Origin of the sequence: Nocardiopsis sp. NPDC006139, from assembly GCF_040614155.1 — a bacterium.
In the GTDB taxonomy this organism is placed as follows: domain Bacteria; phylum Actinomycetota; class Actinomycetes; order Streptosporangiales; family Streptosporangiaceae; genus Nocardiopsis; species Nocardiopsis changdeensis.
In genome coordinates, this window is sequence record NZ_JBEXTT010000001.1 from 131,607 (window position 1) to 189,277 (window position 57,671).

Consider the following 57,671-nt stretch of genomic DNA (forward strand, 5'->3'; position numbering starts at 1 on the left):
CTGTGCAGTTCGTCGGCCCGCAGGTACCGGGCGAACCGCTCCGGGTCGGGCAGCCACATCTCCCCCACGAACACCCGGTCGGGCCCGTAGGACTCGGCGATCCGCCGCCACCGCCGGAACACCTCGTGCACCCCGTCGCGGTCGGAGAACGCGCTCTCGTCCCCCTCCGGGGCGTCGGGCAGCCCCGGGTCCTTGACCATCCCGTCGGCCACGTCGACGCGGAACCCGTCCACCCCCCGGTCGAACCAGAACCGCAGGATCGCGTCGAACTCCTCGCGCACCCGCGGGTTCTCCCAGTTCAGGTCGGGCTGCTGCGCCGAGTACAGGTGCAGGTACCACTCCCCCGGGCTCCCGTCGGCCTCGGTGACCCGGGACCAGGCGGGGCCGCCGAACCGGGACCGCCAGTTGTTGGGCGGCAGCCCCCCGTCCTCGCCCCGGCCGGGCCGGAACCAGAACAGCGAGCGCTCGGCCGAGCCCGGCCCGGCCGCCAGCGCCTCCCGGAACCACACGTGCTCGCTGGAGCAGTGGTTGGGCACGATGTCGATGATCACCCGGATACCGCGCTCGTGGGCGGCGGCGATGAGCCGGTCGGCCAGGTCCAGGTCGCCGTAGACGGGCGCGATGTCGGTGTAGTCGGCCACGTCGTACCCGCCGTCGGCGAGCGGCGACGGGTACCACGGGCTCATCCACAGCGCGTCGACCCCCAGCTCCGCCAGGTGGTCGATCTCCCGCAGCACCCCGGCGAGGTCGCCGACGCCGTCGCCGTCGCCGTCGGCGAAACTGCGCGGGTAGATCTGGTAGATGGCGGCGCCGCGCCACCAGTCCGGGTCGTGGTGTCCGGTCACGTTGCGGTGTCCTTGTCGTCGGAGGGGGCGGGAGGGACGGTCATCCCTTGAGCGCGCCGGCGGAGAGCCCGGCGATCACCTGGCGCTGGAACACCAGGAACAGGGCGAGCACCGGCAGGCTGGAGACGACCATCCCGGCGATGAGGAGGTTGAGCGGCATCTCGGTGGAGATCCGCGCCAGGTGGACGGTGATGGTCTGCACCAGCGGGTCCTGGAGCACCACCAGCGGCCAGACGAAGTCCTTCCAGGCGGCGACAATCGCCAGGATCGACACCACCGCCAGGATCGGCCGCGACAGCGGCAGCACGATCCGCAGCATGATCTGGGCGGGTCCGGCCCCGTCCAGCCGGGCGGCCTCCACCAGTTCGGCGGGGACGCGGTCGAAGAACTGCTTGAGCACGAACACGTTGAACGCGTTGGCGGCCATCGGCAGCCACACCGCCCAGGGCGTGTTGAGCAGGTTGACCCCGATCAGCGGCACGTCCGCGACGGTGAGGTAGGTGGGGACGAGCAGCGCGGCGGCCGGGAGCATGAGGGTCGCCAGCATCATCCCCAGCACGGCGTTGCCCAGCACGGGGCGCAGCCGCGACAGCGAGTAGGCGGCCGGCACGGCCACCCCCAGCTGGAACAGCCAGGCGCCGCCCACCACCACGAACGTGTTCCACAGGTACCGGCCCAGGTCCAGGGTCTCCCAGGCGAGGGGGTAGGTTTCGGGCCGCCACTCCTGCGGCAGCAGGGTGGGCGGGGTGCGGACCAGTTCGGCGGGGGGCTTGAGGGAGCCGCTCACCGCCAGCAGCATCGGCCCCAGGAATACCACGGTGAACAGGACGATCACCAGGAGCAGGACCACCCGGTAGCCGATCCTGCCCCGGGGGCTGTTGAGGGTGAGCGGGGAGACGAGGGTGCGCTCCCCGGTGCGCGCGGGCGGGCCGCCGCGGGCCCGCCGGGGCCGGGTCGGGATCATGGCTCTCCTTCGAGGGGCGGGTCAGCGGGCGCGGGTGGCCCACAGGTACAGGGCGGAGAACACGGCCAGGACCGCGAAGAGCATGAGGCTCAGGGCCGCGGCCGCGCCGAAGTCGCCGAAGGTGAAGGCGTAGCGGTAGATGAGCAGCAGGACCGTGGTGGTGGCCCCCTCGGGTCCGCCGCCGGTGAGGATGTAGGGCTCGACGAACACCTGCATGGTCGCCACGACCTGGAGCAGCAGGAGCACGAGGATCACGAACCGCATGTGCGGGATGGTCACCGACCACACCCGCTGGAGCAGCCCGGCCCCGTCGAGTTCGGCCGCCTCGTACAGCTCGCCGGGGACGGCCTGGAGTCCGGCCAGGTAGATGAGGGTGGCGGTGCCCAGGTTGGCCCAGGTGGAGACGATGACGAGCGAGATCATCGCGGTGTCGGCGGAGTTGGTCCACCCCAGCCCGGGCAGGCCCACCGCGCGCAGCGCCCCGTTGAGCAGGCCGGGGCCGGGGTCGTAGAACCACTTCCACAGCAGCGCCGACACGATCGGAGGCAGCATCACCGGCAGGTAGACGACCAGCCGCAGGTACCCGCGGGCGTGCCTGAGCTCGTTGAGGACGAGCGCCAGCACGAACGGCAGCGCGAAGCCGAAGACCAGGGCCAGCAGGGTGAACCGCGCGGTGTTGGCCCAGGCGGTGGCGAACAGCGGGTCCTCGGCGAGGGTCCGGAAGTTCTCCAGCCCCACCCACACCGGGTCGGCGACGAAGTTGACCCGCTGGAAGGCCAGCGCGACGCCCCGGGTGACCGGATACCAGGAGAAGACGGCGAAGCAGAGGATCGCGGCGGACAGGAAGGCGTAGGCGACGGCGTTCTCGGCGACGCGGCGGCGCAGTGCCCCGGCCGGCCGGCGGGGGGCGCGGGCCGGGGCGGGTGGTGCCGGCGGCGCGGGAACGGTCGCGGTGCCGGTTTCGGGCATGGCGGACTCCGTGGGGACGGGGCGGCGGCCCGGGGTGCGGGCCGCCGCCGGGGGCGGGGGCGTCACTCCAGGACGGCGTCGATCTCGTCGCTCGCGGTGGCGAGCAGCTCGTCGATGTCGGCGTCCTCGCGGGTCAGCACCGCCTGCATGGCCGTGTCGAGGATCGCGTAGACCTGCTGGGCCTGCGGGGGCTCGACGAAGCCGGGGATGTCGGGCTGGGCGTCCACGAAGCTCTGGTAGTTGTCCAGCGGGACGTTGGCGTTGGCCTCCTTCAGGGCCAGCTGCTCCTCGCGGGTGCCGCCGACCCAGATGTCGGGCGTGGGCGCCATCGGCAGGCCGACCGGGGAGCCCAGTTCGAGGGCGTCGTCGATCATCTCCTGGAACCGGTCGGGCTCCAGGAACTTCCACTGGAGCCAGGTCAGGCCCGCCTCGATCTGCTCCGGGGTGAGCCCGGCCCTGAACATGTAGCCCTCGCCGCCGATCAGCGTGCCCTGCTGCTCGGGCATGGGGGCCAGGCCGTAGTCGTCGTAGTCGCCCTCGAAGTTGTCGACGATGGGCTTGAGGTTGTCGGGCGCGCCGATGTACATCCCCAGGGTCCCCGCGCCCATCATGCGCTGGAGGTCCTCGAACTCCAGCATCTGCCGGTCGCCCATGGAGCCGTCCTCCCAGCGCATGGCGTGGAGGGTCTCCAGGATCTCCCGGCCCTGGGCGCCGTCGACGTTCGCGGTCATGGTGCCGCGGTCGACGGTCTCGGCGCCCAGGGAGTTCATCCAGGCGTTGAAGTGCCAGCCGCCCTGGTTGTTGGTGCTCAGCTCGGCGAAGCCGACGTAGTCCTCGCCCAGGTCGCTGATGGCGTCGGCGGCCTCGCGGACCTCCTCCCAGGTGGTGGGCGGGGAGTCGGGGTCCAGTCCGGCCTCCTCGAACAGGGTCCGGTTGTAGACCAGGCCCATCGAGTAGTTGGCGGTGGGCAGCCCGTACAGGCGGCCCTCCTCGTCGCGGAACACGTCGAGCAGCCCGGGCTGGATCCGGTCGGTGATGCCCAGGGCCTCGGCCTGCTCGGTGATGTCGGAGACCTGGCCGCGCTCGATGAGCGCGGCGGGGTCGGTGAAGTAGACGTAGAAGACGTCCTCCAGCTGCCCTCCGGCGAGCTTGGTCTGGAACGTCGCGGGGTCCATGAACCCCTCGCGGGGGTCGATGCGGATGTCCTCGTGGAGGGAGTGGAACTCCTCCACGTCGTCGTCGAAGATCGCCCGCTCGACCGGCTTGGTCCGCTCCGGCTGGCCGTTGACGACGATCGTGACGGTGCCGTCGGCGGCCGGGGCGTCGGAGCCGCAGGCGGTGACGCCCACCGCCAGGGCGACGGCGGCGGCCGCGAGTGCGGTGCGCCGGGGAACTGCGACACGGTGTGTGCCCATAACCTGCTCGTTCCTTTCCGGCTCCTCCCCCGGGGAAGCCATGTGGTGGTGCCGGAACGATAAAATAGCCGGACACACTTCTGCAAGAAATGAACATGAGTCTGCAAATCAGCTACACAGCCTGGAAATACAGGCATAATGCGAGCTGGATCACACAGGGGAGCCGGGCGAACCCGCCTAACGAAGGCGTAACGAAGCCCCGCGGAACCGCCCGGACGAGGACATCCGGCGCACGGGGTCCCGGACACGACAGAGGGGGCGTGCGCGGTCGCGCACGCCCCCTCCGGGGTCCCCGTGTCTCAGCCCCGGACGGTCTCCCTCTCGCCCCGGGGGCCGCCGTCCGGGCGGGCCGGGGCCGGGCCCGCCGAGGCCCGCACCACCAGCTCCGGCTCGAACATCAGCTCCTCGCGGGAGACCCGGCCGCCGTCGATCCACCGGGCCAGCACCTCCACCGCCGACCGGCCCATCGCCTCGATCGGCTGGCGCACCGTGGTCAGCGGCGGATCGGTGCAGGCCATCAGCGGGGAGTCGTCGTACCCGACGATCGACACGTCCCCTGGCACCGACAGCCCGCGCCGCCGGACCGCGCGCACCGCTCCCAGCGCCATCACGTCGCTGGCGCACAGGATCCCGGTGACCCCGCGCTCCAGCAGCCGCTCGGCGGCGGCCCGGCCGTTCTCCATCGAGTACAGGGCGTGCTCCACCGGGGGCGGCGGGCCGTCGCCGAAGCAGGAGCGCAGCGCCGCCCGCTTGCGCTGGGAGGGGACGTGGTCGGGCGGGCCCGCCACCAGGCCGATGCCCTCGTGGCCCAGCGCCCGCAGGTGGGCGACCACCTGCTCGACGGCGACCGCGTCGTCGCAGGCCACCCGGGGGAAGTCCAGGGAGTCGACGGCCGCGTTGACGAGCACCGTGGGCAGGTTGCGCTCGTGCAGGTCGGCGTAGTGGTCGTGGGCGGCGTCGCCCTGGGCGTACAGCCCGCCGGCGAAGATGATGCCGGAGACCTGCTGGGACAGCAGCAGCGAGACGTAGTCGGCCTCGGTGACCCCGCCGGCCGTGCGCGTGCACAGCACCGGGGCGAAGCCGCGCCGGGCCAGTTCGGTGGCCATGACCTCGGCCAGGGCGGGGAAGATGGGGTTCTGGAGTTCGGGCAGCACCAGGCCCACCAGGCGTGCGCGCTCGCCGCGCAGCTGGGTGGGGCGCTCGTAGCCGAGGACGTCAAGGGCGGTCAGGACGGCTTCGCGCGTACCGGGGGACACTCCGGGCTTGCCGTTGAGGACCCGGCTGACCGTGGCCTCGCTGACCCCGACCTTCTCGGCGACCTCCGCGAGTCGACGTTTCATGCCCCTAAGGTACGGCATGGAACGCAAGCGGCTTGCATCCGCTTGCAGGAATCGTCATCGGCTTGCGGCGCTCGGCGCGGAGCCCGGGTCAGCCGGTGCGGCGCTCCTTGCGCCGGCGGGCCAGCTCGTCCACCGGGGCCGCGGGCGGGGCGGGGGGCAGTTCGCCGCGCTCCTCGGCCGGGACCACGCCCAGCGCCTCCTCCAGCTCTCGCCAGACGTTGGCCAGCGCCAGCCCGAACATGCCCTGGCCGCGCTGCATGAGGTCGACGACCTCCTCGGGGGAGGTGCACTCGTAGACGCTGACGCCGTCGCTCATGAGGGTGATGCGGGCCAGCTCGGGGGCGGGGCGGCCGCGCAGGTGGTCCACGGCGGTGCGGATCTGCTGGAGGGATATCCCGGTGTCCAGCAGCCGCTTGGCCACCTTGAGCAGCAGGACGTCGGGGAGGCTGTACAGGGGGGCGTTGTGGGCACCGGTGTGCACGCTCGGCTCCACCAGGCCGGTTCTGGCCCAGTAGTCGAGCTGACGGTAGGTGATCCCGGCGGCCGTACAGGCCGCGGGACCCCGGTACCCGACGTCCATAGGCGGCGCCACCACGTCCTCTTCGCACGGTAGGCCCTGCTGCCCCGCTAGCCGCAGCGCGGACCGCCTGTCATGGGGTTCCCGCTTGCCGCTCGCTACCGCCACGCCGACCTCCGGCTTCTCGTCCCGCGGCGGTCTCGACAGGGGATGTCCACAGAGGGAACGGGTGCGCCGCGGGTTCCACTGCACCGACCGTAAGGCGGCCGGAGGGCAGCGTCAACGACACCCCTCGGCGCGTCGCCAAGTGCGCGCCCCCGGGTGCCGCGGAGCCGCGGTGGTCACGCCGTGTGCGCGCACCCCGTTTTTCGGCCCCGACCTCGACGTTCACTTCCCCGTCCCCAATCTAACACCGGCACCCCGGAACATCACCGCAGGTCGCGGCCGTGTTCCGGGGCGTCCCCGAGCGCCCGGCGCGGTTTCACTCCGTACGGCGCCCGAAATCCTCGGGCGTGATGTTGTCGAGGAATTCCCTGAACGCCTCGACCTGGTCCTCCTGCTCGTCCGGGATGGGCATCCCGGCCTCGTCGATCACGTCCTCGTGCGCGTAGATCGGCGTACCGGTCCGCAGCGCCAGCGCGATCGAGTCCGAGGGCCGGGCGCTGACCTCGGCACCGTTGCTGAACACGAGCTCGGCGTAGAAGATGCCGTCGTTCAGCCCGGTGATGTTGACCGTGGTGAGCTGGGTGTCCAGCGCGTCCAGCACGTCCCGGAACAGGTCGTGGGTGAGCGGCCGGGCCGGGACCACACCCTGCTGCGCGAGCGCGATCGCGGTCGCCTCCACCCCGCCGATCCAGATCGTGAGGTAGCGGTCCCCGTCGGATTCCTTGAGCAGGATTATCGGCTGGTTCGAGGGCATCTCAACCCGGACGCCGACGAACTCCATGTGCTTCACAGCGGCTCCGTCCCACGAGTCGTCATGCCGGATGGGCGCTCGTCCCTGTATCCCCCGTTGGATCAGGACCCGAGGGCGAAATCGGCACCCTTCGATACAAAGCTCTCCGGCGGCGGGGGGCCGCAAACCTACTCGGCCCCGGCCGCCGCCGTCAACGGTGCGCGCGCACGCCCGATACCGTTCCTCAGCGGCGCGGCTTGGTCAGCAGCACCATCCGGAACTTGCCGATCTGGATCTCGTCGCCGCCGCCCAGCTCGGCCTCGTCCACCGGCTCCCGGTTGACGTAGGTGCCGTTGAGGCTGCCCACGTCGCGGACGCCGAAACCGTTGCCGCGGCGGAAGAACTCGACGTGCCTCCGCGAGACGGTGACGTCGTCGAGGAAGATGTCGCTGTTGGGGTGGCGCCCGGCGGTCGTGACGTCGTTCTCCAGGAGGAAGCGACTGCCGGCGTTGGGACCGCGCTTCACCACCAGGAGAGCCGTACCGGGCGGCAGGGCGTCGACGTTGGTGGGGTCGACGTTGCCCGACTCGTCACCGGAGTCCTCCTCCTCCAGGGCCTGTATGCCGGAGATGGAGATGGTGGACGTGACGTCTCCGGCGGACTCCCCGCTCCCCCCGGGCCGGGGACCGGGCTGTCCGTCCCTGCGGACGGGGGTCCCACAGTGGGAGCAGAAACGGGCATCATCCGCAACGGCGTGACCGCACTGCGTGCAGTAAACGCTCGACATAGGTCGGCTCGGCCTCCTACCGCACGGGGCGGTGCTTGATTCGGCTGATCGGTGGCACGTTCCGGTCGTCGTGCGGGCGAGGGGCCCGCACGGCGTCCGGAACGCGGCGAGACGATCCGCTGTCGCGGCAGCGGCGCACCTCGCACGGTCGGTCGCTAGGTCTCATCCCCCATGTTGTACTCCTCATCACCTCTACCGGGTCCGCCGTTGCGGGAAGGCCCGTGCGGTAGGCGACGCGGCGCTCCAGGGAACACTCGACTTTAAACCATATCCCTGTCCGGGAAGGGCTTCGCTCCTCGTCGGCCTGCCGTGGACACCCCGCCTCGGGAGCGGTGGGGCGAACGGCGGATCCGGTGCCCGGAGCACCGACTCCGCCGGGGACGGTCCCGACGAGAAGAGACACCTCTCTGGTTACCGATGCCGCTCCGGGGGTTTTGGTTCGCTCCCGCACCCCACGGATTCGCCTCGCCGCCGCCGTACCACCACGACCTGTCGTTATGCCCAGTTTAGCCAGCGGGCACGGCTTGGCCACCGGCACCGGGGCCGTTGTTTCCACCGTACACCGAAGGGGGTGCGGGCCACACGGCCCGCACCCCGGCAGGGATCCGAGGTCAGCCCTCGGCGCGTTCGACGACGTTCGCCCACTCGGCCAGCAGCCGGTGGGCGGTGTCCGGGTCGGGACCTTCGGCCCAAAGATGGGTCACGGCCTCGGCGGTGTCCGGCAGGACCAGCGCCCAGCTGCCGTCGGGCTCCAGGACGCGCACGCCGTCGGTCGTGTCGAGCCCGCGGTCGCCCGCCGCCTCCACGACCGCCCGCATGACGCTGCCCTTGACGGCCCAGGGGGTGGGCACCGAGCGGCGCAGCAGGTGCGCGTGCGGGATGGCCCCCTCGATCCGGCTCAGCGTGCTGCGGGTCCGCGCCACCAGGCCCAGCAGCCGCACGAAGGCCGCGATGCCGTCACTGGTCGGGCTGAACTCGGGGATGACGAAGCCTCCCCGGCCGTCCCCGGCCAGGATGACGCCGTCCCCCTCCTGTACCGCCTTGGTGAGCTCGTTGATGGCCGTGGCCGTCCAGAGCACCTCGACGCCGTGGGCCCGGGCCACCTGCTCGGCCACGCGGGTGATGGTCACCGGCAGCGCCACGCTGCCGCCCTTGCGCTCGGCGCACACCAGGTCCAGGACCGCGAGCAGGGCGCGCTCGCCGTCCACCAGCTCGCCCTTCTCGTCCACGATGGAGAGCCGCTCCGCCACCGGGTCGAACCGCACCCCGAAGTCGGCCCCCGAGCCGGAGACCAGCTCGCCCAGGCGCTCCAGGTCGCGGTTGCGCTTGGCCGCGGTGTCGGTGGGCGAGTCCTCGTCGAGCCGGTTGTTGACGGTGAGCACGTCCACGCCGATCCGGCCCAGCAGCGAGGGCAGGATGAGCGAGCCGCTGCCGCCCGCGCAGTCGACCACGACCTTCAGGCCCGCCTCGGCGACCCCGGAGGTGTCCACCGCGCGCAGCAGGTCGTGGGCGTAGTTCTCCACGTTGCGCGAGGGGAACGTCAGCTCGCCGATCTCCCCGGGGAAGGCCCTGCGGTACTCGGCCCGGGAGAACACCCGGTCGAGTTTGCGCTGGGCCGCCGGGGACAGGTCGGCGCCGTCGGAGTCCAGGAACAGGATGTCCACCGACTCCGGGTCCCCCGGGGTGGTGCGCACGGTGATGCCGCCGCTGACCCCGCTCTGGGACGTGTGGAAGCGGGCCACCGGGAGCGGCACGACCTCCAGGTCGCGCACCTCGATGGCCGCCGCCGTCAGGGCGCTGATGACCGCCCGCTTGAGCGTCCGGGCCGCGCGCGAGACGTCGCGCGAGGTGGTGACGATCGCGCCCTTCTTGAGGGTGGTGGCGTAGGCGTTGGCCAGCCGCACCGCCAGCTCCGGGGTGATCTCCACGTTGATCAGGCCCGAGACGCCGCGCGGCCCGAACAGCGACCGCTGCCCGCGCGACTCCCAGATGACGTTGGTGCTGACGACCGCGCCGGCCTCGATGGTCTTGAACGGGTAGACCTTGACGTCGTTGTGGAGGTAGGCCTCGGACTCGATGACGCAGTCCTCGCCGACGACCGCGCCCTCCTCGATCCGGGCCGCCGCCATGACGTCGGTGTTCTTGCCGATGACCGCGCCGCGCAGGTTGGCCCCGCGGCCGATGAAGACGTTGTCGTGCAGCACGGTGCGGTGCGCGAAGGCCTCGGCGCGCACCACGGCGTTGCTGCCCACGACGGTGAACTCGCGCAGCTCGGCGCCGGCCTCCACCTTGGCGTAGTCGCCGATGTAGAGCGGGCCCTTGAGCACGGCCTCGGCGGAGACCTGGGCGCCCTCGCCGACCCACACGCCCGGGGAGACCTCGAACCCGTCGATCTCCACCGCGACCTTGCCCGACAGCACGTCGGCCTGGGCGCTGAGGTAGCTCTCGTGGGTGCCCACGTCCTCCCAGTAGCCGTCGGCGATGTAGCCGTAGAGGGGCTCGCCCTCCTCCAGGAGCTCGGGGAAGACGTCGCCGGACCAGTCGACCACCTCGCCCGCGGCGACCCGGTCCAGGACCTCCGGCTCCATGATGTAGATGCCGGTGTTGACGGTGTCGGAGAAGACCTGGCCCCAGGTGGGCTTCTCCAGGAAGCGCTGGATGCGGCCCTGCTCGTCGACGATGATGATGCCGAACTCCAGCGGGTTGGGGACCCGCTTGAGGGCGATGGTGACCTTGGCGCCCTTCTCCCGGTGGAAGCGCACCATGTCGGTGAGGTCGATGTCGGTGAGCGCGTCGCCGGAGATGACGATGAAGGGCTCGCCGCGCAGGTGGTCCTCGGCGTTCTTGACGCTGCCGGCGGTGCCGAGCGGGACCTCCTCGGCGACGTAGTGCAGCTTCATGCCGAGCTCTTCGCCGTCGCCGAAGTAGTTGCGGATCAGGGTGGCCAGGAACTGGACGGTGACCACCGTCTCGGTGAAGCCGTGCTTGCGCAGCAACCGCAGCACGTGCTCCATGATGGGTTTGTTGACCACCGGCAGCAGGGGTTTGGGCTGGTTGGCGGTCATGGGGCGCAGGCGGGTGCCCTCGCCCCCGGCCATGACGACGGCCTTCATGTTCGGTGAGGGCGCAGCGGCGCCCTCCTCGCGGGCGGTCATCGCCGGCACCTCCGCACGGTGGAGGGTGCGGGGACCGCGGGAGGCACCGCGGGGAAAAGGTGTTCGGAGTGCGCGGACGACCGCGCGGTGGGACATGTTCTCATGGTGGAGACGACACTCCCTTTCGTTCCGACAGGACTCGCGGTGAGCCGGTCCGTCGGTGGATCAGGTGCCCGTCCGCCCCTGCTCCCGGCCTGGCAGGCCGAGACCGTCGACGTCCGCGCCGGGGTCGCCGTCGGCGGTCGCCTGTGTGGCTGGATCGGAGCGACCCGGGTCGAGGCCGCGACCGGGGTCGCCGTCCTCGGCGGCACGGTGACCGTCGGTGAGATCGACGCGTTCGTCACGGCGGGTCTGGGCGATCAGGCGCAGTCCCTGAACGGCGTACAGCAGTCCGGCCCACCAATAAAGAGCCGTTCCCCACAGCGCGAAGGCCCAACCCATAATCTGCGCCACATCTCCGACGACGCTGGCGTAACCCGCGATGAACAGCAGGGGGAAGGCGTAGAGAAGGCACAGGGTGGCGGCCTTGCCGGCGAAGTTGACCGGCAGGGGGCCGTAGCCGAAATACCGCAGCAGCGGCAGGGCGCCGAGGATGAGGACGTCGCGCAGGACGAGGATGGCCATGAGCCACCACGGGACGATGTCGCGCACGACCAGCCCCAGCAGGGCGGCGAAGATGTAGAGGCGGTCGGCCAGCGGGTCCAGGACCGTGCCCAGCCGGGAGGTCTGGTTCCAGGCCCGGGCGATCTTGCCGTCGAGCCAGTCGCTGAGCCCGGCGAAGGCGAGCACGCCCAGCGCCCACCAGTCGGCCTGCGGCACCAGGACGAGCCACAGGAAGAGCGGGACGCCCAGCAGCCGCAGCATGCTCAGCAGGTTGGGAACCGTCCAGATACGGTCACTGACCGCCGGGCTGGCCACATCGCCCCCCGCCTCGAGTCTGCCATCTTCCGCGGATCGCCCCATGACGCCAACGATAACGGTCCGAGGTGTCGTTCTCCGCCACCGTGGTGCCCCACTCCCCCTGTGGCCCGGCAGGCGATCGCCCGCCCATCGTACCCTGCGGCATTACAGGTTGATTGACCGATATGTCGTTTTCGCTCCGTGCGATCCCCCAGGTCGAACGAACCGGGTCCCGGAAGCGTTCCCCCACGTGGCCGCCCCGGCGGACGCCGGCGCGCCCGCCGGCCGGGCGACGCGCCCGCACGCCGGGTGTGGCCGGGGCGCGGGGCCGTCTGCGAGGCTGGCCGGAGCAGAACCACAGCGAAACCGGGAGGACCCCATGCTCGTCGCCTTCTCCGTCAGCCCCATGGGCACCGGCGAATCCGTCGCCCCGGCGGTGGCCAGGGCCGTCAAGGTCGTGCGCGACAGCGGCCTGCCGAACCGCACCGACGCCATGTTCACCACGGTCGAAGGGGAGTGGGACGAGGTGATGGCCGTGGTCAAGGCCGCCACCGAGGCCGCGGGCGAGGGCGCCGGCCGGGTGTCCCTGGTGCTCAAGGCCGACATCCGCCCTGGCGTCACCGGGGCGCTGGAGGGCAAGGTCGAAGCGGTCGAACAGGAGCTGCGCGACCTCTGACCCGGCCGCGGGCCCGCCCCGGCGGGCCCGCGCCTCAGCCCTGGGCCTCCAGGACCATGTCCGCGGCGCGCAGCCCCGACAGCAGCGCGCCGTGCACCGTGGCGATGTGCTCGATCTCGGTGGCCTCCCCGGCGAAGAACAGCCGGTCGTCCACCGAGGCGCGCAGCGCCACCCGGTCCCCGTCGCCGGAGCCGACGGCGGTGTAGGAGAACGCGCCCCGCGCGAAGGGGTCGTCCGTCCAGGCGCTGAGGTGGTGGTCCACCGGGTCGGGCGCCTTGCGGAACATGGTGCGCAGCGACGCCATCGCGTGCTCCACCACCTCCCCCTCGGACATCTTCGCCAGGAACCGCGCCGGGGCGCCGCCGTTGCGGGACACCAGCACCGGCACCCCCAGCACCCGCTGGCCCGCGTACCAGTGGAACCAGGCGCCGTGCTCGGTGCCCAGGTGCACGAGCACCTCGGCGTCGCCCCAGAACACCTCGTCGAAGCGCAGGAACAGCTTCTCCAGGCGGCCGTTGCCCAGCCGCTCGATCGCCAGCCTCTTGTCCTCGGGCAGCTCCGGGCGGAAGTCCACCTGGCCCGCCTTGAGCACGCCCAGGGGCAGGGTGACCACGGCCCGGTCGGCGGTGAGGGTCTCCTCCCCGCCGGGGGTGTCCACCCGCACCGACACCCCGTCCTCGCCGTGGGACACCTCCAGGACCACGTGCTCCAGGCGCACGTCCAGGCCGCGCGCCAGGTGGTCGGTGATCTGTCCCATACCGTCGGGGAACACCACGTCGTCGCCGCTGAACTCGTGCAGGGCGCCCACCGCCTCGAAGGAGACCTCCTCGGCGTCGGCGCCGTGGTCGCCCTCGACCATGCGGTGCACGATCTCCTTGGCGTCGCGGGCGCGGGCGCGCACCAGGTTCGCGTCGTAGAGGGCCTGGTCGATGCCCTGCTCCATGGACTCCTGGGAGCCCGCGCCGATGTTGGCCCAGTACATGTGCTCGTGCAGGAGGTTGACGTCCTCCATGTTGCGGCGGTGCCGGTCGAAGAGCAGCCGGCGGCCCTTGGGGTCGTAGGCGGTCTCGGTGGAACGGTTGAACACGGCGGTGCGCAGCCCCAGGGAGCGGACCAGGTCGGCCAGGGGGTTGTTCTCCTCGCCGCGCATCCAGGAGGCCCCGGCGTCCAGGGTGGTGCCGTCCCATTCGCGGAACGTGTGGATGCGCCCGCCGGTGCGGGCCCGGCCCTCCAGGACGGTGACGCGCTCGCCGGCCTCCGCCAGGCGGTCGGCGGCCGACAGTCCGGCCATGCCCGCCCCGATGACGAGGGTGTGTCCGCGCCCGGGCGCCGCCTCGCGGCCCCGCGGTTCGGGGGCGGTGTCGCCCTCGACGGGTTCCTCGGTGATCTCCGCGCCGACGTCCTCCTGCATGGCACTCCCCTCCCGGTGACCGACAGTGCGACTTTATGTGCCCTTCGTGGCGATCGCCGGGATGACACCCCGGTGGGCACGGCGACCGCGAGCCGGGGAAGCGGAACCGGATCGACCGCTTTCCCTAACAATCCGCGGTCATGTGGTTACACTCCGGATGTCCACCTCCCGTCTTCCGAGGGGTCCACCGTGCGTCTCATCGCCGCCACCGTCACTTCGGCACTCGTCCTGGGCTGTGCCACCGCCGCCTCCGCCACGGTCGCGCCCCCGGTGACCGCCCTCCTGGCCCCGGTGGTGGAACTGTCGGCCGACCGGCTGGCCACCGCCGAACTGGTGGCGGCCGCCAAATGGCACAGCGGCGACCCGGTCGAGGCGCCCGAGCGGGAGGCGACGGTGCTGGCCGAGGCGGAGCGGTCGGCCCGCGCCCTGGGCGGCGACCCGGAGGTCGCGCTGGCGGTCATGCGCGACCAGATCGAGGCCAACAAGGTGATCCAGCGGGGCAGGCACGCCGACTGGTACGCCCATCCCGACCGGAGTCCGCTGCGACCGCCGGACCTGGCCGACGCCCGCGCCGACCTGGACCGGATCACCCCGGCCCTGGTGGGCGCGCTCACCGACGCCGGCGCCGGCCTGGCGGCCCCCGGCTGCGAGGCCGAACTGGCCCGCACCGCCCGCCGCGTCGCCGACGAGCGCGGCATGGACCGCCCGGGCCGCAACGCCCTGGCCGTGTCCCTCTCGTCGGTCTGCGCCTGACCGGCTACCCGGCCACGTAGGCCTCCACCTCGTCCGGCAGCCGCTCCCACAGGGTCCAGGCCAGCATGCGGTGCAGGCCGTCCAGGTGGGTGAGCCCCTCCCGGCGCTCCATCCGCTCGTAGTAGGGGTGGTCGACCGCGCCGTCGCTCAGGAACAGCGGGCCGTGCGGGGCCGCGGCCATCCAGGACAGCCGGCCCCAGCAGTCCGGGTTGGTGCGGTGGTAGTCCTCGCGCCACTCCCGCAGGGTGGCCGCCGCCTCGGCGACGGTGGCCCCGGCGGGGGGCACCGGCTCGCGCTCCCCGTACTCGCCGGCGTGCCAGGGCAGCAGGACCCCGGCGATGTCGTCGCCGGTCAGGACGGCCCGGTACCACCGGCCGCCGCGCTGCTCCCCCGCCAGCCGCAGGACGCCCTCCACGTACTCGTTGCCCGACCGCGAGACGGCGTCGGTCCCGGGGTAGGCGGCCAGGAACCGCCGCACCACGTCGTCGGTGGTGAGGGCTTCGAAGGTGCGCATGGGACGGTCCTCGTTCTCGTCGGGGCGTCGTCCCACTCTAGAGGTGGCCCCGGCTCCCCGGGAGGGGTGCCGGAGCCACCACCGCGGTCCGCCGGAGCGTCCGCGCCCCGGCCGACCGCGTCAGCGCCCGTCGGGGTTTCCGTCCTCGTCCTCGAACTCGATCCGCTCGGCGCGGCGCTCGCCCTCGACGTGCTCCTCGTGGGTCACCTCGCGCTTGCGCACGTGGATCTCCTCCACCGGCACCTGCCGCTTGGAGACGACCGGGCGCTCCTCGTAGAGGGTGAAGGTCTCCTCCCCCTCCTCCATGGAGTGCGCGTCCGTGACGTCGGCGGGGTCGGTGATCGGGCGGCGCTCGACCTCCAGCTCCTCGTGGGAGACCGGGACGGCCTCGTCGAACCGCTCGGTGTCGACGTGGCGGCGCATCCTGGCCTGGCCGGACTCGCGCCGCTCCACACCGATGTCGACCTCCTCCTCGGAGCGGATGACGACCTCCTCGTCGGCTCCGGCGGCCGCCTCGTGCTCACCGGTGCCGACGGGGCCGGGTCCGGCCGCGCGGGGCGGCGCCCCGGTCGGCTCGGCCCACCCCTCGGGGGCCGTGTCGGTCCGCCCCGCCGTGTCGGTGGTCCGGCCCTCGGCGCCCCACCCCTCGGTGGTCCGGCCCGAGGACGACGGCGCGTGCTCCTCGTAGTACCGGCGGACCGTCTGCTCCTCCTCCGGCGAGATGTGCTCCTTGGCGTCGATGTTCGGAGCGCCCTTGACGGTGGACTTGTCGTAGGGGACCTGGATGTCCTCCTGGATCGGCCGCGCCCCCTGGAGGGGGACCAGCGTCTCCCGCATGCCGAACAGCCCGGTGTGGACGGAGGCCCAGGTCGCGTCACCGGTGCGGTCGTCCAGGTACACCCGGGCGATCTTCCCGATGTCGTTGCCCTCGTCGTCCAACACGTGGTGCCCCACGAACCTCTCCGCACGGTGGCCTGCCATGGTCCTCCCCCTTCGGTCGGCGGGCGGGCCCGTCGACCCACCCCACACCCCGCCGCCCTACCCCCTGTGAGCGGGGGAAACGGCATTTTTCCCAGATCAGGGAAGAGATGGTCAGGGCTTGGGACGGGTTGACGGGCCGCCGACCCCGCGTTGGCGGAGACCATGCACACGGTCCGCCCCGGGGCGGACCGTGTGCGTCGGCCCGCCCCGGAGGGGGTCAGCAGCTGTTGTCGCGGCTGTTCACCCAGGTGATGTCGCGGACGACCGTGCCGACCGCGCAAGGGTTCTCGTTGAGGACGGTGTCGACCAGGCGCAGGCCGCTCAGGGTCACCCCCGAGGTGTTGGCGAACTCGGACCGGGCCGCGATCCGGATGTCCCCCGGCCCGGCGATCGTCCCCCCGGCGAGGGTGACGTTGTGGCAGTTCTCCACCAGGACGGCGTTGCCCCCTGTCCCGGAGACGTCCACCCGTTCGACGACCAGGCCGCCGCTCTCGGAGACGCAGAAGATCCCCCGGCCGCCGCCGCGGGCGCGGACCTCGCCGACCCGGATGTTGACGGGGTACCCGTCGCCGATCCGGCCGTTGCGGTTGGCCGTGCGGAAGGCGGCGTACCCGGTCCCCGTCCCGGCGTCCACCGCGTCGACCAGGCCGATCGAGGCGTTGGCGGTGTCGTTCAGCAGCAGGCCCGAGTAGCCGGTGTCGCGGGCTGTGACCGTGCCGATGGTCAGTCCGTCGACGCCGTAGGTCTCCACACCGTGGTTGTCGGTGCCGGAGACGTACACGTCGTCGATGCGGATGTCGCGGGCCCCGCGGACGGTGTCGTCGTCGCGGCTGTCGATCCGCATGCCCAGACCGCCCGACAGCCGCAGGTCGACCTGCCCGAAGTGGACGTCGGTCGAGGTCCGCACCCACACACCGAAGTAGGGGCGGCCGGTGAGGGACAGGTGGGGGACGGCGACGTCCCGGGCGTGGCGGATCCGGATCGCCGCGTTGTTCGCGGTGGGCGTGCCGGTGACGTCGATGGTGCCGCAGACCTCCAGGGAGGTGTGGCTGGGCAGGTCGAGGGAGGCGTCGGCCGGCATGGAGCCGGAGGTCCGCACCACCACGCGCTCGCGGGAGGTGCGGTCCGGGTCCAGCCCGCCGACCGCGGCGCGCATGGCCGCGAGCATGTCGCCGCCCTGGTAGAGGGTGGTGCCGCCGGCGCGGGCGGTGTAGGTGGAGCCGCTCCGGGTGACCTCGGTGTCGGCGGCGCCGTCACCGCAGGCGGAGGAGGACTCCGCGGCGGCGAGGGCGGCCGGTGCGGGGTCGGGAGGGGTGAGGGTCGCGGTGCCGGCGGCCAGAGCCGCGGCGACGGCGGCACCGAGCAGGGCGCGGCGCCGGGTCCGGGGGGTCGGGGATCTCATGGGGGTGTCTTCCTCCTTCACGCGGCCGCGCGTTCCCGCGGGCCGGGGGCGGGTGGTGACAGGAGCGCTCCCGGACTCGGGAACCTAACATGGAAAGCGCATTCCCGATACCCCTCAGAGCCGATCCGGCACTCTCCGCTACCACTCGGGCCCCGGCGGGGCGCCCGGACCTTCCGCGCCCGCGGAGGACCCGGGCGTACGCCCGCGTGCAGCCGTGCCCCGGGGGCGGGCCGGACGCGGCGGCCGGGTCTCCGCCGCCGGTGGCGGCCCCGGACGCGCGCCCGGTGAAGCCCGGCCGGACACGGCGGCCGGGCCCGCGCGCCCGCCCGGGTCAGACGAGGACGCCGTCCCTGGCCACCACGCGGCCCGCGCGCACCACCAGGTTCCGCGGCGGCAGGTCCACCACGACCTGGGGCGTGCACTCGCCCTCCACCAGGACGAAGTCCGCGGGGGCGCCGGGGGTGAAGTCCGCCGCGGGCAGGCCCACCACGGCCGCGCCGCCGTGCGCCGCGGTGTCCAGGGCCGCGTCGAGCTGCTCGTCGGTGCGGGCCCGGGAGACCTTGGCCAGCTGGTGGGCGCGGTGCAGCATGTCGGCGTCGCCGAACGGGCTCCAGGCGTCGCGGACCCCGTCGGAGCCCAGTCCCACGAGCACGCCGTGCCCGCGCAGCCGTTCCACCGGCAGCACCCGGTAGGGGTCGGAGGCGACCGTGGTCAGGGCGACCCCCGCCTCGCCCAGGGCGGCGGCCAGCGCGTCGAACCCGTCCCCGGCCTGGGGCACGGCGAAGGCGTGGCCGACCGTCACCTTCCCGCCCAGGCCCAGCGCCCGGGTGCGTTCGGCGATGGCGTACAGGGTGCGCGCCCCGGTCTCCCCGCCCTCGTGCAGGTGGATGTCCACGCCGACGCCGTACCGGTCGGCCAGGCCGAAGACCAGGTCGAGCTGCCCGGTGGGGTCCTCGTCGAACTCGGTGGGGTCGATGCCGCCGATGAGGTCGGCGGCCCCGGTGCGCAGCGCCTCCTCCATCAGCTCGGCGGTGCCGGGCGCCCGCCGCACCCCGTGCTGGGGGAACGCGACGACCTGGACGTCCAGCGCGTGGGCCAGGTTCCGCGCGGCCTCCCGGACGCCCTCGACCCCGGCCAGCCCGTAGGCGGGGGCGATGTCGGCGTGGGCGCGCATCGCCCGGGTGCCCCGGGTGACGGCGTGGCCCATGAGGCGCTCGGCGCGCACACCGACGGGGGTGGGCAGGGTGGCGAACACCTCGGCGTCCTGCTCCCCGAGTTCGGCGATGCCGCGCGCCGGCCGGCGCGAGTACCAGGGCTCGCCCCAGGTGGTCTTGTCCGGGTGGATGTGCGCGTCGACCAGCGTGGGCAGGGCGACGCGGCCGCCGCAGTCGACCACCTCCGCCCCGTCGGCGGGGCCGGCCGCCACCCGGCCGTCGACCACGACGAGGTCGACGGGGTCGCCGCCCAGGGGGCGCAGGTCGCGGAAGATCGTGGTGCTGGGGTGTGCGGTCACGTGGGGTCCTTCCCGGGTCCGGCGCGGCGGGCCCGGGTGGCGGGCGCCGTTGCCGCGCGAGAGATCGGCCGTCGGCTCAGCCCGACGGTTAACGGTATACCACTATCTCCTGGGGCGAACGGCGAAGGCGCGGGGCCGTCGCACGGCCCCGCGCCTTCGCGGTGGTTCTGGGCAGAGGTCAGACCTTGCGCCACTGCGGCACCCAGGCGCCGTCCTCCACGGTGTAGTCGCCGAACAGCGCCGGGGCCTCCTTCTGGAGGGTCTCCCCGATCCGGTGGAAGAGGAGGCGGATCTCCTCTTCGGCGCCGGGCGCGGTGCGGGCCTCCAGGGTGTGGCGCAGGGTGCGCACGTTGGCGGTCCACACCAGCCCGGTGGCCACGCCCTCGGGGGCGAACCGGCGCATGAAGGAGGTCTTGTGCTTCTTCTCCGCGAACTTCACGCCCTCGTCGTCGAGGCCGAAGTGGTCCGCCATCCAGAGCTGGAACTCCTCCATCTGCGCCAGCATCGCCTCGGCGCGCTCCATCAGCTCCGGGTCGTCCTGGGCCCAGTCGGGGAACCAGAACGGCAGGTCCGTGAGGCGCACGAACCGCAGCGACTCCTGGGAGATCGCCACGCCCGGGCGGTGCCGGATGAGCTCGTGGGTCAGGACGCGCGACACGTTGTGCAGCACGAACCCGAAGTTCACGTGCTCCAGCACCGAACCGTGCAGGCTGGCCAGGATGTTGCCCAGGTAGGCGTCCTGGTCGGTGCGCACCCGCGTGACGTTGGGGTTCAGGCCCGGCTCCCAGGAGCGGTAGCACAGCCGCCCGGCGAACTCGGCGAGGTTCTGCGGGTCGTTGAGGTGGTCGTCCAGGTCCCCTCGGTCGAAGCGCTCCAGCCAGGACTCCCCGCCGACCTCCTTGAGGTAGTCGGCGATCGCGTCGTAGTCCAGTTGCGGACGCGAGATCAGTCGGACCTGTGGTTCGACCCTCTTCACTGCACTGCCTCCCGTGTCATGGCCCCGGCCCGCGGGCACGCGTGAGCGCCGTGGCCTGGGGTTCGGGAACACGGGGGCGTGTGACGGGGTCGGGGCTGATCAGCCTTCCACGAGGGTACACGTCCGGCGGCGCGGCGGCGCTGGCCGCACGCCCGGCGGGCCGGGGCCGTCCGCGGACCGTCCGCGGGCCGCGAGGGAGCGGCCTCCCGGCCCCGCCGGGAGTGCGGGACGCCGGGCACTAGAGGCCGAAGAAGTAGCCGGGGGTCAGGATGAGGCCGAGCACGATGGCGATGATGCCCCACAGGAGCTGGCCCCGCAGCACCCCGAGGACGCCGGCGACGAGAAGGATGATTCCGAGGATTGTCAGCAAAATACCCATGCACAACCACTAACCGATAACGAATCGATCAAACTCACCGTCACCGCGAAGAGAGCGCACAGGCCCTGTGCCGCACCGGATCCGGCCTGGTGGGCGGCGCTCCGTGTGGGCCGCGACACGGTCGCGATCCGCCCGCGGACCCCGGCTCCGGGCCCCCGGCGCACCGCCCGTGCGGGCGGTGTGCGGCCGGGACCCGCGCAGGGGTCCCGGCCGCGCACCCGCGGGTCAGCGGCGGGCCAGGCGCAGCGCCCGGGCCACGATCTCCTCGCCGACCGAGGCGGTGAGGATCGACTCCGGGTGGAACTGCACCGCGTAGCGGCGGTTCTCCCGGTCCTCGATCGCCATCACCACCGGCTCCTCCCCCTCGGCGTCGATGACCGCGGTGACCTCGTAGTTCTTGACCTGGTCGGGCAGCGCGCAGGTGGAGTGGTACCGGGCCGCCTGGAACACCCCGTCCTCGCCCAGCCCGGCCACCAGGTCCCCGCCCAGGGCGCGGACCCGTCCCGGCTTGCCGTGCACCGGCGCGTCCAGGGTGCGCAGCTCCCCGCCCGCGTGCTCCACCATGCCCTGCAGGCCCAGGCACACCCCGAACACCGGCAGGCGGCGGGCCTCCAGCGCGTCGAGCAGGGCCGCCATCCCGAAGTCCTCGGGCAGCCCCGGCCCGGGCGAGAGCACCACCAGGTCCGGCGCCAGCCGGTCCAGCAGCTCCGGCTCGAACCCGTAGCGGACCGTGGTGACCTCGGCCCCGTGGCGGCGCACGTAGTCGGCCAGGGTGTTGACGAACGAGTCCTCGTGGTCGACCAGCAGCACCTTCAGGCCCTCGCCCGGGCGCTCGGCCGGCGCGTCCGCCTCCCGCCCCGCGGGCTCCCCGGCGGCGTCCGGGGCCTCCTCGCTCAGCGCCAGGGTCTCCAGCAGGGCGCGCGCCTTGAGGAAGGTCTCGCGCTCCTCCGCCTCGGGGTCGGAGTCGTAGAGCAGGGTGGCCCCCACCCGCACGGCCGCGACCCCGTCGCGGATGTGCGCGGTGCGCAGGGTCAGCCCGGTGTTCATCGACCCGTCGAAGTTGATCACCCCGACGGCGCCGCCGTACCAGCGGCGCGGGCTGGTCTCGTTCTGCTCGATGAACCGCATCGCCCAGGTCTTGGGCGCCCCGGTCACCGTGACCGCCCACATGTGGGTGAGGAACGCGTCCAGCGCGTCGAACTCCCGGCGCAGCGTCCCCTCGATGTGGTCGACGGTGTGGATGAGCCGCGAGTACATCTCGATCTGGCGGCGGCCGATGACCCGGACGCTGCCCGGCTCGCACACCCGCGACTTGTCGTTGCGGTCGACGTCGGTGCACATGGTGAGCTCGGACTTCTCCTTGACGGAGGAGAGCAGCTCCTGGATGTTCTCGGCGTCGCCCAGGGCGTCCTCGCCGCGGCGGATGGTGCCGGAGATGGGGCAGGTCTCCACCCGCTGCCCCCGGCCCGGCTCGCCGCTGACCCGCACGAACATCTCCGGGGAGGCGCCGACCAGGTACTCGCCCTCGCCCAGGTTGAAGAAGAACTCGTACGGCGCGGGGTTGCGCTCGCGCAGCTGCTCGTAGAAGCGGGCGGGCGAGGAGCAGCGGGCGTAGGTGCGGTGCCCGGGGACGACCTCGAAGAGGTCGCCGCGGCGGAACTTCTCCTTGGCGCGGGCCACCACGGCGGCGTAGGAGCCGGGCTCGGGCCCGTCGGGCACCTCGGTGGCGACCACCGGCGGGGTCGGCTCGGTCTCGCGGGGCAGGCCCCGGGTGTCGGCCGCGTCCCGGCCGCCGGCGGCCGGGACGGCGAAGTCGTAGGTGTAGCGGACGCACGTCTCGCGCTTGCGGTCGCGCACGACGATCGCGTCGGGCAGGTGCAGGACGAGGTCGCGGTCGGCGGGGTCGCGGTCGATGTACCGCTCGATGGGCTCGAATTGGAAGGCCAGGTCGTAGCCGAAGGCGCCGTACAGGCCCAGGTTGGGGTCCTCCGGAGCGCTCAGGGCGTCGATGACGGCGCGCAGCGCGGTGAAGACGCTGGGGCGGCGGCTGCGCTCCTCCTCGGTGAAGAACACGCCCGGGTCGGGCTCGGGGACGGTGACCGCGGCGTGCGCGGGACCGCTCTCGAAGTCGACGCCGGTGGGCTCCAGGGCGTCGGCGACGACGGGGAGCAGCACGCGGCCGCGGTCGTTGAGGGCGGTGGCGGTGACCCGGCGCCCGCGGGCGGTCAGCTCCAGGCAGGGGTCCACGTACCCCAGGTGCCAGCGGTCGTACCGGCCCGGGTACTCCATGCCGGAGGACAGCACGCCGCCGCGGCGGGTCTCGACGTCGCGGACGAGGTCGGTGAGGACCTCGGGGTCGCAGGGGGTGGCCTGGCGGTGGACGGTCACGCCGCCCCGGGTGCGGTACGTGGTGGTCTGTGCGTCGCTGGGTGTCACGGCCGGTCCTTCGGGCGCTGGTCGGTCGGGGTGGGCTGCACCGGCCGGGGCCGCGAAAGGAGAACGACCGCCGGTCCGGGGCGGTCGCTGCGAGAGATACGCGAAACGTGGGCGCCGCCTAGGAGCGGCGCCACCACTGGGCCTGAACGGAGGTGTTTCGCATGGGGCAGAGTGTAGCGGGCGCGCGGACCGCTGGGGAGTCCTTCGGGGAAATCCGCCGGAACGCGTCGCGGGCGGCGGAGCGCGGGTGGCACGCCCGGGGGCGGCGTGCTACGGTGAGGGGCTCTGCCCGATGAATACCTGACATCAGTCTTGATATCAACGCTGATCTTACCACGAGGAGACCAGTGAGTCAATCCGCTCCCGAAGCACGGTCGTCCGAACGGGAGGCCCTGGCCGCCGAGCAGGCCCGGGTCACCGCGATGTACGAGCGGCTGGACGAGCTGCGCGCCCGCACCGAGCTGCGGCTCTCCGACGCCCAGCTGCAGGACCGCAGCGGGTTCGCCGCCCTGGTGGAGCGCGAGACCCGCACCTTCGAGCACGCCCGGGAGCGCGCCCGCCTGGGAGCGGTCGAGGAGGGCCTGTGCTTCGGCCGGATCGACCTCGTGCACGGCGACGGCCCCGAGGCCCGCTACATCGGGCGGATCGGCCTGCGCGACGCCGACTACGAGACCATCCTCGTGGACTGGCGGGCCCCGGCCGCCCGCCCCTTCTACGCCGCCACCCCCGGCGACCCGAACGGGGTGACCCGCCGCCGCCACCTGCGGGTGCGCCGCCGCCGGGTGACCGGGGTGGACGACGAGGTGTTCGACCTCGACGGGCTCGGCGACGCCGATCGCCGCCAACTCGTCGGCGAGGCCGCCCTGCTGGCCGCGCTGGGCGGCGGCCGCACCGGGCGCATGGGCGACATCGTCGCCACCATCCAGACCGAGCAGGACCGGGTGATCCGGGCCCGGCTCGACGGCGTGCTCGTGGTCCAGGGCGGGCCCGGGACCGGCAAGACCGTCGCCGCCCTGCACCGCGCCGCCTACCTGCTCTACACCCACCGCGACGTTCTGGAGCGGCGCGGCGTCCTGGTGGTGGGGCCCAACCCGGCGTTCCTGCGCTACATCGGCGACGTCCTGCCCTCCCTGGGCGAGACCGACGCGGTCCTGCGCACGGTCGGCGAACTCTTCCCCGGGGTCTCCGCGACCCGGCACGACCCCTACCGGGTCGCCGCCCTCAAGGGCGACACCCGCGTCACCGCCCTGGTCCGCGCCGCGGTCCGGGACCGCCAGCGCACCCCGCGCGAGGCGTTCGGCTCCGACGACCTCCTGGTGGAGGCCGACGCCGGGGTGCTGACCGTGCCCGGGGAGGCCTGCGAGCGCATCGTGCGCACCGCGCGCGGCCTGCGCCTGGGGCACAACGTCGCCCGCAAGTACGCCGTCAACGCGCTGCTGGCCGAGCTCGCCCGCGCCGAGGCCGCGCTGCTGGGGCGCGCGCTGCCGGAGGAGGACGTGCGCTACGTCGGCGAGCGCCTGTGGGCCGAGGACCCGGTGCGCGACGCCCTGGACGCGCTGTGGCCGCTCCTGTCCCCGCGGCGGCTGCTGCGGGAGCTGTTCGCCGACGCCGACGCGCTGGCCCGGGTGGGCGGGCGGGCCGGGTACTCCCCCGCCGAAACCGCCCTGCTGCACCGGCCCGCGGACGGGGGCGCCGCGGACTGGACCGTCGAGGACGTGCCGCTGCTCGACGAGGCCGCCGAGCTGCTGGGCCGCGACGACTCCGGCCGCCGGGCCCGGGAGCGCCGCGCCGCCGCCGAGCGCGCCGAGGAGGAGCGCTACGCCCAGGGCGTGCTGGAGTTCACCGGCCTGTTCGAGGACGGGATGATGAGCGCCGCCGACCTGGCCGAGCGGCACCGCGACCGCGGCCCCGGCCTCACCACGGCCGAACGCGCCGGCGGCGACCGCGAGTGGACCTACGGGCACGTCATCGTCGACGAGGCCCAGGAGCTGTCGCCCATGGCCTGGCGCACGGTGATGCGCCGGGTGCCCACCCGGTCCCTCACCGTCGTGGGCGACCTCGCCCAGACCGGCAGCGCCGCGGGCGCCGCCTCCTGGACCGGTGTCCTGGAGCCGTACGCCCCGGGCAAGGTGCACGTGGAGCGGCTGCGGGTGAACTACCGCACGCCCGCGCCGATCATGGCCGTGGCCGCCGACGTGCTGCGCGCCGCCGCACCGGACGAGGAGCCCCCGGAGTCGGTGCGCGAGGACGGCGCCCCGCCGCGCGCCGTACCGCTGCCCGCCGACCTCGCGGGCCTGGCCGGCCTGGTGGCGGCCGAGCGCGCGGAGATCGGCGAGGGCAAGGTCGCGGTGATCACGGCCGACGCGCGCATCGGGGCGGTGCGGGCCGCCCTGCCCGGGGCCGCCGGGGCCCGGGACCTGGAGCACGACGTGGTGGCGCTGACCGCCACCGAGTCCAAGGGGCTGGAGTTCGACGCCGTGGTGGTCGTGGACCCCGACGCCCTGTTGGCGGCGCCGCGCGGCGCCAACGACCTGTACGTCGCCCTGACCCGCGCCACCCGCCGCCTCGCCGTCGCGCACACCGGCCCGCTGCCGCCCGTGCTCTCCCGGCTCGCCCCCTGACGCGGCTGTGCGGCCGCGGTGCCGCGGTGCGACGGCACCGCGGCGCCGTGGCGGCACGGCAGCGTGGCGCCGCCGGGCGGGTCTACCAGCCCGCCCCGGGCGCCAGGTCGCGGACCTGCGGGCGGGCCGCGTCCCAGACCGTGGTGAACCACGCCGAGAACGGCTCCGCGGCGCGCAGGCGCTCCAGCTCCTCGGGGCCCACCGCGAGGACCTCCTCGACCTCGTCGGGGTCGGGGTCGGCCGGCAGGTCCAGGCGCCCCACGAAGAGGTGGTTGAACTCGTGCTCCACCAGGCCCGACGCCGGGTCGGGGTGGCGGTAGGCCACCGTCCCCGCCTCGCGCAGCAGGGCGGGCGCCACCCCCAGCTCCTCGCCCACCCGGCGCAGCGCCGCGATCAGCGGCCGCTCCTGCGGGTAGGGGTGGCCGCAGCAGGTGTTGGTGAGCACCCCCGGCGAGTGGTACTTGCCGCGGGCGCGCCGCTGCAGCAGCAGGCGGCCCTCCCCGTCCACGAGGAAGACGGAGAACGCCCGGTGCAGGACGCCCGGCGCGCGGTGGGCCGACAGCTTCTCCGCGATGCCGGTGGTGACCCCGTTCTCGTCCACCAGCTCCAGCAGGATCGGTTCCTGCCCGGGTGCCGGGGCGGGGCGCTCGGGCGCCGCGGTGCTCGTACTCGTGCTCAGGGAGTGGGACATCGCCGTCCTCGGGTTCGATGCGGATGCGGGGGACCGTGCCCGCCGGAGGCGGGCACGGCGTGCGCCGGGGTCCGGGGCGCGGTCTCCCCGGGGCGGACCGGGCCGCTCCGGGAAGCACGGCGTCCGGGCCGGGGGCGGCGGCCCCGCGGCCCGGAGGCCTCAGATGCGGTCGGCCGCGATGAGCAGGTAGTGGAAGCTGCGCTCACGGTAGGCCGTCAGGAAGGGCTCCTCGACGCCCGTGGCGACGGAGGAGCGCTGCCGCAGCTCCCAGTAGGGGATGGTGGCGTCGGTCAGGTCCACCACGGAGATGGGGACCAGCCCGTTGGCCGCCATGGCCTTGAAGTAGTGGCTGCGCGGGTGGATGTTGCAGGTGTAGTGCTCGTCGATGCGGCTGACCGCCTTGGAGCGGCCGCCGGTCACGTCGTTGTAGCAGCCCGTGATGGTCACGTAGCGGCCGCCGTGCCTGAGCAGGCGGGCGTGCTCGGCGAAGAGCTCGAACAGGTCCACGTACATGGTGGACTCGTTGTTCCAGCTGGCGCTGAGCGAGCCGGTCTCGAAGCCGGTGTCGAGCATGTTGCGGAAGTGGAAGTTCACCTTGTCGTCCACCCCGCGCTCGCGGGCCTGGGCGTTGGCGAAGTCCACCTGCTTCTGGGAGATGCTGATCCCGTCCACGCTGCAGCCGAACCGGGCGTTGGCCATGAAGCTCGTCCCGCCGCGCCCGGACCCGGTGTCCATGATCCGGTCCTGGGGGCCGAGCGGGCCCAGGTGGTCCAGCAGCAGGTCGGCCTGGGCCGTCTCCAGGCGGTGCATCTCCTCGATGATGCGCCGGTCCCGGGTCTCCTCCGGTCCCTCCAGGACGGAGGGGTCGTAGTCCCCCACCCCGTAGTGGTGGTGGAAGAGGCCGTCGACCTCGCCGAGGCGGATGTTGACCGGGTCCTGCTCGGCGTTCCAGTAGGCGGCCACCGACTCCTGGTAGGCGGTGCGCAGGACCTTCTCCGAGGGTGCGGCCGAAGGCGCGGGCATGGTGTCGGTCATCGGGAGGGAACTCCTTGTCGTCGTGATGGCGCGGGGCGGCGCCCCGCGGGCACGCGAAAAGCGCGCGTGCCGGAAGGGTGTGCGTTGCGTTCGGGGGCCCGTGCCGGCCGTCAGGCCCGGGCGGTCTCGGCGGGCCGGTGGTAGCGGGCGGTGCTGGCGTGCCATTCGCGGCTGCCGCCCATCCAGGCCCACAGGCCCCACAGGAACCGGCCGAGCTCGGGCGGGCCGGTGGCGGCCAGGGCGGCGGCCTCCGCCTCGAAGGTGTGCATGAGCTCGTCGTGGATCTCGACGGTGCGCACCATCGCCTCGCGGGCCGTGCAGCCGTCCTCGGTCTCGATGAGCCGGGGCAGGCTGAAGTCGTCGACGTCCTCCTTGCCCATGGAGTAGAGGTCGTTGACGATGACGCTGGCGGATCCGGCCAGGGTGAACACCCGCCGGACCTCGGGGCGGCCGAACTGCTCGGCGGGCAGCTCGTAGCCGGCCACCGGGTCGATGAGGGCCATGCAGGGCACGAAGCTGTTCTCGTGCCGGTGCATGAGGAACTCCCACACCGGCGGGCGCTGCCCGCTGGTGTACCAGACGCCCTCCTGGTTGTAGGCGACGAACATGATGGCCAGCTCGTGCCGGAGCCTGCGCACCTGCTGCCAGGTGGCGTACCGGGCCAGGTTGTCGATGCTGGAGCGCAGCGCCACCGCGACCGGGTCGGCCTGTACCACCCGCTCCAGGACGGGCGCGTAGCGGCGCGGCAGGTGGGCCTGGTCGATCACCGAGTGGGCGATGGCCAGGCGCTGCCCGAGCAGGTCGTGCCGGGCCTCCTCGACCTCCCCGTCCACGTAGTGGTCGTCCACCGACCACTCGGCCAGGGCGCACTTGGCGGCGGCCAGCAGGCGGTCGGGGTCGTCGGTCTCGGGGTGGGCGAGCATGATGAGCCGCCCGAACCCGGCGGCCCGCACCCGGTCGAGCTGGCCGGGGTAGACGCCGACCTCCTCGGCCCACTCCACGAGCCGGTCGTCCACCTCGTCGCCCAGCGCCGGGTCGTCGCGCATGGCGGGCGGGCAGTACAGGACCGGCACGGGGTCGGCCTCCCCGCCCGCCACCCGGGTCCCGGGGTCGGCGGGGGACGCGGGGACCGCGGGAGCGGAGGCGACCGCGCCGGAGGACCCCGCCGGGCGCAGGCCCGGCGGGTGGACCGGCAGGGACGGGGATCCGACTCCGGCCCCCGGGCCCGCCGGGGCGGGGGCCCGCACCGGCAGCTCGGCCGGGCCGGGGCGCCGGGGATCGCGCAGCACCGCGTCCACCAGCGCCGCGATCTCGGGCGCGGCGGGAGCAGCGAACAGCCTGGACAGCGAGGACACCGTGTCACCCCTCCTTCGTCGGTGTCGTCCGCGGCGGTGCCGGTGGGCCCGGCACCGCCGCCGATCGTGTCGGCGATGCGTCAGGCACGCGGCCTGACCTCGATGTTCTCCAGGATCCCGACGGCGTCGGGCACCAGGATCGCGGCCGAGTAGTAGGTGCTGACCAGGTAGGAGATGACGGCCTTGTCGTCGATCCCCATGAACCGCGCGCTGAGCCCCGGCTCCACCTCGTCGGGCAGCCCGGTCTGGTGCAGGCCGATGACGCCCTCGTTGTCCTCGCCGGTGCGCACCGCGATGATCGAGGAGGTCCGGTGCTCGGTGACGGGGATCTTGCCGCAGGGCAGCAGCGGGATACCGCGCCAGGCGGGCACCCGGTTGCCGTTGATCTCGGCGGTGTCCAGGGACAGGCCGCGCTTGTTGCACTCCTTGGCGAACGCCGCGATCGCCTTGGGGTGCGCGTACAGGAACTGGGTGTTGCGCCGCATGGTGATGAGGTCGTCCAGGTCGTCCGGGGTGGGCGGACCGTCCTGGGCCTGGATGCGCTGGCCGAAGTCGGCGTTGCGGAGCAGGCCGAAGTCCTCGTTGTTGACCAGCTCGTACTCCTGGCGCTCGCGCAGCGCCTCGATGGTCAGGCGGAGCTGGTGCTCGGTCTGGTTCATCGGCTTGTTGTAGAGGTCGGCGACCCGGCTGTGGATGCGCAGGACCGTCTGGGCGACGCTGAGCTCGTACTCGCGGGGCCTGAGCTCGTAGTCGACGAAGGTCTGCGGGAGCTCGAACTCGCCGTCGTGGCCCGAGGCCAGCTCGATCTCGGCCTCGCCGTACTTGTTCTGGCGCTGCTCCGGCAGGGCCCCGAACATCTGCACGTGGAAGCTCAGCGCCTCGGAGCGGTCCACCGCCTCGGCGAAGTCGCGGCGGGTGAGCGAGAGCAGCACGCCCGCGGTGTCGGCCCGGTAGGTGGAGTCCCACACCGGGTCCTCCGCCACCAGGTGGGACTCGCCGAACTGCTCGCCGTCGGCGAGCACGCCCAGGCGGTCGGCGCTGCCGTAGCGGCCGGTGGCGATGCGGCTGATCCGGCCGTGCACGATGAGGTACAGGCGGTCCACCGGGTCGCCCTCGGAGACCAGGACCTGGCCGGGCTCGAACTCCTGCTGCTCGAAGCGGCCGGCGAGGTCGGCGAGCACCTCCTCGTCCTCGAAGCCGCGCAGCAGCGCCAGCTCGCCGAGTTCGCGGGGGATCACCTGGACCTGCGAACCGGTCTGCTGGAACTCGATGCGGCCGTCGCCCACGGTGTAGGTCAGTCGGCGGTTGACCCGGTAGACGCCGCCCTCGGTCTGCACCCAGGGCAGGGTCTTGAGCACCCAGCGGGAGCTCTTGCCCTGCATCTGCGGGGCGGATTTGGTGGTGGTGGCCAGATTCCGCGCGGCGGCGGTGCTCAGGCTCTTCTGCTGACCGCTACGCACCTCGGGGGCTTCGGTCGACATCGGCCGTCTCTCTCCTGTGTCGTGTGAGGGTCCCCGTTCCGCACCCGCTGAAAGGGACCCCGGAACAAGGTGGGAAAAGGTTCGATTCGGTCGCCGGACGCGGTCCGGAAGCGGCATGCGAATGCGTCCCCCGACCGCGAAAGCGCTGCCCACGCTAGAGGCGCCGCCACCGGCCCCGCAAGCGAACGGGGAATTTTCCCGGCGAACCGCGACCACTGGTGATCCGATAACCTAAAAGTACGAAGACCCTTAAAATAAACCCCGTCTTTCATTTCCGTGAGCCACGTCTCACGCACATGGGAATATCGCGACATAAAGCCGCGATCCGCCACTCCCACAAAAGCCTCAAGGAACACCAATGCCGCATTACCGGCCACGGTGCGACGCCCACCCGAGGGGTTCCCGGTCACCCCCGCTCCCCCGTTTCCGGCCCGGCCCCCGGTGACGGGTGGGAACCCCGTCAACGGACGGCGGCCCCCCCCGCGGGGGGGGGCGGGGGGGGCGCGGGGGGCCGGGGGGCGCGGAACGGGGGGGGGCCCCGCCCCCCGGTGCGGGGTGGTACCCCCGTCAACGGACGGCGGCCCGCCCGGCGGGGGTCGCCGGGCGGGCCGCGGGTCGCGGGGCGGGGGCGTCAGGTGGCGCCGATGGCCCCGCACTCCTCCTCGTCCGCGCGAAGGACCCCGTCAGGCGACAGAGCCGACTGCGCCGGCCACATCACGCCATCGGCGCAGGCGGACGGGAACCATCCCGCTCGCAGGAGGTCCGGGCCTCCGGTGGGGCCCCGGGGCGACAGGATCCGGGGCCGTCCGCCTCGTACTCCGCCCAGAGGTCGGCGGCGGTCCGGCAGTGGACCGGCACCGGACGGCCATCGGAGGCGTCGCCGCACTCGCCGCCATGGGCCTGCCGAGTGGCGGTACCGGCCCGGGCCCCGTCGGTTCCGGTGCGGTCGGGGGAGATCTCCCCGCCGCGGCCGACCGCACCGGCCGCGGTCCACAGGCCGGTGTCCGACAGGGGCACGCCGTACGGGCGACCGGGCGGTCCTGCCACCTCCGTGTCGGGCCGAACGCGGTACTCGGTCCGGTGCAGGTGGAGGTCGAGGCCCGCCCGTGCCGTACACACCAGGACGAGGCCGACGACCGCCCACCGGACTGCGCGCCCCTCGTCCAGAGCGAAGGCCGCCATGACGACGATCGCGCCCGCGGCCGCGGCGAACGCAGCCGCCCAGGACCAGCCCACGGGGGACCCGCCGGTGAGGTGCGCGGTGAGAATCGTCTGGAGATAGGACACGGCCACGGCGGCGGTGAGCATCAGCGTCCTGGCCCGGGGGCGGGCCACCCCGTTCCGCTCACCGAAGCGGACGTGCCCCAGGTGGAGCAGACAGACCACGCCGAGGGCCGCGAGGCCCCAGAGAACGAAGATGCTCCAGGGGAAAGGGCTGTCCGGAGGTCTCATCATCACCGAGAGCACCGCCGCCACGGGAACGGCGAGGGAGATCATGAAGAGCAGCAGAACGTACGAACAACCACCGAGGAGTCCGACAGGGAACAATTCGTCATCCGGTGCGCGCATGCGGTGCCCTTCCCGTCGGTCCACCCGCTGTGACGCACAGGTCGGCGGTTCCGTTCTCCCACGATGCACCCGCGAACACGGGCGGCCCGCCCGGCGGGGGCCGCCGGGCGGGCCGCGGGTCGCGGGGCGGGGGCGTCAGGTGGCGCCGATGGCCCCGCACTCCTCCTCGTCCATGTCGCGAGCGGACTCCAGGTCGTAGGGGTCGTCCTCGATCCAGCCCTCGGGGCGCTCGCCCTCGGGCGCCTCGTCGGAGTAGGCGGGCGTGAAGGTGTACTCGTCCCACACGCAGTGCACCGGGCCGGCCGAGCGCCACCAGTTCGGCCAGGCCTCCCAGCGGCCGCCGACGTCGTAGAAGGACACCTCCCCGTAGTGCGAGGTGACCAGGCGCACCGACACCTCCTCGCCCGGCCGGGCGACGGGGTGGACGACGGTGTACTCGGTGTGCACCGCCAGGTACGGCGTCCCGTACTGGTCCTCGGCGGTCTCCGCCCACATCCGGCCGTCCACCTTGACCACGTCGCCGATGGGCTCGGCGGTCCCGGGCGTGAGGTGGAAGAGCAGGGAGCGGCTGTCGAGCGCGGGGTCCTCGTGCCCGTGGTACTTCTCGTACCAGTCCATCGCCTGCCCGGACAGCAGGGACCGGAAGCGCATGTCGTCGCCGCCGAAGACGGAGTCCCGGTCCAGGTAGACCGCCTCCAGCAGCTCGCCGGTGGTGTCGTAGGCCTCCTGGACCCGGTCGGCGGGGTACTCGCCGACCGCGGCCGCCTCGGGGACGGTGAACTCCTCCCCGTACTCCTCGGCCTCGGTGCCGCCGAACGGGTCGTCGCGGTCGACCTGGTCATGGGTGATCGGGACACCGGTCACGTCCCGGACGACGTCGTTGAGGAGGTTCTCGGCGGGGGCGCATCCGGTCAGGGCCGTCGCCGCGACCACCACCGCGCACAGCGCCGCGCGCGGGTTCCGGGTCAGGGGTTTCAGGGACACGGGGGATCCTGTCTTCACTTGTCGGGGGATATACGAACTTCGCCCAGTTTTACCCCACTCCCACGACACTCCCCAGCCCCACCCGCCCCATGCCCACCACCGCCGGGGGACCGCGGCCGCGCCCCGCCCCGGGGCTCCCGGTCAGGGCCGGAAAATCCCTTTCCCCCGTTCCGGGACGCGGGGTACGTTCGCCCGGTGAACACTCGGAAACGCAACGGCACCGTATTGAGGCTCGACTCGGCGGCGTGCGGCCCGGTGCTGATGGCGGCCCCGAAGCGCCGCGCCGTCACCGGCCGCTGCGCCCGGCCCGGCTGCTCGTGCTCGGGCTGGTGCGCCCGGTTCGCCGCGGGCCGCGGACGCCCCGGCACCGGACCGGGCCGCACCGGCCGGTCCGCCGCCCGGCGGGGCACACGCTCCCCCGCCCTGCTCCACCGCACCGCGACCGGCCGCTCCCGCCACGCCTGACCGCCCCCACCCGCCCGGGGCGGCGCCCGCGGACCCCGCCGGGCGCCGGTCCGGGGCGGCAGGCCGGCAGGGCCGCCCGGAGCGCCGGCTCATACCAGTTCGGCCGCCACGGCCTCGGGTTCGGCCAGGCACCGCCAGGCGGGCACCCGTACCGTCCGCATCCCCGAGACGGCGGCGAAGAGCCCGACGCGGTCCACCGTTCGCTCCAGGGCCCGCCCCGGGATGGACGAACCCGTGGTGTCCGGCGCCGCCCCGTCGAGTACGACGGCCGTGTCCCCGTCCGGCCCGGGCACCACCAGGTCGCACGAGTACCCTCCGGCGCGGTGCCCGACCCGGGGGTCCCGCCCCCGCGCCAGGAGCGCCTCGAAGAGCAGGACGCCCGCCGCGTCCAGCCCGGTCTCCTCAGCCGGGCCTCCGGCGGAGGCGAGGTCGGCGAGCAGGCCGCCCTTCTCCTCCCAGTAGCGCCGGTCGCCCACGATGTACAAGCGCGACCTGGCCCGTGTCGCCGCGACGTTCCACAGGTTCTGCCGGCTCAGGGCCCACTGCCCGGCGTTCCGGTGCACCCCCGTGGCGGCCGTCGGCGAGATCACGACCACGTCCCGTTCCCCGCCCTGGAAACGGTGGGCCGTACCCACCCGGATCCTCTCGGCCGCCTGCTCGCCCAGGTTCTCCTCGAACCAGCGGACCTGTGCGGCGAAGGGCGACACCACACCGATGCCCGCGTCCGGGGGGAGGGTCCGCCAGAGTTCCCTCAGCAGTTCGAGCACCGCCTCCCCCTCCTTCCGGTTGAGGCACGAGCCGGCCCGGGGCCGCTCGCAGCTCCCCTGGACGTCGATCCATCGGACGGCCGGCTCCACGGGCGCGGCCAGGGACGCGGTGTCAGTGCGCACCGACAGGCGGCCTCCGTAGAACCGCCGGTTCACCGGGGCGATGATGTCGGGGTGGCAGCGGTAGTGCTCGTCCAGCCAGAGCACTTCCCCGCCCCCTTCGACGAGCGCGGACGCGGCGGCGTGGTAGGCCGAGGCACCGGTGAGGCCGAGCGACCGCTCCTCCAAGAGGGCGCGGTCGAGGCCGTGCACCGCCTGCAGGCGGCGGTCGTCCTCGGAGTCGAGCGGATCGACCGGCTGGAGCTGGTGGGGATCCCCGATGACGAGGGCGCGCCGCGCCCGGTAGAGCAGGGGGACGAGGTCGGCCACGGTGCACTGGGTGGCCTCGTCCACCACGACGAGGTCGAACAGGCCCGGATCCGGGGGGAAGACGCCGCGCACCGACCGGGACGTGACGGCCCACGCCCGCACCGTGCGCACCAGGGGCCGCATGCCCTTCCAGGACTTCTGCTTCGACGCCAGGTCGCGCAGACGGCCCTCGATGACGCCTCGCCCCCGGCGGAGCGCCTCCGCCGTCCGGCCCAACAGGTACTCCTCGGAGGCCTCGCGGCGCTCGGCCCTGATCCGGCGGATGCGGGCGGCCGTCTCCTCCGGGCTCGGCGCCGCGGCGGAGGAGGCCCGCAGGGCCCGCCACTCGTGCTCGACCTCCAGGAAGGACAGGACCGCGGCCAGCTCCGTCTCCGTACCGTCGATTCCCAGGAGGCGGCGGGTCCGCCACCGGTGCCACCAGCCGGTCCACCGGGCCTCCATCGCCGCCCCCACGCGGTGCCTCCAGCCGTGCAGGTCCGGCGAGTCCCCGAAGGACTCGGCGGTGACGGGAGGGGGCAGGCCGCCGAGCAGGCGCCGGCGCGTGCCGGCGATCAGGGCCGACCGCCGTTCGCGCCGCTCGGCCTCGGCCAGCTCCTGCCGGGCCTGTCCGAGGGCCCGCTCGTGGACGGCCAGCCGGGCACCGGCGGTGGCGGCGTCGGCCTCCGGCCAGGAGGCGGCCAGCAGTGCGGTGAGGGCCTCGGGCTCGGCCGCCCTCCGCTCACGGTTGCCGGTGCGCACCATGAGGGCCGTCCCGTCGCCGATCCGGTTCACCCGGCCGGCCACCTCGTCGACGGCCGTGTTGTTGGTGGAGGCGACCAGGACCGACTGCCCCGCGGCGACGGCGGTGGTGACCACGGAGGTGATGAGTTCGCTCTTGCCCGTGCCGGGGGCGCCCGTCGCCACGGTGAGGGTGCGGTTCATCGCCGAGGCCAGGATGGCCTCCTGCGCGGAGTTCCCGTGGCCGGTCACCACGGCGGGGGCATGGACACCGTGTTCGCGTGCGGCCTCCGCGGGCTCGGACAGCGCCCCCAGGGCCGTCCCGCGGATGGCGCCGGGCCTGATGCCGTTCCCGCCTTCGCGGTGGTCGAGGTCGCCGACGAGCTGTTTGACCGCCGTGGCGGCGGGATCCCCGCGGTAGAGCAGGGCGGCGTTGTATGCCCCGCGCTGCGCCCCGGGGCGGAGGTCCAGGGTCCGCCGCAGCCCTCCGGCGGCCAGTCGGTCCACCATGGCCAGGCCCAGGCGCCCGCACACGGTGCGCGCCCTGTCCGACAGCGCGGCGACGCCGTCCCCGGGCCGGTCCGCCTCGAACCAGGCGAGCAGCTCCTCGATGTCCTCCTCGGCCACGGCCTCGGCGGAGAGCAGCAGTTCCCGGTTGAGCTCGGGCTCGCCGACCGGAACGAGGAACCGCCCCCCGGGCTCCTCCACCATCTCCACGTCCATGACGACGAGGGGGGCGGCCTTGGGCCGCCCGCCCCTCCGGCCCCGGCGCGCAGGGTCGAACAGCACCGCGGGGTAGCCGTAGCGCAGGGGACGCGACTCCTTGGCCGCCTCCCCGGCGAGATCCCCGGCCCGGCCGGTCGGGGCCCACCGTTCCAGGGCCCGGCTGAGGAGGGCCTCCGATCCCATGTCGCAGACCGCGATGTCCTGGCTCCCGGCATCGGGCAGCTGCTGGAGGAGGCTCTGGCGCAGCAGCCCGTCACGCAGGTAGTCGAGGTAGGGCGCCCACGACCATGTGCCCGGGGCCGGGGCCGACTGCTCCGTCCGGGTGCCGCGGCCGGAGGAGGCGTCACGCATCCCCCTTCCCGCCCCCGCTCCGCGCGCCTCCGTGTCCGGAGCCGCCGCGCCGTCGGCGCGGCCGGGCAGACCCGTGGCCGTGGCGGCGCCGGTGTGCCGGGCCAGGATCAGTGATCCGCGCACCCCGAGCGAGGAGACCGTGACGCGCTGCCCGTCCACCTCGTCCACCTCCCGGTGGACGTGCTGGTAGAGGTCGACCGCGTCGATCCACCCGTCGCCGTCGGCGTCGGGGGCCGCCCCCGCCAGCCCCCGGATGACCGCGCTGGAGAAGGGGGAGGGGCGGACGCCCTGGCTGTTGTCCCCCTCGCGCGCCCGCTCCAGGGCTCCGGAGGCGGCGATGACGTAGATTCCGGCACCGTCGCTGAGCTGGCGTTCGAGGTCGAGCGGGTCTTCCTCCTCCGCACCGCGCGTGGCGAAACCGTCCGCGAAGGCGCCGCCGTAGCAGCAGTCCAGCAGGAGCACCCTGCTGCGCATCCTGGAGTCCTCCAGGAGCCGCTTGAGGACCTCCGACGAGATCGCCGTGGTCTCGAGCCGCTTGCGCCGGGTGTCCCGGAGCGCCAGGTGCAGGCGGCCCCGTTTGTCCTTCAGCCCGTGTCCGGAGAAGGAGATCAGGAGGAGGTCCCGGGGGCCGGCCTCGGCGAGGGCCGCCTCGAGGACCTCCATGGCCTCGTTCCGGACGGGGTCCAGGAGCGTCTGGATCCGGTCGTAGTGGCCGTTGGCCCTGAGCACCCGCTCCAGGGAGAGGACGTCGGCGTGCGGCGAGCGCAGGTCGTCGAGTTCCTCGTAGCAGTTGACACCGATGAGGATGGCGGTGCGCTTCACGCTCCGGTGTCCTCCGCCTCCGTGCCCTCCCCTGCGTCCAGGGGTTCCCCGGCCTCCCGGGCCTCCAGAGGCTCCAGGGGTCCCCCGGGCCTGTCGGCCTCCCCTGCCGGCCGGGGCTCCCGGGCACGCAGTGCCCGCACGCAGGCCTCGACTTCGGCGGGGTCCATCCGCCCCTGGACCGTCACCCTGTTCCCGTCGACCTCCACGGTGACCGACCTCTGCCCGCTCTGTTCGATCCAGGTCCCGGCGAGCGAGACCAGAGAGGTGAGGACCGGTTTGAAGAGGACTCCGACGACCACCACCGCTCCCGCGACGGCGGCCGGGTCGGCGGACCGCGTTCCGGCGGAGGAGTCCCCCTCCTCGGCAAGCCGGACCTCGTCGATGTCGAGGTATTCCAGAAGGAGCGCCAGGTCGCGGGTGTACCGGTCGGCCTCCTCCTCTGTGACGTCCTCTTGGAAACCGATGCTGACCAGCGACTCGTCCCGCGGCACCCGCGCACACTCCTCTTCGCCGAAAGGGACCGTTCTGTCACGGTCCGCGACCATTCCGGCACGCACGTTTTATCAGGTCAGCGAAATATCTGGCGGCGGAATCGAGCAGGTGACCGCTTCCGGCCAACCGAATGGTGCGCATGAAGCACTCCCGTCGCTCTCAGCGAGGAAGAACGCGACCGCGTCAGCCGACCGATTCCGTCCCTCTTCGGCCCTGCCGTACACGCCGGCTCTGAAGCGGCCGCCGCCCGCGGCGCCGGCCACGCTGCGTGACGAACCTAGCCGAGCCCCACGGCGGCGCCCAGAGGAAGAAGTCCGGATAGCGACAAAAGCCCCAGGCGCCGCGAACCCCGGGCTTCGCTCACGTCCCCGGTGAGACCCGCAGCACGATGAGGGCGTACTCGCGGCACCGGTTCCCGGCCTCCCGCGGGGCGCCCCGGGGTTTCAGGCCCAGGGGTCGGCGTTCCGCCCCAACCGGGGCAGCCGGACGGACACCCCGTCGGCCCGCCCCCTCCCGACCAGGAAGTCCATGCTGGCCGCCATGTCGTCGAAGAGCAGGGGCAGCGGCCGCAGCGGCCGGTGCAGCGGGCGCAGGAAGTCGTCCCAGTGGATCGGGACGACCCGCCGCGCCCCGAGCGCGGTCACCGTGTGCTCCCAGTACCGCTCGCGGAAGGCCCTGTGCTGCCTGCCCAGGGCACCGATGCCCAGGTAGACGGTCTCCGCGCGGTACCCGTCGAGTGCCCCTGGCACGCTGTTGGCGCTGGCCTGGACGAGGAGTCCGCGTCCGCCGTGGCGCACGTGCAGCGCGTAGCAGTCACCCGTCCTGTAGCCGGAGGCACGCGCCGGAGTCCGCAGGGGCACCCGGACGCTGCCCGGGGCCCGGTCCCCGGGGCTGTGCGCGGCGGGCAGCGCGGTGAGCTCGAAGCCGCCCACCTCCACCGTCCGGCCCGTCACCACCTCCCGGAACCGGTGCCCGGGAAAGCCCTGGCCCAGGGCGATGTTCCGGGTCGAGGCCGAACCCATCAGGGTCGCCCCGGTCATGGCGGCCACCGTGGCCGAGTCCAGGGCGTGGTCGTAGTGGGAGTGGGCCACGAAGAGCGCGTCGACCCGGCCGACGCCGTACCGCCGCAGGCAGGCCCTGATCCGCGCCCGGTCGGGCGCGATCCCGCCCAGGGCCAAGCGCAGCGGCGAGGGGCGGCTGAAGAAGCCGTCGGTGAGGACGGCGTGCTCCCCGTCGTGGAGCAGCAGGGTGGACACCCCGAGGAACTTCACGCGCAGCGCTCCGGGCTCCGGCGGCGCCGGCTCCTGCCACAGGCCGTCCCAGGCGGCGAGGTCGGGGGCCGTCAACCCGTCGAGCACGGCGAACGGCCGGGGCCGCCCGGTCATGCGGGCCACCGGCCCGGAGGCCGGGTGCCCTCGGGACGGGCACGGAGGTCCACGGGTCCTCCCTCAGGTCGGGGGAAGTCGGGGGAACACGGTGGCGGGCCCTGGAGGCCCGGGGGTCTCAGGGGCCGCACCCCGTAGGCGGGGCGCCTTCGTGCGCACCGGCCGGGCGACGTCGGGCCGTTCTTTCCCGGGCCCGCGACCGGCGGTCAGCGGTACCGGTAGTGGGCGTAGACCCTGTTCACCTGCCCGGTCCAGAAGTCCAGCCGCTGGGCCGGGGAGGCGTTCGGGGTCAGCAGCCCCTTGTCCACGGCCAGGGCGTAGAAGCCCGGTCCGGGGTCGTTCCCGCCCTGGTAGAGGGTGATCGCCGAGATCATGGCGCCGACCTCGGGCAGGGTCCGGTCCACCGCCTCGCCGAGCAGCCGCCCCACCGCGGCCCGGTCGTCCGGCTGGGAGAAGTCCAGGGCCCGCTGCCCGGTCCGCACCACCAGGGCGCGGCTCAGCTCGGTGTAGGTGACGACCGCGCCCGCCCGCGCGCGCTCCTCCAGGAAGCCCACGGTCGCGGCGACCAGTTGCTCCCACTCGACAGCGGTCTTTCCGTACACGCTTCCTCCATCGCGTCGGCGCACTGCCGTGAACCGGCGGCCGGGAGACCGCGCGGTGGCGCGAACCTATCCGAGCCCCGGGAACCGCTCCAGGGTCTTAGGTCCGGAACCCGGCGGGCCGCGGCGGAGGCGCCGCGCTCACCGCGCCCCGGCCCCGCCCGCGCACCAGCGGCCGGTGTCCGGATGGGCGGCCGCGGCCACGGCACCGGCCGCCGTACCGGCGCTCACCAGGCCGAAAACGATGGCGATCAACACCAGGGACCACGGCCCTCCCAGGAAGAAGACCTGCACGATGGTGCTCGCCCCGTGCACGGACGCCGCGATACCCGCCCCGATGACCATCCGCCTCCCGTTCTCCCCCCGCCGGGACAGCCGCCACGCCCCCAGGAAGAGAAGCGGCGCCTCGATGAGGCCCGCCACCAGGTTCACCACGATCGCCTCTGTCGGCGAACCGGGGAAGAGAAGGCCCACGACGGCCAGCACGACGATGACCAGGATCCCGAGGAACGCGGCGCGGGCCAGGCCCACCGCCCTCCGGCCGGTGCGGCCGTCCGGCTCCGGGTGCGTTCCGGCCCCGGGAGGCCCGTCCGCCCCACCCGTGGCCTCCGTCACGACCGCCGTCGGCCGCGGCGCCCCTGCCCGGGGAAGGACCTCGGTGGCCCCTTCCGGTTCCCGCCACCCGTCGCCGACGGCCCGTCCGTCCGCCGGCGCCAGGGCTGCCAGTCGGGCCGTCAGCGCACCGGGGTCGGGCCGTGCCCCGGGGTCCTTGGCCAGGCAGTCCCGCGCCACCTCCGCCAGTGCCTCGGGCAGTCCGGACAGGTCGGGTTCCTCGTGCACGATCCGGTAGGCGACCGCGTGCCCGGGCCCCTCCCCGAAGGGGCCGTGGCCCGTGGCGGCGAACACCAGCAGGCAGCCCAGCGAGAAGACGTCCGACGCCGGCCCGACCCGCTCCGCCCGCACCTGCTCGGGCGACATGAACGAGGCGGTGCCCAGCACCGTGGCGGTGCGGGTGTAGGAGGTCGTGTCCAGGGCCCGCGCGATCCCGAAGTCGATCAGCCGCGGTCCCTCCCCGGACAGCAGCACGTTGGCGGGCTTGAGGTCGCGGTGCACGATCCCCTGCGCGTGGACGGCCGCCAGCCCCTCCGCCAGCCCCGCCCCGAGCGCGGCCGCCTCCTCCGCCGGCAGCGGACCGCGGTCGGCGACCACCCGGTGCAGCGACGGCCCGGGAACGTAGGCGGTGGCCAGCCACGGCGGGTCCCCCTCGGGATCGGCGTCGACCACCGGCGCCGTGTAGAACCCGCCGACCCGCCGGGCGGCCTTCACCTCGGTGGCGAACCGGCGCCGGAAGTCCTCGTCCCCGGCCAGCTCGGGCCGCACGACCTTGACGGCGACCCGGTGCCCGCCGGGCGACCGCCCCAGGAACACCCGCCCCATCCCGCCGCTGCCCAGCCTCCCCTCCAGCCGGTAGGGGCCGATCCTGTCCGGGTCGCCGTCGCGCAGGGGGTCTGCCATGGCACCGCTTTCGCGTAGGGGGTCCGCTCCTCGGTCGCCCCGATGATCCCAGAACCCCCGACGCCAAGGCATCCCGGCCGCGGGCCCTACTAAGAAATCGGATACCGGATCAACGGTGCCCACCCACGTCGCCGAAGGGAATCGGGCCTTCAGCCCGCCTCCTCCGCTCCGACCTTCGGGCACACCGGCATCCGCGGCCTCCATCGGCAAGACGCTGTATCCCGACGCCCCGACCGAATCCGGCCAGGAAATCCGGAGGCCTCATTCGCCCGGGCTTCACGGGCCCCCAGAGGTGCCGTGCTCCATGAAACGGGATGAAAATCTCGGTGGACGGAATTCTCGCATGGTAAGGCCTCTCGTCCTGGATCAGGGCCCGTGAAGGAACTCTCGACAGGAAGGACTCGGAACCGCCCCGATACCACGCTTCCCGCCTCCGATGCGATCCGGAGCACCGGTGGATCCACCGACGGCCCACCCCGGCCGGTTCCGACCGGCAGAGCAGAGGGCGTCCCCCTGGCCACTGTCGGCCAGGGGCGGCTGTAACGGCGTCATCGGTTCGGCGGAGCGGTCGGAATCGGCACAGGGACGGAGCCTTCCGCACAGGAAAGCGCGTTGGTCCCCCACGGCGACCAGGTGGCACAGCGGCAGGTAGTCGAGCGCCCATGAAGCACTCCATTCACATTCACCATGAAAAGGTGCAAAATTACACCTAATCAACCCTTGGGTTGTGAGGGTGTCCCACACGCCGCCAGAAGGGACAGGCCGGTGGAGACGACACTGCAGGTACTCCTCAGCGACGAGGGGACTCCGGCCGAGCGCCTCGACGAGTTGGCGGGCCGTCTTCGGCGCGAACTGCTCCTGCTCGACGTGGGCGACGTCGTCCCCCTGCGAACCGGGAAGGCCCCTCCGGGAGCACGTGGTGTCGGTGCGGCGGAGATCGGCGCGCTACTGGTGAGCCTGAGCCAGTCCACGGTCTCCCTGGCCACGCTCGTCGAGACCGTTCGGGCCTGGCGCTCACGATCGAGGGAACGACCGAGCGTCAAGATCGTGATCGACGGTGACGTCCTGGAGATCTCCGAGGTCTCATCGGATCAAGCGGCACGGGCGTTCGAGCTCTTCGCCGACCGCCATGCGGTCAACGGTGACCGGCCATGAGCGGTGACCGGTACGCCCTGATCGTCGCCACCGACACCTACCAGGACAACGAGCTCGAACACCTGCTCTCACCGAGCCAGGACGCCATCGCCCTGGCCGACGTCCTGGGGGACCAGGAGGTCGGCGGCTTCGATGTCAAAGTCCTGCACAACAAACCCGCGCACGTGGTGGCCAGACGGGTGGAGGACTTCTTCGCCGACAGCGGCAGAAACGACTCGCTCCTGTTGCAATTCTCCTGCCATGGTCTGAAGAACGCCTCCGGAGAGCTCTTCTTCGCGGCCTCCGACACCGTGCCCAACCGGCTGTCCTCGACGGCCGTGCCCGCGGACTTCGTACGCAGGTGTATGAAGGAGAGCCGGGCGCGCAACACCGTCCTGCTCCTCGACTGCTGCTATGGCGGCGCCTTCATGGAGGGGATGGGGACCCGCGCCGGGGGCGATGTCAACGTGTTCGACTCCTTTCAGGGCGCAGGCGTCGACAGCGGGGTCGGATGGGCCGTGATCACCGCCTCCAACGCCATGGAGTACGCCTTCGAGGGCGACCGCCTGGCCGCGACCCACCAGGTCTGCCCATCGGTCTTCACCCATGTACTCACTTCCGGGCTGGCTTCGGGAGAGGCGGACCTGGACGCGGACGGGCGCGTGTCCATCAACGAGCTGTACGACTACGTCTACGACCGGGTGAGGCAGGAGAACCCCCACCAGACGCCCAGCCGGAGCATTCACCTGCAGGGTGACGTGTACCTCGCCCGCAGCAGAAGGCGCAGGACCGACGAGGCGGGACTTCCCGAGGATCTGAGGCGGGCGGTTGCCAGTTCGGACGTGTTCAGCCGCCGGGGAGCGATTCCCGAACTGCGGATGCGCCTGGAAAGCACCGATCGGAAGACCGCAGAAGCCGCGTGCCGCGCTCTGCAGGGACTGGTCCGCAACGACATCAAGCCCATTGCCGACGAGGCCTCCCGAGCCCTGGACGAGGCGGTGGTCCGTCCCTCACCGGCCGTACTGGACTTCGGCAGGGTCGAGCAGTTCGGTCCCGTACCGCATCGGAGGGTGCGCCTCCTGGGTCCGCCGCTGGCCCGTGACTGCGTCCCGCGCTCCAGTGAGGACCGGATCCACGTGGTGGTCCAGGGGGACGCTCTGGATGTCTCGGTGGACACCACCAGGCCGGGCGGGTTCGAAACCGAACTGCTCCTGGAAGGCCGGGCGGGGGCGGCCCCCGTCTCCGTCCGGGTGGATGTGGTGCCGGTACGCGGAGCCGCATCTGCGCGGCCCGGCCCGTTGCCACCGCCGCGCCCACAGGTCACGGGTATCCCGGGGAGCCGTTACGGAGCACCGCCGCAGAGGCCTCGGCCGGTGTCTCCGTCCGCTCCTCGAGCGGTACAGGCGATACCTCCTCCCAGGTCTGCAGTGCCCGGGGCACCGCCTGCGGTCCCCTCCGTGCCGCGGTCCGTCTCCACCGGCCATCCGCCGGCCGGCCTACGACTGAGATTCACGGCGAGGATCATCGACTACCTGCTGGTCTTCCTCTTCGCGCTGGGACTCGTCTTCTTCGCTGCGGTCGCGGCGTCATTCGTTCCGGAGCCGGAACGCGTAATGGAGATCCTGTCGTCGGCGGTCGCGACGCTGTTCTTCTTCGGGTGGGGCCTGCTCCTGTTCCTCTACGACTGGTTGTACCTCCGGTACCGGGGCGCGACCTTCGGCAAGATGCTCGTGGGCATCAAGGTCGTCGACGTGCGCGACGGCGGCCCGCTCTCGCACGGTCAGGCGGCAGGCAGGGCGGCCTTCTTCGGGCTTCCGCAGACGATTCCGCTGTTGGGGAATCTCGCGGTGCTCCTGGAGTCCTTGGCTGCGCAGGCTGATCCGCGCCGCCGGGCCCTGCACGACCGGGGTGCCAGAACGCTGGTGGTACACGTACAGAAGTGAAAGCGGTTCCCGTCCCCGCCGTCCGGTGAACCCTTCCCCAGGCGCTCTGGCAAGGCCCGCTCTACGACCCGAGCACCTGGATTCGCACCGGTTCGTCGAGCACCCGACGGGCGCCGTCGAAGTCCGCCAGACGTGCCGCCACCGTCGCGACGGCCAGTCGCTCGGGCAGTACGGCGGAGAACTTCAGCCCTCGCACCGCGCGCGGGTCCACGTCCGGGAGCACCAGCGGCCCGTCCGAACGCACGCCCTCCCTGGCCTTCGCCCACATCTCAGCGGTCACATCCTCCCGCAGCCGCACCGAGAAGTCCGTGGGCCGCTGCACCGGGTCGGTGACCGGGGACAGCGTCGCGGCCAGTGTGGCGTTCGCACGGTAGCCCGCCCACGTCCACCAGCGCACGCCGTCGCCCTCCCGGGTGATCAGCGTCCCGCCGGGGTGGACCGACGACGGTGCCCGTTCCTCCCGCAGCTCCGACAGGGCGGTCCGGGCCCGCCCGGTGAACGGCACGGGCGGATCGGTTCCCAGCATGACCTCGCGCATCGCCCGGGTGAGGGCGAAGGACAGCCCGGAGACCGCCCCCGAGGTCCACTTGGCCACTCCCCCGCCGTCGGCGGGTTCGACGAAGGCCCGGCGCCTGGTCCAGTCGATGTAGGTGACCCGCCAGCTCCTCCCGCCGAGGAGCAGCAGCCGGGGTCCCTCGCGTTCCTCCGTCAGCACGGAAGTGTCGGCCGACCCGATCTCCTGGCGCCCGGAGAGCACGGTGAACTGCGGCGGTGCGGTGAAGGAGGCGGTCAGCTCGATGAAGTGCCGTTTCCCGAAGCGCCGCTCGGCCTCCGGGCCGATGAACAGCATCCCCTCGTCGGAGTCCAGGAACCCCTGTTCGACCATGTTGCGCAGAATCGGTGCGGCCGAGCGGTCGAACGGGGCGAGGCCGTTCCACTCATGCGGCCACAGGCGGTCGCCGACCCGGTGCTTCTGGAGCACCAGGGCGAGCAGTTGCTGTGCCACCAGGTGGCGCGGCTCGGGCGGCGCGTCGACCGGCTCCACCCAGCCCCGGCTCCACAGCAGCAGCAGGCCGGCGGCGTGCAGCAGCGCCTCCTTGTCCGTGGCCAGGAACAGGCAGTTGCGGGCGCTCCCCTGCCGCCGCCCGGTACGCCCGATGCGCTGGAGGAACGAGGCGACCGTGTCGGGCGAGTCGATCTGGACGACCCGGTCCAGGTCACCGACGTCGATCCCCAGCTCCAGTGTGGAGGTGGAGACGATGACGCAGTCCCGCGCCTCGGCGAAGGCCTGCTCGGACCGGGTGCGCTCGTCCACGGACAGGGACGCGTGGGAGAGGAAGACCTGGACGTCCCGGGCCCGCAGCGCCGCACCCAGTTCTTCGACCTGGCGCCGGGAGTCGCAGAAGACCAGGCGTTTCTCGCCCCGGTGCAGTGCCGCGATCACTTTCGCAGCGTTGGCGACGGACCCGACGTAGTCCAGCTCTACCTCCCCCGCGGGCGTCGCGCCGACGGCCGTCCCACCCGGGAGGTCGACTCCCGGAGCGACGACCCGCCCCGGCCGTTCTGCCGAAGCGGCCCCCTGCAGCCAGGTGAGCAGATCCCGGGGGTTGCCCACGGTGGCCGACAGGCCCACCCGCTGGATGCGGTGCCCGGTCAGCCGCTCCAGGCGTTCGAGAACGGCCAGCAGGTGCCAGCCCCGGTCGTCCCCGGCGAAGGCGTGCACCTCGTCCACGACCACGGACCGGACCCCGCCCAGGAACAGCTCGTGGTCGGTGGTCGTCCCCAGCAGCATCGACTCCAGGGATTCGGGGGTGGTGAGGAGGATCTGGGGCGGGTCCGTGCGCATGCGCCGCCGCTGGGAGGGGCGGGTGTCCCCGTGCCACAGGCCGGCGCGGAACCCCAGCCAGTTCGCGTAGGCGTCCACCCGGGTGACCAGGTTGTTGAGCAGCGCCTTGAGCGGGCACAGGTAGAGCACGGACAGCCCGTCCCATCCGCCCGCCCGCATGGCCGAGAGGAGCGGGAAACAGGCGGCCTCGGTCTTGCCGCCCGCGGTGGGCGCCAGCAGGACCGCGTCCTCGCCGTCCATCAGCGGACCGATCGCGGCCCGCTGGAGGGGCCGCAGGTCCGGCCAGCCCAGCGTGTTGACGATGTGGTGCAGCACGACCGGGTCGAGCCGGTCCACCGGGTCCGCGCCCACCTACAGGTCCAGCTCGACGTCGTCGGCGGTGAGGTTGCGCTCGGTCTCGGTGAGCTCGGTGCCCCGCACGGTCAGCCGGTAGTGCTCCCTGGGGTCGAAGTCCTCGAACTGGTCGACCCGGTCCAGCACGTCGCCCACCAGCTTCTTCAGGAACAGCCGGGGCGCCACCCCGACCTTCCCCCCGAGCGCCCCGCCCACGGCCCGCGCCAGGTCGGCGACGTAGGCGTCGTCGGCCACTCGTTTGACCCGGTCGGGGTCCCGGGACCCCTCGGCGTACAGGTCTCGGATGGTGATGCCGAGACCCACCAGAGAGTCGGTGGTGAAGCCGGGCAGGCGGATCTGCGGAGCGCGCGGGCTGTCGAAGCGCGGGTCGGTGGTGAAGTCGGTGGCCAGGCGCTGGGCGAGGGGGGCGAGCCGCTGTACGCCCTGTTGTCCGTCGTAGAAGGCGGGGGTGCCGGTGATCACCAGGTAGAGCCCGGGAAAACGCCCCGAGTACACCTCGTCGATGAGCTGGCGCAGTGCGTTGAGGGCTTTGTCGCGGGCGTCGGAGCGCACCCGCTGGAGGGTCTCCACCTCGTCCAGGACCACCAGCAGGCCGGGGTGGCCGCTGTCGCGCAGGACGGTCAGCAGCCCCTGGAGGGAGCCCAGGGCCCCGAAGTGGTCGAGGTCGCCCCGCACACCCGCTGCCCGCCGGGCCGACGCGGCCACATGGGGCTGGCCGCCGAGCCAGGCCAGCACCGCGGCGGCAGTGGCCTCGTCGCCCTCGGCAAGGGCGGCCCGGTAGCCGCGCAGCGCGGTCGCGAACGACGGGGCGTGCCGGGACACCTCGGCCAGCCGGGCGGTGAGGAGGCGTTCCACCGCTTCGGGCAGTTCCTCCTCGGTGGCGCCGTCGGCCAGGGCGTCCTCCTCCAGTGCGTAGAACCAGGCGTCCACGACCGGGCGCAGGGCGCTGGGCGGGAAGCTGGAGGTGGTCAGCCGCTCGGTCATCCGGCGGTAGACGGTCTCCAGTTTGTGCAGCGGTGTCTCGGTCTCCGAGACCTGGATCTCGCAGACCGCGAAGTTGCGTCGCTTGGCGCGTTCGCCGAGCCAGCGGGTGAAGAAGGTCTTGCCGGACCCGTACTCGCCGCGTACGGCCTTGAACCGGGCCTCCCCCGAGGCCACCGCATCCAGTTCCTCGTCCAGGGCCTGCTCGAACCGGCCCAGGCCGGTCGCGAGGAGGTCCAGTCCGCTCTCGGGCACGGCGCCGCGCCGCAGCGCGTCGATCACGCCGCGGCGGCGGGCCGCACTGACCTGGGCTGGGCGGGATGATCCTGCGTTGTTCACGCCCTCCACTCTCCCACGGGGCCTACTCCAGCTCGAACTGCTCGCGGAGCAGGGCGGGGTTCAGCCGCAGGGTCCGCCCGTCGGACAGGGTCTCCAGCACCTGGATCCCGTCGTAGTTGAGGAGCTGGCGCAGGACGGCGGCGAACCCGTCGGCGCGCCCCTGGGGGTGGCCCACCCGCTGGGCCAGCGCCGTGGTGGGCAGGGTCCCGGCTTCCAGGAGGATCCCGACGGCCTGCTCGATCCGGTCCAGAGCCGCCCTGTTGGGCTTGCGGGCGAGCAGTTCCGTCTGAGCTCGGAAGAGGCCGGACCCGCACAGGCGCCGGGCCAGGGCCTGCCCGCCGCCGGCTTCCGCCGCAGGTACGGGCGCGGTCTGCTCGGGCGTCCGGGCGACGTCGAACAGGGCGTCGTGGGTCTGCTCGATCTCGGCCTGCTGCTTCGTGGGCCGGTTCCGCCGGACCGGGACGGGCTTCTCCGGTGCGGAAGAGCGGCGGGTCTCGGGGGCACCGCCGGTGTCCCACCACCGCGGTTGCTGGTCGCCGAGTTCGCGCCAGCCCTTGGGGGGTTCGGCTCCGAAGGGCAGGAACGCCAGGACCGGGATGGTGAACTCGGCCGGGGAGGCACCGCCGTGGTACCCCGCCTTCTGGGCGGTGTAGCGGGAGTCGGCGTCCCAGAGGGCGACGATCTCCGCGCCCGGTTCGGGCCACACCACCCGGGGTCCGGACAGGACGACCTCGCTGTCCTGGAGCAACCCTCCGGGTTCGCGGTGGCGGGCGGAGCCGACGGCGTCGGCCGCGACGGCGTTCCCGTGCCGGTCGACGACGTGCCCGTGGTCGCTGGTGAGGATGACCGCCATCCCCTGTTCGGCGGCCACGGTCAGCAGCTCGGGGAGTTTGCCGACGTCCTTGAGCCCCCACGCTCCGTCCCCGAGCTTCTGCTCCTTGGCGAGCCGGTCGTCGATGGTGTTCAGGACGACGGCGACGTGGGTGCGCCCGTCGGTCAGGGCCTCGGTCAACCCTGTGTCGAAGGGGTCCCCGGTCTGCTCGATCCGCAGCGCGTCCTTGTGGAAGACGGCGGCGGGCGCACCGCGCCAGAACCGGTGCTGCGGGAAGAGCCTGCGCTCGTCGGTCTGGGAGCCCTTCATGAGCCGACCGGCGAACAGCGAGGTGCGGGAGATCGCGGTCAGGGTGGGCAGTGCGGCGGCCATCCCGCGCCGCCGCGGCGGGGAGTCGGCGGTGCCGGGGAGGGGATCGTACTCGGCCCAGCGCAGGCGCAGCTCCTCGGCCAGCTCCGCGGCGATCGCCGCGCTCATCCCGTCCAGGACCAGCAGCAGGATCCGGTACCCGGCCCTGTCCGCGACCACGGGGCGCACGACGCGCTCCAGGAAGGTCTCCACGGTGAGCATCGAGCCGGGGTCGGTTCCCGCCGCCGTCCAGGTGGCGAGGGTCCGGGCGAAGGAGCGGTCGATCTCGTGGAGCCGCTCCCGCACCCGCGCGCCGAGGCGGGCGTAGGCGGCTCTGAGCTCGGGGTCGGGGTCCCCGCCCGCCTCGATGTGGTCCAGCGCCCGGTCGACCCATCCGGTGTCGGAGATCTGCCGGTCCACCCCCGAGGCCACGGTGTCGGTCTCGGCGACGGGGTCGGTGGCCAGCCACCGGACCAAGCGACGCCCCATTCGGACGCGCTCGACGCGCACCCGTGTGTCGGCGTCCTCTGCGAGTTCGTGCGCCTCCAGCCGCGCAACGGCGGATGCGGCCTCTTCGGGCAGGCCGGCGGCCAGTGCGCGCCCGACGGCGGCGAAGCGCACGTCCAGCCCCTCCCGGAGGAGGGGACTGTGTGCGGCTGCGGTGCCCGCGCCGAACTGCTCGGCCAGGCGGGAGGCCCGGTCCAGGGCGGGGCCGGTGATCCGCAGCGCCTGCCGCGCTCCGTCACCTGCCTGGCGTCCGACCGTGAGAAGCGTGGACACGTAGTCGGCACAGGAGCGGCCGAACACGGTGAGCAGCGCGTCCAGGGCCTCTCCCTGGGCGGGGGGTTCCTCGCCCAGCCACCGCTCGGCCCGCCCCCGGGCCCGGTAAGCGGCGGCGTCAGGCTCGTAGCCGTCGTTCCACAGCGCCGAGCACACCAGGCCGTAGGCCAGCGCGTCCTGACCGTGTCCCGCCTCCGCCAGGGCGACCAGAACACGGCCGGCCGGTCCGGCCTGTTCGGGCTCCCCGAGGAAGGCTTCCAGCCCCGACCTCTCGGGGCCGCGCAGCGCGAGGAGGAGTTCGGTGTTGCCGGGAACGGTGGTCCAGCGCAGCAGCGCGTGGGTGTCGAGGTCCCCGGGGCCCTCCGCGGCCTGGTCTGTGGTGTCGCCGTAGCGGCCCAGGCGCAGGCGGCGCAGGGCCAGCTCGGTCAGGGCGTGGCGACGGGACAGGGTCCCGCCGGGAAGGCGGGGCCAGCCTCCCGGGGGCAGGGCGTCGAGCAGGGACTCGGAGGCCCAGCCCTCGTCCTTGAGCCGGGGGTCGACCGCCTCGGCGCCGAACGCCTCCCGCACCACGTCCCAGCCGTCCACGTCCTCCACGCGCTGCTTGTGCACGCGGGCGAGGACGGCCGGGTCGAGTTCGTCCTGCTCCCGGTCGGTGAGGACGACCAGGAGCCGGGCTCCGTCGGTGCGGGCGAAGTGGTCGATGACCAGCTCGTGCACGGCCAGCGGTGAGGGCGCCGCCGCGACACGGGCGCGCCTGCCCCCGTCCCAGCCGTGTTCGACCGGGCCGGTCCACTCCGGGGCGGACCGCAGCAGGACCGCGCGCCGCCGTCCGGTACCGGTGAGGGAGTCCTCCAGGGATTTCTGGGCGGCCAGGTGCTGGGTCAGGGCCGCGAGGGTCAGCCGCGGCACGGCCGTCGTCGTGGCGCTCACTGATCCACCACCCTCCAGGTGATCTCGACGGTGGCGTCGGGCCGGGTGCTGCGCAGGGCGGACAGCTCCGCTTCCAGTCGGCGAGCGGCCTCCCGTGCCGTGGTGTGCGCGACACCCGAGCGGCGCACCGTGCCCGTGCCACCTTCGGTACCGCTCCCCTCACTCCGGCCGGGGGTCACGGGCGGGTGGCTGGATCCGTCGACCAGGGACACGTCGTCCGGCTTGATGACCGGATCGGGCACCGGGGGGTGCGTGACGGGCGGCTGGTTCTTCTTGATGAGCGCGGTCACCTTGCGGCGGGTCTGCTCCAACGCCTCCACCAGGTCGGCGGTGAACTGGTCCGCCCGTGCCACCCCGCGCAACGACTCCAGCAGCGAGTGGCCCTCGGTACCCTGGCCCTCGGCGAGTTCCAGGGTGTCCCAGGAGGCGGCCGTCAGCGCCCCGGCCACCCGGTGCGCCTGCTTGATCGAGGTCCCGTACCGTTCGGGATTGGCCGGGCCCAGGTCGAACCGCGCCAGCGCCTCGATGGTGCGCTTGGCCCCACTCGTGCCCGCCGTCCCCTGCCCGGCCTCCGCCAACTCCTTGAGGAGCTCGTGCGAGCGGCGGGCCAGGGCCAGGCGGCCGGTCTCACCGGTCTCGTCCAGACCGAGGAACACCGAGTGCTCCTCCAGCTTGCGGACCAGGTCCGCGGCGGCCTCACGGTGGGCGCCTGCGGCCTGGGTGATCTGCCGGGCGAAGTGGTTGACCATCCGGCCCCGGCGCAGCGTGGGCACCTTCTCCCCGAAGATCGCCTCGAAGCGGCCGCGTGCGCGGTCCCAGTCATCCTGGGAGGGGCTGGGCTGCTCGCGTAGCGCGTCGCCCGGCTTGAACTTGGTCAGCTCGGGGACGGGGTCCAGGGGGACCCCGTTGCGCACCCACACCCGGTCGGTCATCTCGGCGAACGAGGCCGCGACGAGTGCGGCCAGGAACGGTTCCAGGCCGCGCCGCCCGGGCCTGTCGGTCCAGTCGGTCAGATGGGTCAGGCTCAGGTCCCCGGTGACGCCCTCGGCGCGGGCCTGCGCGTGGAAGTGGTCGGCCCACCGGGTGGACAGCTCGAAGTAGGCCTCCTTCTGCTGTCCGAGACCGAGCGGCTGAGCGACGCGCCGCATGACGGCGCGGTCCTTGGCCGGGACCTCGGTGCGCCGGTCGCTCTTCTCCGCGGCGGCGCGCACGTGTGTGAACACGGTCCTGGCGTCACCGGACCTGACCGCGGTGCCGGTGCCCTCCGGGTCGAGGTCGGGGTGCTCGGGGAACTGGTGTGCCAGGAGCTTGCCCACCACGTGGCGGATGCCCTCGCGCATGGACTGGCCGATGGAGACCTTCAGTCCGCTGATGTCCGGCAGGGCGTGGAAGTGGTCGTCGAAACCGGTCACCACGTCGCCCGGTTTCTTCTCCGCCAGCCCGTATGCCTGTTTGAACGCGGCCTTGACCTGCTTGAGCAGGGCTTCGCGCTGGGACTGGAGCAGGCCCTTGGCCCGGTCCTTGTTGTCGGCGTTCAGGTGGGCCGCGTACTGGTTGGCGAACCGGCCCTCGTCGGCCAGGGCCCGGTCGATGATGACGAGCCGGCGGAAGTCCGCCCACCGCTGCGCGGAGAGGTGGTCGGGGATCCACGCCACCGTACGGGTGCGGTGGCCCTCGCCCTGGCGCTGGCGCAGGGTCGTCATCCGGGTGGCGTCGTCCCGCGGTGTGCGGTCGTTCTCGTCGAAGGGGAGGTCGATGATGATCCGCCACTGGTCCTCCATCTGAGGCTGGAGGTCGTGGTCGGGCAGCTCGTCCTCGTCGGCGAGGTTGCCGAAGACCACCTCGGCGGTCCGCTGGGAGCCCCGCCAGACCAGGTGCAGGTCGTCGGCGCCCAGGCGGCCGTCGGCGCGCTCCACCCCCAGTTCCTCGGCCAGCAGCCGCTTGGCCAGGGCGGCGCGGTTGCCCGCGTTGTCGTTGACGGCGGCGTTCTGCACGACCGAGTCGACGTCGATCCCGGTGAGCTCCAGCCGGACACCGGGTGCGGACGGGGTGCCGGTCTCCTTGATCTCGGGGAACCGGGCCGCCCACTCGGCGACCTTGTTCCTGATGATGTCGACCTCGGTGCCCGGGATGGGCGCCTGGACCGAGCCGTGGTTGAGAGCTCCCAGCTGCCGGATCGTCAGGTCGCTGAGCGCGGGGGTGCTCGGTGCCAGGGCCGACAGCAGCAGGGTGCACACCAGACGGTTCTCGCCGATGAACGCCGAGCAGCGCCCCTTCAGGCCTGGGTCCTGGATCCGGTCGCGGTGGTGCAGGTACCGGTCAACCTCGTCCTCGGAGAGGTTGTAGGTGTTGAGCAGGTAGGGGCGCAGCTTGTTGCGGTACAGCTTGTCGGCGGCCTCGAAGACCACCTTGAGGCTGTCCACGAACGGCTTGTCGCCGCCCTGGGCGATCACCGGGTACAGGTCGCCCACCGGCACCAGGTCGCCCAGGCGCAGGTCGTCGCGGTGGTCGGCGAGGAGCTGGCCCATGAGCTTCAGACCCGTGCGGGAGCGCTGGAGCGCGGAGGAGATGTGCACCAGCGTGTCCATGAACGCCGGGGAGAAGGGGTAGGTGAGCCGGAACGAGTCCTCGTCGGCGCCCGTGGCGCCGTGGTCCGAACCGAGCAGGGCGTCCCACACCTGGGGGCCGCCGGACCGCTTGGTGCGGGCGAAGGCCTCGTCGACGAGCGGGGCCTTGCCCTCCTTGGGCCTGAGCAGGCGCGCGTGGGCGATCTGCGGAAGGTTGCGGTCCTCCAGGGTGATCTTGTCGAACCGTCCCGAGGCCAGGTTGAGCGTGTCCTGGATGGAGGACTCGGCTGCGCCGGACACCTCCTCGCCCACCAGTTCGCGCAGGTCTCGCTGGCGGGCGATGAAGGAGACGATCGGGATGGCGCGCCTGGCGTCCCCGCCCTCCACGAAGTTGGTGATCTTGCCGGCCTCGCGGGCCACGAACCGCTGGTCGTGGATGAGGGTGGCCAGCCACAGGATCAGCTCGTCCAGGAACAGGACCAGCCCGTCGTAGCCGAGCGAGCGGGCGTGCTCGGCGATGACGGACAGCCCGGCGTCCAGGGAGATGAACCCGTGCTCGTCCTCGGCCGCACCGCTGGCGAACCCGGTGAGCAGGTTCGTTCCGGCGTCGTTGACGAGCTTGGCCCGCAGCTCGGCGGGGGTGCTCGGGTCCACCAGGTTCAGCTCGACGCCCTCGGCCGCCTCCGGGGTGTTCAGGGCGGTGTCGAGCAGCTCGGGCGTCCAGGCGAAGGTGTCCCAGTCGTCATCGTCGTCCGCCGCGCCATCGGCGCCGTCCGAGGAGGTGGCGCTCAGCCCCTCGATGACCGCGGCGTCCCCCATCCGCCTGCGCATGGAGCGGATGGTGTCGAACAGGGCGTCGGTCCGGTACACCTGCGGGGTAGGGGCGTCGGGGTGCAGCTTGCGGACGTGTTCCACGTAGCCGCCCAGCACCCGCTGCTCCAGCGCCTTGGCGCCGAGCATGTGGTAGGGCACCAGCAGGAATTTTCGCCCGTCGGTGGCGAGCCACTCGTGCTTGCCCAGCACCGGGTCGAAGTCGCCCCGGGAGCGGACCGCCGGGTGGTTGGTGAGCAGCGCGTGCAGCACCGCCATGAAGTGCGACTTACCGGAACCGAAGGAGCCGTGCAGGTAGGCGGCCTTCGACGTCCGCCCGTCCAGCGCGGCCCGGACCAGGCTCAGGGCCTCGTCGAAGTTGTCCAGGAGCTTGTCGGTGACCACGTAGTCGCGGAGCGCCGCCTCGGTGCCCTCGGAGGTGACGGCCTCGGCCAGGCTCAGGACGAAGTCCGAGGTGGAGATGGACTCCTTGATGTCGATGACATCCCGGAGCAGGGGCTGCTGCTGTGCCATGGGGGTGTACTACCTCTCCTTCGCTTCCGCCGGACCCGCCGTGCCCGCCGCGGCTACTTCTTCGTCGTTCGGCGGCCGCGGGTGGCCGCGGCCGGTCGCCATGCCCTCAGGTCGTCGTCGGTCAGTCCGTGCTCGCCCTGCTTCTGCTGCCGGTAGGCGGCGAAGTATCCGGCGGGGGAACCGCTGAACATCGGGTCGAACTCGCCGTGCCACTGGTCCAGCCAGGGCTGGAGCTCCAGCAGCCCGGCCAGGAAGGGCGCGATCTCCTCGTCCGACAGGGGCTGTGTGGCGATGTACGCGGTCAGGGCGTGGGCCTGCTCGCGGTGGTCCCAGCCCGCCCAGCCGTACAGGTGGGGGGTGGCGGTGTTGGCCGAGCCGTAGGAGATGAACCGCTCCTTGGGCACGTCGAGCTTGCCCCGCGCCCTCCAGTAGGTAGGACGCAGGAAGTCGGCGGAGGTGTACTTGGGCGGGACCTTGATCTTGTCCCGGATCCTCCGCTTGGCGGGTTCGTCGGGTGCGGCGTCCTCCTCGCGCTGCTGCGCCCAGGTCCGCTCCCAGTCCTCGCGCTTCTTCAGGCCGGAGGGCTTGTAGCGCAGGGCGGGGATGAAGGGGACGTGCTCGTCGGTGATGAGGTCGGCGACGAGGTCGGCCAGTTCCTGGCGGGGGGCGTAGATGCGGGCGACGGAGGAGAAGTCCTCGTCGCGGGAGAGGGCGTCGGCGAGCTGAGAGAGGGTGCTGAGGGAGGGCAGGTCGTTGTCGTCGAACCAGAGCTCGCGGGCCTCCATCCGGTCCAGCAGCCAGGAGCGCAGCGCCTTGTCCTGGAGGGAGTCCCAGCCCTCGGTGGCCCAGCGGCGCTTGTACTCGGGGCGCTCGACCATGCCGATGGCCCGGGAGGAGGTCATGGCGTCGATGCGTTTCTGGACGACTTGACGGTACTCCTCTGGCCAGTGGGAGGGGATCTCGGTGATGGGGGTGGACCCGTGGCGGGTGAACCACTCACCGGAGGCCTCACCGGCTTCGACCTTGCGGGCGAGCACGATCTCGAAGGCGCGCTCACCGAGGGAGATCTCATTGATGTCCACGGATTCGGGGGTGCGCAGATCCTCGTCGTGGAGGTTGTAAAGGGAGTAGACCTGCCAGTCCAGTTCTTCCTGGAGGAAGATCATCTGCCTCCGGAGGGATCCCCACTCTACCCGCGCCTCACGAAGACCAATAACCCTGGGAGTGCCCCCAGCGATTAGAGCAGAAGGGGAGATGGAAGAAATTTTTTGAGCAAGCCTGCTGAGCAAAACGGGGATCTGCAACGGAAATTCAATAGGAAGCGGGAAAAGCTCAACGTTGCCCCCATTAAATTGATAACGATCCGACCAAGGAAGAGAACTAACTCGAGCCCCGTCATTGCCAATCGGATCGCCACCTTTAGGATAACAACGCAACTTAAGCCAAAAGGCAGCAATGGAACTATTCAATACTCCCAGCAGCTGCATACATTCTTCTTCGCTCACACCCTTGCGCAATTTTATGACTGGCGCAGTGCGGTTATAAACCCCTCCACCTTCATCAAAAGAAAAATGGTTATGTGTTGCAACATCCGGGAACGCAATACCCGAAGAATTTTGAAATCGCTTAGGAAAGAACATGCTGTGGTCATACCATCGGAGCCCTCGCTCTTCAGGAGTGCGACCAAAATCAACTCTGCGCTGGAGAAGCAGCCGATTTGGCCACAGAAATTCCTCCTCCTTCTGGGAGATAGCACGAGGATCCCCAGATTTCCCATAGGGAAAGAAGTAAGCGCCTGGAGATTTTACACAGAAATCTCTCACGCCATCCCCAAGAACTACGGGCACAAAAGAATTTTCTAGACTCCTATTCTTAACAGTGCTTAGCGGAACATAAAAGGCGTCATCCAAACCCGTGTGTGTCGTCCTTCCTACCGCCTCAACTTTATCACTTAGTGTGCCACGCGAAGAGGAATCTACCTGCTCGACAACCTCCAATCCTCCGTCTACGAGAACCCACGGCTGCCTTTCAAAGTATCGGGTACGCTCAAGATCATTTACAGAAACCCAGTTCCCCACAAAACCAGGATCGTCGATGTGAGAAACTATTTCCGACCAGACCAGGCCACCCTCAGCCCGTTCTGGGACAGAAGGCTCACCTTGAATTCCTCGAACAGTCCTAATCGTTGACGAACGACCTTTACCAGCTCGACGCCTACCCACAAGTATGACAGTCGGAGTCCCATGACCAGGGATATAAGCTCCCGAGGTATCGACAACCTCGACAAGCTCCACCCTATGAGCAAAGAACTCTTCGATCAATCTCGTCCCAAATTCTCTCTTCATGAAGGAATTTGAAGTGATCTGACCAATCATGCCATACCCAAAACCATCCACCCCTCCACGCTTGGCCAATTCAAAGAAACGCTGCGCAAAAGGAACAGAAAGAGCGTACGACCCCGAGCAAGCGTCATAAGTCTTCCGATACAAATCGTTGAGATTTTTATCTCTAACTGTAATATATGGAGGATTTCCCACCACCACGTGGTATCGCCCGGGCTTCAGAATGTCCCTATGCTCGTAAACATCTTCCGTGGCATAAGAAAATGATGCCAGTGACTCTCCATTTTCCTCGGTTTCGAGATCCAGTTCGAGCTGCCGATCCTGGATTAGTGAATCTCCCACCGCCAAGTGGATCGGCCAATCGTACCTACCTGCCTCAACAAACGTCCGGATGTTCGCCGCTGCCATCGCCGCCACCAGCAACCGGAACCGGGCGATCGCCACTGCGAACGGGTTGATGTCCACCCCGTGCACCGAGTCCAGCGCCGCCCGTACCCGCTCGTGTGCGTCCATGACCGGCTGTCCCTCGGCCCACAGCCTCACCAGCCGCCGGAAGGCCCCCAGCACGAAGTGCCCCGACCCGCACGTCGGGTCGATCATCTTCAATTCTCGGTACCCGAACTCCCGCACCGCCGGGTCCATCGTCCGGTCGAGGATGAATTCCTCCACGAACTCCGGCGTCTGGAGCAGGGCATACGTCTTGCGCGCGTTCTCCGACAGGTCCTGGTACAGGTCCCCCAGGAACCGGGTGTCCCACCCCTGCGTCCCGTCCTCGTTCAACGGGTCCGTGAAGTCGTGGACGAGCACGCCCTCCGCGTCCCGCTCACGCCAGAACTCCACCAGGGCGCGTGCGCCGTCGTGGGACAGAGGGATCTGGTACAGCGGATTGTGGTCGGGGTGGAACAGCAACCCGCCGACCTGCCCCGCGCCCAGTTCCGCGAAGGCGCGCTCCAGCCACCCCCGGTACGTCGGGTCGTCGTCGGTCTCCACATACGCCCCGTACCGGGCCTCGGCCAGGTCGCGGCGCTCGATGTCGGGCGCCGCCAGGTACGGCTCCGGGATGAGCCGGTTGTCCTCGGAGAACCGCACGAACACCGTG

General features: G+C 72.2%; 40 protein-coding genes (2 of these 40 cut by a window edge). 6 read left to right on the forward strand and 34 right to left on the reverse strand.

Annotated elements, in window-relative coordinates; genetic code table 11:
* The 10 genes from ABZ249_RS00565 to ABZ249_RS00610 form a co-directional block, all read right to left on the reverse strand.
* Positions 1-845: the 5' portion of a glycoside hydrolase family 13 protein gene (locus ABZ249_RS00565; protein WP_355255204.1), read on the reverse strand. The gene continues 799 nt to the left of window position 1, outside the view; only the first 845 of its 1,644 coding nucleotides appear in the window; the start codon lies at positions 843-845; its stop codon lies beyond the left edge, outside the window.
* 40 nt (positions 846-885) lie between these two features.
* Positions 886-1,809: a carbohydrate ABC transporter permease gene (locus tag ABZ249_RS00570; protein ID WP_355255207.1), complete on the reverse strand. Its 924-nt coding sequence runs from the start codon at positions 1,807-1,809 to the stop codon at positions 886-888.
* 21 nt (positions 1,810-1,830) lie between these two features.
* Positions 1,831-2,778 (reverse strand): sugar ABC transporter permease, encoded by a 948-nt coding sequence (locus tag ABZ249_RS00575; protein ID WP_355255210.1) that lies wholly within the window; start codon positions 2,776-2,778, stop codon positions 1,831-1,833.
* 62 nt (positions 2,779-2,840) lie between these two features.
* Positions 2,841-4,193, reverse strand: coding sequence for an extracellular solute-binding protein (locus ABZ249_RS00580; protein ID WP_355255213.1), 1,353 nt, complete (start codon positions 4,191-4,193; stop codon positions 2,841-2,843).
* Between the two features lie 299 nt (positions 4,194-4,492).
* Entirely contained in the window at positions 4,493-5,533 is a 1,041-nt protein-coding gene (locus tag ABZ249_RS00585; RefSeq protein WP_355255216.1) for a LacI family DNA-binding transcriptional regulator, read from the reverse strand.
* 88 nt (positions 5,534-5,621) lie between these two features.
* On the reverse strand, positions 5,622-6,113 hold the full coding sequence (locus ABZ249_RS00590) for a MerR family transcriptional regulator (RefSeq protein WP_220565897.1): 492 nt from the start codon (positions 6,111-6,113) through the stop codon (positions 5,622-5,624).
* A gap of 418 nt (positions 6,114-6,531) precedes the next feature.
* On the reverse strand, positions 6,532-7,005 hold the full coding sequence (locus ABZ249_RS00595) for a bifunctional nuclease family protein (RefSeq protein WP_220562147.1): 474 nt from the start codon (positions 7,003-7,005) through the stop codon (positions 6,532-6,534).
* Between the two features lie 184 nt (positions 7,006-7,189).
* The gene (locus ABZ249_RS00600; protein ID WP_220562148.1) at positions 7,190-7,732 is read right to left on the reverse strand and encodes an FHA domain-containing protein; all 543 of its coding nucleotides are present in this window, start codon (positions 7,730-7,732) and stop codon (positions 7,190-7,192) included.
* Positions 7,733-8,343: 611 nt separating this feature from the next.
* A complete protein-coding gene (locus tag ABZ249_RS00605; RefSeq protein ID WP_355256012.1) occupies positions 8,344-10,845 on the reverse strand; it encodes a mannose-1-phosphate guanyltransferase in 2,502 nt (833 codons plus the stop codon).
* Between the two features lie 207 nt (positions 10,846-11,052).
* Positions 11,053-11,805, reverse strand: a complete 753-nt coding sequence (locus ABZ249_RS00610; RefSeq protein ID WP_220565899.1) for a CDP-alcohol phosphatidyltransferase family protein — start codon at positions 11,803-11,805, stop codon at positions 11,053-11,055.
* A gap of 361 nt (positions 11,806-12,166) precedes the next feature.
* Between ABZ249_RS00610 and ABZ249_RS00615 the strand changes: the two genes are divergently transcribed.
* Positions 12,167-12,463 carry an MTH1187 family thiamine-binding protein gene (locus tag ABZ249_RS00615; RefSeq protein ID WP_355255220.1) on the forward strand — a complete coding sequence of 99 codons (297 nt, stop codon included), beginning with the start codon at positions 12,167-12,169 and terminating at the stop codon, positions 12,461-12,463.
* A gap of 34 nt (positions 12,464-12,497) precedes the next feature.
* Here ABZ249_RS00615 and ABZ249_RS00620 read toward each other — a convergent pair whose 3' ends face one another.
* Positions 12,498-13,874 (reverse strand): FAD-dependent oxidoreductase, encoded by a 1,377-nt coding sequence (locus ABZ249_RS00620; protein WP_355255223.1) that lies wholly within the window; start codon positions 13,872-13,874, stop codon positions 12,498-12,500.
* Between the two features lie 189 nt (positions 13,875-14,063).
* On the opposite strand from ABZ249_RS00620, the gene aroQ reads away from it, so the two are divergent.
* A complete protein-coding gene (aroQ, locus tag ABZ249_RS00625; protein WP_355255226.1) occupies positions 14,064-14,627 on the forward strand; it encodes a gamma subclass chorismate mutase AroQ in 564 nt (187 codons plus the stop codon).
* A gap of 4 nt (positions 14,628-14,631) precedes the next feature.
* Here aroQ and ABZ249_RS00630 read toward each other — a convergent pair whose 3' ends face one another.
* The 7 genes from ABZ249_RS00630 to ABZ249_RS00660 all read right to left on the reverse strand — a co-directional run bounded on the left by ABZ249_RS00630 (position 14,632) and on the right by ABZ249_RS00660 (position 22,828).
* Positions 14,632-15,141 (reverse strand): DUF6309 family protein, encoded by a 510-nt coding sequence (locus ABZ249_RS00630; protein WP_355255229.1) that lies wholly within the window; start codon positions 15,139-15,141, stop codon positions 14,632-14,634.
* A gap of 120 nt (positions 15,142-15,261) precedes the next feature.
* The gene (locus ABZ249_RS00635; RefSeq protein ID WP_355255232.1) at positions 15,262-16,122 is read right to left on the reverse strand and encodes a PRC and DUF2382 domain-containing protein; all 861 of its coding nucleotides are present in this window, start codon (positions 16,120-16,122) and stop codon (positions 15,262-15,264) included.
* A gap of 217 nt (positions 16,123-16,339) precedes the next feature.
* Positions 16,340-17,524 carry a right-handed parallel beta-helix repeat-containing protein gene (locus ABZ249_RS00640; RefSeq protein WP_355255235.1) on the reverse strand — a complete coding sequence of 395 codons (1,185 nt, stop codon included), beginning with the start codon at positions 17,522-17,524 and terminating at the stop codon, positions 16,340-16,342.
* Between the two features lie 331 nt (positions 17,525-17,855).
* Entirely contained in the window at positions 17,856-19,037 is a 1,182-nt protein-coding gene (locus ABZ249_RS00645) for an amidohydrolase (RefSeq protein WP_355255238.1), read from the reverse strand.
* 178 nt (positions 19,038-19,215) lie between these two features.
* Entirely contained in the window at positions 19,216-20,013 is a 798-nt protein-coding gene (gene thyX / locus ABZ249_RS00650) for an FAD-dependent thymidylate synthase (RefSeq protein WP_220562154.1), read from the reverse strand.
* Between the two features lie 238 nt (positions 20,014-20,251).
* Positions 20,252-20,392 (reverse strand): GPGG-motif small membrane protein, encoded by a 141-nt coding sequence (locus tag ABZ249_RS00655; RefSeq protein WP_220562155.1) that lies wholly within the window; start codon positions 20,390-20,392, stop codon positions 20,252-20,254.
* A gap of 225 nt (positions 20,393-20,617) precedes the next feature.
* Positions 20,618-22,828, reverse strand: coding sequence for an anthranilate synthase component I (locus ABZ249_RS00660; protein ID WP_355255242.1), 2,211 nt, complete (start codon positions 22,826-22,828; stop codon positions 20,618-20,620).
* 347 nt (positions 22,829-23,175) lie between these two features.
* Here ABZ249_RS00660 and ABZ249_RS00665 point away from each other — a divergent pair, with 347 nt between their 5' ends.
* On the forward strand, positions 23,176-25,449 hold the full coding sequence (locus tag ABZ249_RS00665) for an ATP-binding domain-containing protein (RefSeq protein WP_355255245.1): 2,274 nt from the start codon (positions 23,176-23,178) through the stop codon (positions 25,447-25,449).
* Positions 25,450-25,531: 82 nt separating this feature from the next.
* Here the strand turns inward: ABZ249_RS00665 and idi are convergent, their stop codons facing one another.
* From idi to ABZ249_RS00695, 6 genes are all read right to left on the reverse strand, one after another.
* Positions 25,532-26,140, reverse strand: coding sequence for an isopentenyl-diphosphate Delta-isomerase (gene idi, locus ABZ249_RS00670; protein WP_355255248.1), 609 nt, complete (start codon positions 26,138-26,140; stop codon positions 25,532-25,534).
* A 159-nt stretch (positions 26,141-26,299) separates the two neighbouring features.
* Positions 26,300-27,175: a geranyl diphosphate 2-C-methyltransferase gene (locus ABZ249_RS00675; protein WP_355255251.1), complete on the reverse strand. Its 876-nt coding sequence runs from the start codon at positions 27,173-27,175 to the stop codon at positions 26,300-26,302.
* A gap of 110 nt (positions 27,176-27,285) precedes the next feature.
* Positions 27,286-28,530, reverse strand: coding sequence for a family 2 encapsulin nanocompartment cargo protein terpene cyclase (locus tag ABZ249_RS00680; RefSeq protein ID WP_355255254.1), 1,245 nt, complete (start codon positions 28,528-28,530; stop codon positions 27,286-27,288).
* Between the two features lie 80 nt (positions 28,531-28,610).
* Entirely contained in the window at positions 28,611-30,011 is a 1,401-nt protein-coding gene (locus ABZ249_RS00685; RefSeq protein ID WP_355255257.1) for a family 2B encapsulin nanocompartment shell protein, read from the reverse strand.
* A 714-nt stretch (positions 30,012-30,725) separates the two neighbouring features.
* The gene (locus ABZ249_RS00690; protein ID WP_355255260.1) at positions 30,726-31,508 is read right to left on the reverse strand and encodes a hypothetical protein; all 783 of its coding nucleotides are present in this window, start codon (positions 31,506-31,508) and stop codon (positions 30,726-30,728) included.
* A 207-nt stretch (positions 31,509-31,715) separates the two neighbouring features.
* Positions 31,716-32,564, reverse strand: coding sequence for a hypothetical protein (locus tag ABZ249_RS00695; protein WP_355255263.1), 849 nt, complete (start codon positions 32,562-32,564; stop codon positions 31,716-31,718).
* Positions 32,565-32,759: 195 nt separating this feature from the next.
* On the opposite strand from ABZ249_RS00695, the gene ABZ249_RS00700 reads away from it, so the two are divergent.
* A complete protein-coding gene (locus ABZ249_RS00700) occupies positions 32,760-33,029 on the forward strand; it encodes a hypothetical protein (RefSeq protein WP_355255266.1) in 270 nt (89 codons plus the stop codon).
* A gap of 89 nt (positions 33,030-33,118) precedes the next feature.
* Here ABZ249_RS00700 and ABZ249_RS00705 read toward each other — a convergent pair whose 3' ends face one another.
* The 5 genes from ABZ249_RS00705 to ABZ249_RS00725 form a co-directional block, all read right to left on the reverse strand.
* Positions 33,119-36,841 (reverse strand): AAA domain-containing protein, encoded by a 3,723-nt coding sequence (locus tag ABZ249_RS00705; protein WP_355255269.1) that lies wholly within the window; start codon positions 36,839-36,841, stop codon positions 33,119-33,121.
* Positions 36,838-37,332 carry a hypothetical protein gene (locus ABZ249_RS00710; RefSeq protein ID WP_355255272.1) on the reverse strand — a complete coding sequence of 165 codons (495 nt, stop codon included), beginning with the start codon at positions 37,330-37,332 and terminating at the stop codon, positions 36,838-36,840. The genes ABZ249_RS00705 and ABZ249_RS00710 overlap by 4 nt, the downstream gene beginning before the upstream one ends.
* 444 nt (positions 37,333-37,776) lie before the next feature.
* Entirely contained in the window at positions 37,777-38,718 is a 942-nt protein-coding gene (locus ABZ249_RS00715) for an MBL fold metallo-hydrolase (protein WP_355255274.1), read from the reverse strand.
* Positions 38,719-38,924: 206 nt separating this feature from the next.
* On the reverse strand, positions 38,925-39,320 hold the full coding sequence (locus tag ABZ249_RS00720) for a hypothetical protein (protein WP_220562164.1): 396 nt from the start codon (positions 39,318-39,320) through the stop codon (positions 38,925-38,927).
* A 138-nt stretch (positions 39,321-39,458) separates the two neighbouring features.
* Positions 39,459-40,832 carry a serine/threonine-protein kinase gene (locus tag ABZ249_RS00725; protein ID WP_355255278.1) on the reverse strand — a complete coding sequence of 458 codons (1,374 nt, stop codon included), beginning with the start codon at positions 40,830-40,832 and terminating at the stop codon, positions 39,459-39,461.
* Between the two features lie 765 nt (positions 40,833-41,597).
* On the opposite strand from ABZ249_RS00725, the gene ABZ249_RS00730 reads away from it, so the two are divergent.
* Positions 41,598-41,987, forward strand: coding sequence for a hypothetical protein (locus tag ABZ249_RS00730; protein WP_355255281.1), 390 nt, complete (start codon positions 41,598-41,600; stop codon positions 41,985-41,987).
* Positions 41,984-43,909, forward strand: coding sequence for an RDD family protein (locus ABZ249_RS00735; RefSeq protein WP_355255284.1), 1,926 nt, complete (start codon positions 41,984-41,986; stop codon positions 43,907-43,909). The genes ABZ249_RS00730 and ABZ249_RS00735 overlap by 4 nt, the downstream gene beginning before the upstream one ends.
* Before the next feature lie 61 nt (positions 43,910-43,970).
* On the opposite strand, the gene ABZ249_RS00740 is transcribed toward ABZ249_RS00735, so the two are convergent.
* The 5 genes in view from ABZ249_RS00740 to pglX are tightly spaced (at most 53 nt apart) and all read right to left on the reverse strand, a layout consistent with a single transcriptional unit that may run on beyond the window.
* Positions 43,971-46,106 (reverse strand): DEAD/DEAH box helicase, encoded by a 2,136-nt coding sequence (locus ABZ249_RS00740; RefSeq protein ID WP_355255287.1) that lies wholly within the window; start codon positions 46,104-46,106, stop codon positions 43,971-43,973.
* Positions 46,107-47,429 (reverse strand): BREX system ATP-binding protein BrxD, encoded by a 1,323-nt coding sequence (gene brxD / locus ABZ249_RS00745; RefSeq protein ID WP_355255290.1) that lies wholly within the window; start codon positions 47,427-47,429, stop codon positions 46,107-46,109.
* A 22-nt stretch (positions 47,430-47,451) separates the two neighbouring features.
* Complete coding sequence (pglZ, locus tag ABZ249_RS00750; protein ID WP_355255293.1) at positions 47,452-50,319, reverse strand: BREX-2 system phosphatase PglZ; 2,868 nt, start codon at positions 50,317-50,319, stop codon at positions 47,452-47,454.
* Positions 50,316-54,230 (reverse strand): hypothetical protein, encoded by a 3,915-nt coding sequence (locus ABZ249_RS00755; protein WP_355255296.1) that lies wholly within the window; start codon positions 54,228-54,230, stop codon positions 50,316-50,318. Before ABZ249_RS00755 ends, pglZ begins: the two co-directional genes overlap by 4 nt.
* Before the next feature lie 53 nt (positions 54,231-54,283).
* Positions 54,284-57,671: the 3' portion of a BREX-2 system adenine-specific DNA-methyltransferase PglX gene (gene pglX, locus ABZ249_RS00760; RefSeq protein ID WP_355255299.1), read on the reverse strand. Its footprint extends 257 nt past the window's final position; 3,388 of the gene's 3,645 nt are visible here — the last part of the coding sequence; its start codon lies beyond the right edge, outside the window; its stop codon occupies positions 54,284-54,286.

Bases quoted from the DNA above. Each gene is read 5' to 3' on its own strand.
- ABZ249_RS00570 (WP_355255207.1), bottom strand. From the start codon at position 1,809: ATGATCCCGACCCGGCCCCGGCGGGCCCGCGGCGGCCCGCCCGCGCGC.
- ABZ249_RS00575 (WP_355255210.1), bottom strand. From the start codon at position 2,778: ATGCCCGAAACCGGCACCGCGACCGTTCCCGCGCCGCCGGCACCACCC.
- ABZ249_RS00580 (WP_355255213.1), bottom strand. From the start codon at position 4,193: ATGGGCACACACCGTGTCGCAGTTCCCCGGCGCACCGCACTCGCGGCC.
- ABZ249_RS00585 (WP_355255216.1), bottom strand. From the start codon at position 5,533: ATGAAACGTCGACTCGCGGAGGTCGCCGAGAAGGTCGGGGTCAGCGAG.
- ABZ249_RS00590 (WP_220565897.1), bottom strand. From the start codon at position 6,113: ATGGACGTCGGGTACCGGGGTCCCGCGGCCTGTACGGCCGCCGGGATC.
- ABZ249_RS00600 (WP_220562148.1), bottom strand. From the start codon at position 7,732: ATGTCGAGCGTTTACTGCACGCAGTGCGGTCACGCCGTTGCGGATGAT.
- ABZ249_RS00605 (WP_355256012.1), bottom strand. From the start codon at position 10,845: ATGAAGGCCGTCGTCATGGCCGGGGGCGAGGGCACCCGCCTGCGCCCC.
- ABZ249_RS00615 (WP_355255220.1), top strand. From the start codon at position 12,167: ATGCTCGTCGCCTTCTCCGTCAGCCCCATGGGCACCGGCGAATCCGTC.
- ABZ249_RS00620 (WP_355255223.1), bottom strand. From the start codon at position 13,874: ATGCAGGAGGACGTCGGCGCGGAGATCACCGAGGAACCCGTCGAGGGC.
- ABZ249_RS00630 (WP_355255229.1), bottom strand. From the start codon at position 15,141: ATGCGCACCTTCGAAGCCCTCACCACCGACGACGTGGTGCGGCGGTTC.
- ABZ249_RS00635 (WP_355255232.1), bottom strand. From the start codon at position 16,122: ATGGCAGGCCACCGTGCGGAGAGGTTCGTGGGGCACCACGTGTTGGAC.
- ABZ249_RS00640 (WP_355255235.1), bottom strand. From the start codon at position 17,524: ATGAGATCCCCGACCCCCCGGACCCGGCGCCGCGCCCTGCTCGGTGCC.
- ABZ249_RS00655 (WP_220562155.1), bottom strand. From the start codon at position 20,392: ATGGGTATTTTGCTGACAATCCTCGGAATCATCCTTCTCGTCGCCGGC.
- idi (WP_355255248.1), bottom strand. From the start codon at position 26,140: ATGTCCCACTCCCTGAGCACGAGTACGAGCACCGCGGCGCCCGAGCGC.
- ABZ249_RS00675 (WP_355255251.1), bottom strand. From the start codon at position 27,175: ATGACCGACACCATGCCCGCGCCTTCGGCCGCACCCTCGGAGAAGGTC.
- ABZ249_RS00685 (WP_355255257.1), bottom strand. From the start codon at position 30,011: ATGTCGACCGAAGCCCCCGAGGTGCGTAGCGGTCAGCAGAAGAGCCTG.
- ABZ249_RS00690 (WP_355255260.1), bottom strand. From the start codon at position 31,508: ATGATCTCCCTCGCCGTTCCCGTGGCGGCGGTGCTCTCGGTGATGATG.
- ABZ249_RS00715 (WP_355255274.1), bottom strand. From the start codon at position 38,718: ATGACCGGGCGGCCCCGGCCGTTCGCCGTGCTCGACGGGTTGACGGCC.
- ABZ249_RS00725 (WP_355255278.1), bottom strand. From the start codon at position 40,832: ATGGCAGACCCCCTGCGCGACGGCGACCCGGACAGGATCGGCCCCTAC.
- ABZ249_RS00735 (WP_355255284.1), top strand. From the start codon at position 41,984: ATGAGCGGTGACCGGTACGCCCTGATCGTCGCCACCGACACCTACCAG.
- ABZ249_RS00755 (WP_355255296.1), bottom strand. From the start codon at position 54,230: ATGGCACAGCAGCAGCCCCTGCTCCGGGATGTCATCGACATCAAGGAG.